Below are 42,324 nucleotides of genomic sequence, written 5' to 3'. Positions count from 1 at the left end.
TCAGGTCCTCGGGGGTCAGACCGAAGTGGTCGCGCAGCTCGTCCATCCGCTCCTCCAGGGCCATCAGCGTCAGGCCGATGGCCTCGATCTGGTCCGGCCGACTTCCTCACCGCCGGCGGCCTGCGGGTGCACGGCGCCCAGACCGCCCCGATGGGCCAGGGCGGCCGGTACGGCGCGCTGCCCGGCGGGGACCGGCTGATCCCCGTGGTCCGCCAGGAGCAGTCGCTGCCGAACGGCGCCGCCGGCCAGATCCTCGCCCTCGACGCCAAAGCCGTCGCCGAGCGGGTCCCCGTCCGCCCCGACCTGCTGGACGGGCAGGACCGCGGCGCCCTGTTCACCCGGCTCGCCGAGCCCGCGCCCACCGGCCCGCAGGCAGGCGTTCCGCTGCCCGGCCGCCCGCTGCGCATCGAGGCCGACCTCACCGTCCGCACGACCGAGCACGCCGGCCCCACGTTCGGGTTCGGCTCGGACGCGACCGTCCGCCTCGACCTCTGGCTGATGCTGCGCGACCGGTACGGCAACACCTACCGGATCGCCATGGCCTCCGTCCCGGACGACGGTCCGGGACGGGCCACCGCCGACCTCTCCGCCCTCGTGGACGCGCCGCTCGGCAGCGTCGCCGCCCCGCTCACCCTGGCCGGCCTGACCGTCGGCTACGGCTCGCAGGAGGTCGGGACGCTCGGCGGTGAGCTGACGGTCCACCGGATCGCGGTCGCCGACAGCGTCACCGGCCCGGCCACCGCCGTCGAGGTCCCGGCCGGCCTCGGGTGGAACGCCACCGCGCCCGCCCAGAAGAACGGCACCCCCTCGGCCGCCGTGCTCCCGGCCACCCAGACCCCTACCGCCCCGGGCCCGGCCGGCCCCGAACTGCTCAAGCTCCGCCACCACCCCGACGGGGGCTCCGCCCGCACCCTGCGCGCGATCGTCACGCCCACCGGCGCGCCCGCCCCGCAGGAGGTCCCCGGCCTCGCCACCCACGCCTACCTGAGCGCGTCCGGCACCAAGGTCGGCGAGCTGGTACGGGTCCCCTTCGGCACCGCCACCGTCGGTGTGCGGATCACCGGGGCCGTCGAGTCGCTGCCGGTCGCCGGCGGCACCGCGATCGTGGTCGACCTCGCCACCACGGGCCGGCTGCTCGCCGCCGCCGGACAGGACCTGCCCGCCACCGGCGAATGGTGGCTGCCCGCCACGGGCCCCGGCGACCGGACCCCGGCCGAGGCCGCCGCCGCCCTGCGCGCCGCCGCCGGCGCGCCGGGGCTGGTGCTGCGCGAGGAGGTCGCCGACGACCTGCTGGACGACCCGGTCGGCGCCGCCCCGCAGAGCGCCCTCGCCGCGATCGCGGTGGTCACCGCCGTCCTCGCCGCGATCGGCTTCGCCGCCGCCGGGGCCGCCGCGGCCCGGGAACGCGCCGGCGAGTTCTCCGTGCTGCTCGCCCTCGGCACCCCCCGGCGCCGCCTGCGCCGTACCGCCGCCGCCGAACAGGGCATCCTGGTGGGCCTCGGATCGCTGGTCGGCCTCGGCCTCGGCGCCCTGATCGTCCATCTGATCGTCCCGCTGGTGGTGCTGACCCCGGCCGCCCACCGCCCGGTCCCGGAGGTCGTGGTCGACCTGCCGCCGGGCCCGGCCCTGCTGCTCGCCGCCGCCATCGCCGCCGTACCGCTGCTCGCCGCGCTCGCCGGAGGCCGCGGCCGCCGTGACGTCGCCGCGCGGCTGCGCCACCTGGAGGAGATGTGACCACGCAGGCCCGCCCCCGACCGGACGGCGCGGACACGGCCGGCCCGGCCCTGCCGCAGCGGGTCCACCGGCCCGCGCCCTGGGTCCGCACCCGGCTGCGGACGGCGCCGATGGCCGCGCTGCTCACCGCGGCGCTCGCCTTCGTCACCGTCCTGCTGGCCACCGCGCTGCCCCGCGCGCAGGACCGGGGCGAGGACGCCGCGCTGCGGGAGTACCTGCGCGGCCGCGGCGCGACCGCCACCAGCCTGCTGGCCGTCGCCTCCCCCCGGCAGCCGAACGAACAGCGGACCGCCGATCTGGACGCGGTGGCCGGCAAGCTGGCCGCCCGCACCGGTGAGACCGCCCGGCTGACCGCCGGCGGCCCGGTCTACGGCGCGCGCAGCGCCAAGCCGCGCGTGCTCAACAACCCGGGCCTGGCCCAGCCCCCGCCCGAGGGCGAGGCGCCCCGGCTCGATCTGCTGTACCTGCACGGCCTCGGCGAGCACGCCCGGCTGGTCGAGGGCCGCTGGCCGGACGGCGCGGGGCCGGCCGGTGCCGCCGCCCTGGACGCGCCGATCCCGATCGCCCTCGCCAAGAGCGCCGCCGACACCATCGGCATCACGCTCGGCACCGTGCTCGACACCTCCCCCTCCGCGACCGGTGCCGTCCGGGCGGTGGTGGTCGGCCTCTACACCGCGAACGACCCGAAGGACCCCTACTGGGCCGACCTGGGCTGCCCCGCCGAAGCCTGCCAGGGCCGGACGACCGGCAAGCTGCCGGCCCTGTTCTGGCAGACCGCCGGTGTGGTCGGCGGCGACGCGCTGCCCCGGCTCGCCGAGTGGGGCCGCGGGATGGAGGACTTCTGGCGGCTGCCGGTGGACACCGAGACCCTGCGGGCCGACCGGCTCGCCGACACCGGCCACGGTCTCGCCTCCCTGCTGACCGGCCCCGCCGCCGCCCGGCTCGCCGTCGAGACCGGGCGTCCCGACCTGCGGATCACCTCCCGGCTACCCGAGTTCTTCGCCCAGGCGCAGGCCCGGCAGGCCGCCGCCGCCCCGCTGGCCGCGATCGGCCCGGCGGGCGTGGCCGGGGTCGCGGCCGTGGTGCTCTGCCTCGCCGCCGCGCTGACCGCCGACCGGCGCGCCGCCGAACTGCGGCTGCTCCAGTCCCGCGGCGGCTCGCGCCGCGGACTGCTGCTGCGGATGCTCGGCGAGGGCGCGGTCACCGTGCTGCCCGCGTCGGTACTCGCCGGCGGACTCGCCCTGTGGCTGCTGCCCACCCCGCGCTGGACGCCCGCCGTGGCGGCCGGCCTCGCCGCGACCCTGCTGGCGCTGCTGGCCTTCCCGCTGCGCGCGGCAATGCTCTGGGGCGCCGGCGCGAACGCCGCGTCCGGCGGTGCCGGCGCCGCCGAGGGGCCGTCCCTGACCGGCCGTCGGCGCCTGGTCGGGGAGCTCGCCGTGCTCGCCGTCACCGTCGCCGCGGTCGTCGAGGTGCGCCGGCGCGGCGTCACCCCGCCCGGCGAGGGGCTCGATCCGCTGCTGGTCGCCGCCCCGCTGCTGCTCGCCCTCACCGGCGGACTGCTGCTCGCCCGGCTGCAGCCGGCCCTGGTCGGCGCGCTGGCCCGGGTGGCCGGCCGGCGCCCCGGCCTGATCGGGTTCCTCGGGCTGGCCCGCGCCGCCCGCGGCACCGGTGGGCGCCCGCGCCCCTCCGTCCTGCCGCTGCTCGCGCTGATGCTCGCCGTCACCACGGCCGGCTTCGGGGCCACCGTCCTGGACGCGGTCGACACCGCCCGGCTGCGCGCGGCCCGGCTCACCGTCGGCGCCGACGTCTCGGTCCTGGCCCCGCTCGGCGGCCCCCTGCCGCCCGCCTTCGTCACGGCCGCCGCCGCACTGCCGGGGGTCACGGCCGCCGTGCCCGTCTGGTCCGACACCGAGGCCTTCGTGCTCGGCACCGACGCCGGCTCCACCCGGGTCACCGTGGTGGCGGCCGACCCGGAGACGTACGCGAAGCTGGCCCGTACGGTCGGGCGCGGCGAGTTCGACCCGGCGGTGCTCGCGGGCGGCGCGGGCTCGGGGGACACCCCGGTGCCGGCCTTGTTCAGCACCGAGCTGGTCCGCAAGACCGGCACCACCGGGACCTACCGCGTCCGGCTGCCCGGCGGCGGGGAGCTCCAGGCCGCCGTCGTGGGCACCGTGGACGGCGCGCCCACCGTGGCCGGGAGCGGCCGCGCGGTCGTCGTCCTGCCGATCGGACCGGCCACCGCGAAGGCCGCGGAACTCGGCCGCGTGAACCAGTGGTTCGCCGTCGGCGACGTGGACCCGGAACGGCTGCGGCAGCTCGTCCGCGACATCGCGCCGTCCGCCGCCGCGAGCGGCCAGGGCGCCTCGGCCGCCGCCACCGCCCCGGCCACGCCGACGGCCGCCACAGCCACGACCGCCACGGCCGCCACGGCCACCCCGACCGCGTCCGCCACCGAGGCCCCGGCGGCTCCGGCGGCCACGGGCGGCGCGGGCGGCACCGGCGGCTACCTGGTGCGCAGCAGTGCGACCATCGCCGCGGATCTGGCCGCCGACCCGCTCCAGCGCTCGGCCGGCCGGCTCTTCTGGGCCGCCGTCCTCGGGGCCGCCGGCTTCGCCCTGCTCGCCGTGCTGCTCACCCTGCTGCGCGCGGCCCCCGAGCGGGCCGCCCTGCTGGCCCGGCTGCGCACCATGGGCCTGCGGCCCCGGCAGGGCCTCGCGCTGATCCTCGCCGAGGCGCTGCCGCAGACCCTGGTCGCCGCGGTGGGCGGGGGACTGGTCGCATTCGCCGCGGTCGCCCTGCTCGGCCCGGCCCTGGACCTGTCCGCCCTGGTGGGCGCCGACGTCCCGGCCGGCCTGCCGCCCGCCGTGCTGCCGGTGCTGACCCAGACGCTGGGCCTCGCCGCCCTGGTGACGGCGGGCGTCCTCGCCGAGGCCGCGGTCTCGGGACGGCGCCAGATCACCACCGAACTCCGGGTCGGTGACCAACGTTGACCGGTCGGGAGCACCACCCGCGGACGAGGTCGGCGCGGTGGGACGGACGAGCAGACGCAGGAGCAGCAGTGACGGGAGAACAGCGGTGAACACGACCTCCAGGGGCACGACGGCCGACCACGTGCCCACGCTCCAGGAACTGCAGCACCGGGCGCTGGCCGCCGCCGCCCCCAAGGCGTACGGCGCGGGGGCCGCGATCGTCTGCGACCGGCTGGTGCGGATCTTCAGCGCCGAGGGCGTGGAGGTCCAGGCCCTCCAGGGCCTGGAGCTGACCATCGACCAGGGCGATCTGGTGGCGCTGGTCGGCGCCTCCGGCAGCGGCAAGTCGACGCTGCTCACCATCCTGGCGGGCCTGGACGTCCCGACCGCGGGCACCGCCACGGTGGCCGGCTGCGATCTGCTGGAGATGTCCGCGAAGGAGCGGCTGCGCTACCGCCGTGAGGTGGTCGGCTTCATCTGGCAGCAGACCGCCCGCAACCTGATGCCCTTCCTCACCGCCGCCGAGAACATCGCCCTGCCGATGCAGCTGCGCGGCCGCGGCGCGGGCGGCACCGGTGGCGGCGGCCGGGCCAAGCGGCAGGCCGCCCGGGTGGCCGAGCTGCTGGAGGCCCTGGAACTCGGCGACCTCGCCGGGCGCCGTCCCGCCGAGCTCTCCGGCGGCCAGCAGCAGCGGGTGGCCATCGCCGTCGCGATGGCCAACAACCCGCCGGTCCTGCTGGCCGACGAGCCCACCGGCGAGCTCGACTCCGAGACCGGGTCCGGCATCTTCGAGTCCTTCCGCACCGTGAACCGCGAGCTCGGGGCGACCGTCGTCATCGTCACCCACGACCCGATGGTGGCGGGTGAGGTCCGCCGCACCGTGGCCATCCGCGACGGCCGGACCAGCAGCGAGGTGCTGCGCCGCACCGTCACCGACGAGCACGGTGAGGAGTCGGTCAACGAGCGCGAGTACGTCATGCTCGACCGGACCGGCCGGGTCCAGCTCCCGGTGAAGTTCCTGGAGGCGCTCGGCATGGAGCACCGGGTCGCCGTGGACCTCGCGGCCGACCACATCGCGGTGCACCCGGACGACCACCCGGCCTCCTGACCCGAGCCTCCTGATCCTGCCGTGAGGCTCGGCGGCCCGGCCGCCCGATCGCGGCGGCCGGCCCGGGGGTGACCCGGACCCCCGTGCGGGGGCCGGGCCGGGGGCGTGGTTCGATGGGCCGGCCCCAGCGGCCCCCATCCCCCGCCCTGTGCACCCGGACGTCCCGTCGCGGGACGTCCGAAGGAGCCTGCCCTGAACCCGTCCGTCATCGAGGCGCTGTCCGTCGTCCTGCTGGTGGTGGTGCTCGGCTGCGCCGTGGTGCGTCCGCGGGGACTGCCCGAGGCGGCGGCCGCCGTACCCGCCGCCGCGCTGCTGGTCGCGGTGGGCGCGGTGCCGCTGGAGGCGGTACGGGCGGAGGCCGAGCGGCTCGGGCCGGTGGTCGGCTTCCTGGCGGCGGTGCTGGTGCTGGCCCGGCTCTGCGACGAGGAGGGGCTGTTCCGCTACTGCGGGGCGTGGATGGCGGGGACGGCGCGCGGCCGGCCGGGGCGGCTGCTGGGGCAGGTGTTCGCGGTGGCCTCGGTCACCACGGCGGTGCTGAGCCTGGACGCGACCGTGGTGCTGCTGACGCCGGTGGTCCTGGTGACCGCGGCCCGGGCCGGGGTACGGGCGAGGCCGCACCTGTTCGCCTGCGCGCACCTCGCCAACACGGCCTCCCTCCTGCTGCCGGTCTCCAACCTGACCAACCTGCTGGCCCTCTCGGCGAGCGGGCTCGGCTTCGGACGCTTCGCGGCCCTGATGGCGGCGCCCTGGCTGGTGGCGGTGGCCGTGGAGTACCTGGTGTTCCGGCGGTTCTTCGCGGCCGATCTGGCGGCCGCGCCCGGGCCGGTGACGGCGGAACCGGCGCCCGCCCTCCCGGTGTTCGCCCTGGTGACGGTGGCCGCCACGCTGGCCGGGTTCGTGGTGGGCTCGGCCGTGGGCGTCGACCCGGCCTGGGTGGCCGCCGCCGGGGCGCTGGTGCTCGCGGTCCGGGCGCTGGCCCGCGGCACCGCCGCGGCGGGTGCGGTGAAGTCGCGGGCCGGGGTCCTGCGGATGGTCCTCGGTGCGGCGAACCCCGGATTCCTGGCGTTCGTCCTCGCACTGGCCGTGGTGGTGCGCGCGGTGGTGGACAACGGGCTCGCGGGCGCGCTCGACGGGCTGGTGCCGACGGGTGGCGGCTTCGCGGCGCTGCTGGGGATCGCCGTGCTGGCGGCCGTCCTCGCCAACCTGATCAACAACCTGCCGGCGGTGCTGGTGCTGCTGCCGCTGGTCGCGTCCGGCGGGGCCGGGCCGGTGCTGGCCGTGCTGCTGGGGGTCAACATCGGACCCAACCTCACCTACGCGGGTTCGCTGGCCACCCTGCTGTGGCGGCGGATCGCGCACGTCCACGGCGAACGGGCCGGGCTGGGCGAGTTCACCCGGCTCGGGCTGCTGACCGTACCGCTGTCGCTGCTGCTGTCCACGGGCGCGCTCTGGGCCTCGCTGGGGGTGCTGGGCGGGTAGGGCCCGGGAGGGGGCCGGGGCCGGGTGGGGGACCGCCCGCCGTCGGCTCCTGTGACGGGTGGGATACTGAACCGGACGTTCCGGGGCGAGAGGTGCCGCATGACCAGCCGACTGAGGGTGCTGAGGAAGCAGAACCGGCTCAGCCTGGAGGCGCTGGCGGCGCAGGTCGGGGTGACCAAGAGCTACCTCTCCAAGGTCGAGCGGGGGATCAGCGATCCGTCCATCTCGACCGCCCTCAAGCTGGCGCACGCGCTCAACGTCGATGTCGGGCGGCTGTTCTCGGACGAGGTCGAGCCCGAGCTGGTCACCGTCGTCCGGGCCGGTGAGCGGACGACGATCGCGGCCGGGGCCGGCCCCGGCGCCCCGCACTACGAGGGCATCGCGACCGGCCTCAGCGGCAAGCAGATGGTGCCGTTCATGATGTATCCGCCGACCGATGCGGCCGGCTCCCCGTTCAAGTCCCATGCGGGGGAGGAGTTCTTCTTCGTCCACGCGGGGACGGCGGAGCTGGAGTTCCCCGAGCGGACGGTCGAACTCGGCCCGGGGGACAGCGTGTACTTCAACTCGGCGCTGCCGCACCGCTGTCGGAGCACCGGGCCGGAGCCGGCCGCGATCCTCGTGGTGATCCACGACGACCCGGCCGGCCCGGCGGACCGGGTGCCGACCCTCCCCTAGGCCCGACCGGTCAGGCGTCGGCGGCCTTGAGGAGGGCGGCCAGTTCGGCGGTCCGGGCCCCGTCCAGGGGCAGCAGCGGATGGCGGGGGACGCCGACGTCCAGGCCGCGCAGTGCCAGGCCGCCCTTCACCGTGGTCGGCAGTCCGCCGCGCACCAGGAACTGCAGGACGGGCAGCTGCCGTCGGAACACCGCGCGGGCCGTGTCCAGGTCGCCGGCCCGGACCGCGCGGTGGAGCTCCAGGGTGAGTTCGGGGATCAGGCAGGGCGCGGCCGTGCACCAGCCGGCCGCCCCGGCGGCGAAGGCCGCCAGCGCCAGCGGGTTGCTGCCGTTGTAGAACGGGAGCCTCCCGTCGGAGAGTTGGGCGAGGCGGTGCATGCGCTGCACATCGCCGCTGCTCTCCTTGACCATGGTGATGTTGTCGACCTGCTCGACCAGCGAGACCATCAGCTCGGGGGAGAGGTCCACCCCGGCGGTGGCCGGGTTGTTGTAGATCATCACCGGGATGCCGACGGCGTCGGCGATCCGGGTGAAGTGCCGGGTGACCTCCCGCTCGTCCAGCCGCCAGTACGACAGCGGCAGCACCATCACCACGTCGGCGCCCGCCCGTTCGGCGAAGCGGGCACGGCGGACCGCGCTGCGGGTGGTGAGGTCCGCGATGCCGACGACGGTCGGGACGCGGCCCGCGACGGCCGCCACCGAGGCCTCGGCGGCGGTGTACCACTCCGCTTCGTCCAGGTAGGCACTCTCGCCGGTCGAGCCGAGCGGTGCGACGGCGTGGCAGCCGGCGGCGATCAGCCGGTCGATCAGCGCGGTGAGCCGTACGGTGTCGACGCCTCCGTCGTCGACGGTGAACGGGGTCACCGGGTAGGCGATGATCCCTTCCAGGGCGGTGACGGCCATCTCAGGCACCACCCTCCGACACGGGGGCGAGCGCGTCGCCGTGGCCGGCCCGCAGCGCGCGGCGGGCGTAGTAGGCGAAGGAGGCCTGGCCGCGCTTGGGGGTGGAGATCCAGTCGTGCGCCTCGCGGGCCAGCAGCTCCGGGATCTCCTGGATCTTCCCGGCGGCGCTCGCCAACAGCTGGAGCCGGGCGGCCCGTTCGAAGAGCACGGCGAGGGTGCAGGACTCCTCGACGGTGCCGGTGGCGACGAGCTGTCCGTGGTGGGCGAGCAGCAGGGCCCGCTTGTCGCCGAGCGCGGCGGCGATGATCTCGCCCTCCTCGTTGCCGACCGGGATGCCGGGCCACTTCTCCAGGAACGCGCAGTCGTCGTACAGCGGACACATGTCCATGTGCGAGACGACCAGCGGGGTCTCCAGCATGGAGAGCGCCGAGAGGTGCAACGGGTGGGTGTGGATGATGCAGTTGACGTCGGGCCGGGCCCGGTAGACCCAACTGTGGAAGCGGTTGGCCGGGTTGGCCATGCCCTCGCCCTCCAGGACGTTGAGGTCCTCGTCGACGAGCAGCAGGTTGGACTCGGTGATCTCGTCGAAGCCCAGCCCGAGCCGCTGGGTGTAGTAGGTGCCCGGGCGTTCGGCGCGGGCGGTGATCTGGCCGGCCAGACCGGAGTCGTGGCCGGCGTCGAAGAGGATCCGGCAGGTGAGGGCCAGTTTCTGGCGCACCGTCCAGTCGTTGTCGGGGATCGCGCTCCGCATGCGGCGGTGGGCGAGGTCCACCAGGTCGTCCTTGGCGGTCTCGAACGTTCCGGCCATGGCCGTGGTTCTCCTTCTCTCCTCGGTGGCGACGGGTTCGGCGGGGTGCCCGGCGGAACGCGCAGCGGTGTGCGGCGGCCCGCCGGACCCCGGCGCTGGACACGTTGTTCACCATAGGACACAACGTGTCCTGGCGTCGAACGCCGTCCGCCGGGAGCGGGGGCGAGGGCCGCTCAGCCGCCGCCCCCGCCGCAGCCGCCACAGCCGCCGCCCCCGCAGCCGGAGGAACCGCCGCCGCAGCCACCGCCCGAGGAGCCGCCCGCGCCCCCGCACGCCGAGGCCCCGCAGCCCGAATCGCCGCCCGAATCGCCGCCCGAGCCCGCGTCACCGCCCCCGCCCGACCCGCACCAGCCGGCCCCGACCCCGCCGTCCCCGCCCGTACGGTCCTGGGCCTGCCGGGCCGTGAACGCGGGAGCGGTCAGCAGCGCGTCCTTCAGTTCGGGGTCCGCCACCTCGGACACGCCCACGACCGCCACCAGGCCGAGCGCGGTCAGCCCGGCCGCCCCCATCACCTCCGGGGTCAGGTGCGGTTGGCGCTCGGCGCCGGAGTCCCTGAACCCGGTCACCGTCCGGCGCACCCAGAGCGGGACCCGGTCCCGCTTCGGCCGGGCGAAGCGGATGCCGGCGATGAAGCCGCTCACCAGCACCAGCGCCAGCCCCGCGCCCCACAGCGGCCGGTCCGAGGTGTCGTCGACCGCCGGGAGCACCAGCGACAGCGCCAGCACGGCGGCGGGCACCACCGGGGCGACGATCACCAGCAGTCGTGCCCGCCGGTGGCGCTCGCGCAGCGTCCGGGAGATCAGCATCCCCTCGGCCTCCAGCCGGTCGCCGATGCCCTGGACGGCGGTGCCACCCGCGACGGCCGCCCGGAGCCCGGCCAGGTCACGGCTGCGGGAGGCGCCGGTGGCGGCGATCACCTCCCGCTCGACCGGATGCTCCGAGTCCGTCCCGGTGACGGTCACCAGGCCCGCCCGGGAGATCACGACCCGGCCCTCCTGCTCCATCCCGACCAGGACGGTGTCCACCACCCGCGCCGGGCCGCCGGCCAGGAAGGCGACCTCCAGCAGCGACAGGTCCCGCTTCAGCGAGCCGGACCTCCACACCGCGCTCCACCGCGCGGTGCTGGTGTACGACCCGTACGCCCAGGCGGGGAGCAGCACCCCCAGCGCGATCCAGTAGTACTCGTTCCGCCACATCGAACGCCCCCTCACGACGGCGCGGCGCGCCGTTACGGGCAGCGTCCCGCCGCCGCGCGCCCGCCGCAAGAGTGCCGCCGGGTAAGGGAGTTGGGCGCCCGCCGGTCAGGGGTCGCGCCGGGCGCCGCCGCTTGCTCCTCGCCGCCGCCCGCGCCCTCGTGGCCGGTCACGCTCTCCTCGCCGGTCGCGCCTACCCGTCGCCGTACCTGCCGCCGTGCGTGCCGCCGTCCGGGTCGTCGTCGGTGAAGCGGGGGAGCAGCCCGCTGCGTTCGGCATCCGTACGGAGATCGACCGACTTCGGTCTCATCCGGTCGCCCCGGGCGGCCGCCGTGCAGAGGGCGAAGACGAGCAGGGCGCTGCCCGCGAAGGCGAGGATGCCGAGGGCGGTCAGGACGCGGAGCCAGGTCACGGGGCGGTCCTCCGGAGGGGCGACGGCGGGCGAGCGGAACGGCGGGCCCATGGCGTGGGCCGGTTGCGGACGCCGTACGGGGCCGCCGTACGGGGACGAGGGCCCGCGCCCGTGGTATCGGCAGACCTGTGCCGGGGATCGAGCGTGTGCCGAGCGATTCGCCGGATCGAAAGGCGCACCGGCCCGGGACGCACCACCGGTCGTGCACCACCGGGCGCGTCCCGTGGGCAGCACGAGTGACCGCGTGCGCCCGGGGCCCGTGCGGTTCAGCCGCCCGCCACCAGTGCCCGCAGCGCCGCCAGATCGGGTTTGCCCGCCGCCAGCAGCGGGATCCGCGGCAGCAGCAGGACCGTGGCCGGGGCGCGGAGCGGCCCGCCGCGCTCCAGCGCCCAGCGGCGCAGCCCCTCCGCGCTCACCCCGGCGCCGGGCGCCACCACCACGGCCGCGTGCACCCGTTCCAGCCGGTCCGGCCCGGTGGTGGTGACCATCACCGCCTCCCGGACGGCGGGGTGCGCGAGCAGCGGCTCCTCCACGTCGCGGGGGAACACGTTGTGCCCGTCCACGATCGCCATGGCGTCCCGGCGCCCGGCGACGGTCAGGTAGCCGGCCGGGTCCAGGCTGCCGAGGTCGCCGGTGTGCAGCCAGCCGTCGCGCAGCACCCGGGCGGTGAGCTCGGGGTCGCGCCAGTAGCCGGCCATCACGGTGGGGGTGCGGACGCAGATCTCGCCGGTCCGGCCCGGTGGCAGCTCCCGGCCCTCCTCGTCCAGGATCCGGACCAGGGTGTCCGGGAGCGGACGGCCGGCGGTGGTCAGCAGCCGCGGGTCCAGGTGCTCCTGCGGGGTCAGCCGGGTGACCGGACCGCACTCGGTCAGGCCGTACGTCTGGTGCAGCACCGGGCCGAGCCGGCGGGTCGCCTCGGCCAGCCGCGCGGGGGAGGGCGGGCAGCCGGTGTAGGTGACCCGGCGCAGGCCGGAGGTGTCGGCCCGGGCCAGCGCCGGATCGTCGAGCAGCCGGTAGAGCAGGTGCGGCGGCAGGTACACCCGGCTCACCCGGTACCGCTCCACCGCAGCGAGCAGCTCCGGGGCCGCGAAGCCGTCCTGCAGCACCACCGAGCCGCCCGCGGCGAGCGCGAGGTCCGCCGTCGTCCCGCCGCCGTGGCACAGCTCGGTACAGAGCAGGAAGGTGGCGGCGGCCGGCAGCCGCGGCCGAGGGGGCCGTGCGTAGCGGCGCAGCACACCCTTCGGACGGCCGGTGGAGCCGCCGGTGAAGCGGACCGCCATCACGTCCTCGGGCCGGTAGCGCGGCGCCACCGGACGCGCGGAGTGCTCGGCCGCCTCGGCCAGGAGGTCGCGGGCGGCGGGCGCGCCGGCGTCCCCCGGCGACGGCGGGCCGAGGGCGAACGGTGCGGCGGACGGCAGCTCCACGGCGATCCGCCGCGCCGTGGCGTCGAAACGGCCGGGATCGAAGACGAAGGCGCTGGTCCCGGTGATCCGGGCCAGCGCGACCTGTTCCTCCACCGGCCGGCCGGCGGACAGCATCGCCACCCGGCAGCCGATCAGGTTCGCGGCCAGGCGCACCAGCACCGTCTCGGGTCGGTTTCCGGCCAGCACCGTCACGCCGTCGCCCCGGTCCAGTCCGGCCGCCAGCAGCGCGCGGGCCGTCCGGTGCACGGTGGCCAGGCACGCGCGGGCGGTGAGTTCGCGCGTCCCGTGCCGGATCGCGACCCGCTCGGGCCCGGCGGCCAGCCCCTCCAGCACCATTCCGGTGTACGTCGCCACGCCCGAACCTCCCCGGACCGGTCACGGATCCTTCCTCGCCGAGCGTAGTCTGACGGATCGTCAGCTTACCGGTGTGCCGGGGCGGCCGGGAAGGGGCGGCCCCACCGGACGTGGACCCGTGGTCCGGCCGCGCGGGAACCGGGCGCCGGGGCGCACAGCGGCCCGCCGGTCTCCGGTTGCTAGGGTGCCGCGTCGGGCGAAGAGTGAGCGAGTGAGTGGCATGGACAGGTCGACCGGGTCGGATGGCCGGATCGCGACCCCATCGGTGGAGGTAGACGCGGCGCCGCCGCCACCGATGGGGCCGCACGGGGTGCTCGACCTGCGCGGCCGGGCCGGCGCGCCGTTCACCCTCCGCTACCCGGCCGACGCCGTGGTCGTCGTCTCCGGACTGCCCGGCAGCGGCAAGAGCACCCTGCTGCACCGCTGGACCGGCCGCGCCGGCGGGTCCGCAGCCCCGGCCGTCCCCACCGTCGACCCGCGCGCCGTCCACGAGGCCTGCGCGGCCGTCATGCCCGCCCGCCTTCCGTACGCCGTCTACCGCCCGTGGGCACGCCTCGAACACGCCCGGCTGCTGTACCGCTCGCTGCGTCGGGGCGGGCCGCTGCTGATCCACGACTGCGGCAGCCGTCGCTGGCTGCGCCGGCTGATCGCGGCCGCTGCCGCCCGGCAGGGCCGTGAGCTGCACCTGGTCCTGCTGGACGTCGGCGCCGCCACCGCCCTCGCCGGCCAGCACGCCCGCGGCCGCTGGGCCTCCGGCCGGTCCTTCGCCCGCCACCGCCGAGGCCTCGACCGGCTGCTCGCCGAGTTCGACGGTCACTGGCCCGACGGTCACGGGCCCGACGGTCACGGGCCCGACGGTCACGGGCCCGACGGTCACGGGCCCGACGGTCACGGGCCCGACGGTCACGGACCCGGCGGTGGACCTGACGACCACGGGTCGGAGCGCGACGCGGCCCGCCACCGGCGCCGGGGGGCGGTCCGCCGTCCCGTCCCGGAGGCGGCCTCGGTGCTGCTCCTGGACCGGGCCTCCCGCTCCCGCGTGGCGGCCGCCGAGTTCGCCGCGGCCCCGGCCTCCCGGGACGCGGGTCCCGCCGTCATCGGGCCGGCCGTGACCGGACCGTCCGTCACCGGCCGCTCCTGAAACGGGTTCTCCGGAGGCGGGCTCTCCGGCGGGGCCCCTGGGGCGCGTGACACCGGGCGGGGCGACGGGCGAAGCTGACGGGGCAACGATCCGACCGAGGCCGACCGAGGACACGCCCCAGATGACCGACACCATGACCACCGCCAGCCGCTGGTACCGCCGCTTCCACCCGTTCGACACCGCGCCCGCCCGGCTGGTCTGCTTCCCGCACGCCGGTGGTGCGGCCGGCTACTACCACCCGCTGTCCGCCGCGCTCGCCCCGTACGCCGACGTGCTGGTCGCCCAGTACCCCGGGCGACAGGATCGTTTCACCGACCCGCTGATCCCCTCCATCGACGGCCTGGCCGACCACCTGTTCCGCGAGCTGCGCCCGTTCGCCGACCGGCCGCTGACCTTCTTCGGGCACAGCATGGGCGCCGTGCTCGCCTTCGAGGTGGCCCGCCGCTTCGAGCGCGCCGGTACCGCCGGGCCCGTGCGGCTCTTCCTCTCCGGGCGCCGCGCCCCCGCCCTGCACCGGGACGAGCCGCTCGCCCACCTGCTGCCGGACGACGAGCTGTTCGCCACCCTCACCGAACTCGGCGGCACCGACGCCCAGCTGATCGCCGATCCCGAGCTGCGGGCGCTGATCCTGCCGTCGCTGCGCAGCGACTACACGGCGATCGAGACCTACCGGGCCGAGCCGGGGGCCGTCGTGTCGGCGCCGATCACCGGGCTCAGCGGCGACGCCGATCCCCGGGTGAGCCCGGCCGAGGTGGCGCAGTGGGCCCGGCACACCACGGCCGGCTGCGAGCTGGAGGTCTTCCCCGGCGGCCACTTCTACCTCGTCGAGCAGGCCCCCGCGGTGGCCGCCCTGCTCGTCGCCCACTTCACCGGCGGACCCGCCGTCACCCGTTCGGAGGCATGAGCGAAGGGTCCGTCAGTCCGCCCGTCGGCCCGCCCCGGCGGCCTGTTCCGGCACTCTTCGCGATCTTTCCCCGGTCCGGGGAATGAACCATCACATGCCATGGGTTCTCTCTTGCAACTGATACGCAATAGTGTGTGTCCGGCACGATCGTCATGATGTGAAAGGGGCCGTGTCCCGATGGGCACCTACTCGCTTCCCGACCTTCCGTACGACTACTCCGCCCTGGAGCGGGCGATGTCGGCGGAGATCCTGGAGCTGCACCACTCCAAGCACCACGCCGCCTACGTCAAGGGCGCGAACGACACCCTGGAGCAGCTGGCCGAGGCCCGCGACAAGGAACAGTTCGGCGGCCTGGTGGGCCTGCAGAAGACGCTGGCCTTCCACCTGTCCGGCCACGTCCTGCACTCGCTGTTCTGGGAGAACCTGTCCCCCGAGGGCGGCGACCGCCCCGAGGGCGCCCTCGCCGACGCCATCACGGAGCACTTCGGCTCCTTCGAGGCGTTCAAGAAGCAGCTCACCACCGCCACCACCGGCGTCCAGGGCTCCGGCTGGGGCATCCTCTCCTGGGAGCCGCTCGGGCAGCGCCTGATCGTCGAGCAGGTCTACGACCACCACGGCAACGTCGGCCAGGGCACCACCCCGCTGCTGGCCTTCGACGCCTGGGAGCACGCGTACTACCTGCAGTACCGCAACGTCCGCCCGGACTACGTCACCAAGCTCTGGGACGTCGTCAACTGGCAGGACGTCTCGGCCCGCTTCGCCGCCGCGAAGGGCTGACGGCCTGCCAGGTCCTCTCCTCCGGCCTCCGCCCGACGGGCGTCGGGGGAGGGGACCGGGCCGGTCTCGGTCCGGGGTCTCGCGGGTTCCGTGGGGCCCCGTGGGACTTCGAGGGCTTCGGGGCTTCGTGGGCGGACGGATATTCGGCGGCATGCCGGAGCCCGGTCTGCCAGGATGAGCCGGTTCCGCGTCCAGGCCCAGAGGGGGACCACCATGGCCCGTGCCGTCACACTGATCCGCTCCGCCACGCTGTCCGACGTCGCCGAGTACGCCTACGCGGCGAGCGCGCCGGCCGAGGCCCGGCTGATCTTCCTCGCGGGGGCCTGCCCGCTGAACGAGGACGGCTCCACGGCGGCGGTCGGCGACTACGCGGGCCAGGCCGCGAAGGCGGTGGAGAACCTGCGGACCGCGCTGGCCGACGCCGGCGCGACGCTGGAGGACGTCATCAGCACCCGCGTCCTGGTCGCCACCACCCGCCAGCCGGACCTGGTGACCGCCTGGGAGGTGGTCCGGGACGCCTTCGGCGCCCACGACGTGCCGAGCACCCTGATGGGGGTCACGGTGCTCGGGTACGACGACCAGCTGGTGGAGCTGGAGGCGGTCGCCGCCGTCCTCGACTGAGACGTACGCGGCACCGGGACCCATCGGACCCCCGGCGGCTCACCCCGGTGCGCCGCGGTGGACCGGTGGGTCCCGGCGCGTTCCCGCGTTCCCGCGTTCCCACGGTCTCGCGGGCGGTGGGCGGTCACGCTCCGTGGTGCCGTGCATCCGGCCCGCCGTGGCCCCCTGATCCCGCCGTGGCCCCCTGAACCCCCGGGGCGGGTTGCCGAACGATGACCGGAGCGCGGCCGGGGCCTTCACGGAGCGACCTCCCGGAAGCCCCCGCGCCCGCGGATGATCACCCGTGTCCTAGTCGTTACCCGTGTCCTAGTTGTTATAGGTGGCCGGATACCGACGCCTCCGGAGCGGTTCCCGGGGCTCGGGCGGCATCGGGTGCCCCGACATGAACAAACGTAACCAATCAGGATGCGACGTTCAGGGGTGTTGGATCCTGAGGTCCGTCGACCGTCGCCGGAGGCCGTGGGGCGGCCTGCGCCGCCCAATTCGCCCTCTGTGTAGGGGTATCTCGCGTGTGCGGTGCGTCATGTGAGCGGCCGTCAATGAGGTCGCCATTGATTGGCCCGCCTTTGTTCAAACTCTTGAACGCTCTCCTTCTCGGTGGTTCGCGGCATCCTCACACTTCGGATCGAGGATCTGCTGGCTACGCGCGTCTCAAGGATGTGAGGCTTCACGAAAGTGACGAAAAGGTAAGGAACGATCCCGCTTTGGTTTTACTTCTTGACGACAACCTCTGCCGACGGTTTAACTCCTCCCACCTCGCCGCAGAGCTGCGGCAACATCAGGGAGGCACCCCCCACATGAACGCAATGATGCGTCGCGCGGTCATCGGCACCGCCGCGGTCTCGATGGCCCTGTCCATGGCGGCCTGCGGCAAGGCCGGCGCCGACAAGAAGGAGTCCGCGGGCGGCGGCGACACCAAGTCGATCGGCCTGCTGCTGCCGGAGAACGCGTCGTCCACCCGCTACGAGTCCTTCGACCGCCCGTTCATCGAGGCCAAGGTCAAGGCGCTCTGCCCGGACTGCAAGGTTCAGTACAGCAACGCCGAGGGCAGCGCGGCCAAGCAGAAGCAGCAGTTCGACACCCTGATCGCCCAGGGCGTCAAGGTGATCATCCTGGACGCCTTCGACGCCAAGGCCACCCAGTCCTGGGTGAAGGAGGCCGCCGACAAGGGCGTCAAGGTCGTCGCGTACGACCGCCTCGCCACCGGCCCGGTCTCCGCGTACGTCTCCTTCGACAACCAGAAGGTCGGCGAGCTCCAGGGCCAGGCCCTGATCGAGGCACTGGGCGCCAAGGCCACCGAGTCCAACATCATCATGATCAACGGTGACGAGGCCGACCCGAACGCCGCCCAGTTCAAGGCCGGTGCCCACAAGGCCCTGGACGGCAAGGTCAAGAAGGTCATCTACGAGCAGTCCGGCGAGTGGAAGCCGACCGTGGCCGGCCAGAAGACCGGTGCCGCGATCACCCAGTTCGGCAAGGACGGCTTCCAGGCCGTCTACTCCGCCAACGACGGCATGGCCGGCGCGATCATCACCCAGCTCAAGGCCGCGGGCATCACCGTCCCGGTCGGCGGCCAGGACGCGGGCCTCGACGCCATCCAGCGCATCGTCGCCGGCGACCAGTCCTACACCATCTACAAGGCCTACAAGCCGCTCGCCGACAGCGCCGCGGAGATCGCCGTCGGCCTGCTCCAGGGCAAGGACGTCAAGACGGTCGCCACCGCGAGCGTCGACAGCGCCAGCGACAAGGGCATCCCGGCCAAGCTGCTGGAGCCCAAGGTCGTCACCAAGGCGAACATCACCGACACCGTGATCGCCGACGGCCTCTACAAGGCCGCCGACATCTGCACCGCGGACTACGCCGCGGCCTGCGGCACCGCCGGCATCAAGTAGCCGACGGAACGCGGTCGGTGCCGCCCCTCGCGGTACCGACCGTGCGGCGGAACCCCTTCGCGCGGTGCCCGTCGGAGGGGGGCGCCCGCCGGACGGGGACGTCCCCGCCCCACCGGGGACGTCCCCTCCGTCCGCCCGCCCCTCGCCCCACCCCCCTCGTTCTCACCCCCTACAGGAGATGGTTCACGTGACAGGCGCACCCGTACTGGCGCTGCGCGGGGTCTCCAAGCGCTTCGGCGCCGTCCAGGCGCTGACCGACGTCGACCTCGACGTCCACGCCGGTGAAGTGGTCGCCCTCGTCGGCGACAACGGCGCCGGGAAGTCCACGCTGGTCAAGACGATCGCCGGCGTCCACCCCATCGACGAGGGCAGCATCGCCTGGGAGGGCCGCGAGGTCCGGGTCGGACGCCCGCAGGACGCCCAGGCCCTCGGCGTCGCCACCGTCTACCAGGACCTCGCGCTCTGCGACAACCTCGACGTGGTCGCCAACCTGTTCCTCGGCCGCGAGCTGCGCCGCTTCGGCGCCCTCGACGAGGTCGCCATGGAGCGACGCGCCAAGGAACTGCTCGACACCCTCTCCATCCGCATCCCGAGCGTGCGGATCCCGATCGCCGCGCTCTCCGGCGGCCAGCGCCAGGTCGTCGCGATCGCCCGCGCCCTGGTCGGCGACCCGCGGATCGTCATCCTCGACGAGCCGACCGCCGCCCTCGGCGTCGAGCAGACCGCCCAGGTCCTCGACCTCGTCGAGCGACTGCGCGAGCGCGGCCTCGGCGTCATCCTGATCAGCCACAACATGGCGGACGTCAAGGCGGTCGCCGACACCGTCGCCGTCCTGCGCCTGGGCCGCAACAACGGCGTCTTCGACGTCGCCGGCACCTCGCACGAGGAGATCATCTCCGCCATCACCGGCGCCACCGACAACGCCGTCACCCGGCGCCAGGCACGCATCGCGGAGGAAGCGAAGTGAGCACGAGCCAGACCACCCCCACCACGAACCCCGGGCCCGCCGCCCCGGCGGTCGACCCCCGGCTGCTGGTCCGCAAGGACGGCGTCGGCGGCTACGTCGAGGAGTTCCGCCGCAAGATCCGCAGCGGTGAACTCGGCTCGCTGCCCGTCGTCCTCGGCCTGATCCTGATCGCGGTGATCTTCCAGAGCGTCACCGGCCACTTCCTCCAGGCGGACAACCTCACCAACATCACCAAGTGGATCGCGGGCCCCGGCCTGATCGCGGTCGGTGTGGTGTTCGTCCTGCTGCTCGGCGAGATCGACCTCTCGCTCGGCTCCCTCGCCGGCGTCTGCGCGGCCATCACCTCCGTCCTCGCGGTCCGCCAGGGCGTCTCGGAGTGGCTGGCGATCCTGATAGGCATCGCCGCGGCCGTCGCCATGGGCGCCCTGCACGGCTTCTTCTTCGCCAAGATCGGTGTGCCCGCCTTCGTGGTCACCCTGGCCGGCATGCTCGCCTGGAGCGGCCTGCAGGACTTCGTGCTCGGCAAGCTCGGCACCATCAACAACCTCAACGACGGTGTCGTCGCCAGCCTCGACACCTACTTCCTCGGCGACGGCGACATCTCCTTCGCCTGGATCCTCGCCGTCGTGGCCACCGGCGGCTTCTTCGCCGCGCAGCTGCTGGACTCCCGCCGCCGCACCGCCGCCGGCCTGCCGGCCCGTGCCATGGGTGAGATCGCGCTGCGCACCGGTGTCCTCGGCGTGATCGCCTTCGCCGGCGCCTACACCCTCAACCAGGACAGCGGCCTGCCGCTGCCGCTGGTGATCCTGCTCGGCGTGGTCGTCCTCACCGACTTCGTGCTGCGCCGCACCTCCTACGGCCGGCAGATCTTCGCCGTCGGCGGCAACATCGAGGCGGCCCGCCGGGCCGGCATCAACGTCGCCTGGGTCCGGATCTCGGTCTTCATGATCTCGGCCGGTCTGGCCGGACTCGGCGGCCTGTTCATCGCCTCCCAGCAGGGCTCCGCGGACAAGCTGCTCGGCAGCGGCAACGTCCTGATGAGCGCCATCGCGGCGGCCGTCATCGGCGGCACCAGCCTCTTCGGCGGCCGCGGCAAGACCTGGTCGGCGCTGCTCGGCATCCTGGTCATCCAGTCGATCACCACCGGACTGGACATGGTGCACGCCGCCCAGGCCATCCAGTACATGATCACCGGCGCGGTGCTGCTCGCCGCGGTGGTCCTGGACTCGGTCTCCCGGCGCACCCAGAAGTCCTCGGGCCGGGGCTGACCACCCGACCCGCCGGACCCCGACGGCGCCGCCCTGACCAGGGCGGCGCCGTCGGGCGTTCCCGTGCCCGCTCCGTCGGACCGGTCCGCCGGTGGCGCGCGGGTTCTGGCCGGTCACCCGGCGGCCGTCCTCCCCGGCCGGGAACGCCACCACGTCCGCGATGTCCCAGGGCGCCGCCGGGGGCGTGGCAGCCGGGTGATCACGTGATGCGGCCGGGTGAAACCGGGCATGCGGCCCGTCCGGCCGGGCACGGACTCCTCCGACCGCCCCGGCCCGCGTACGGAGGACCCGATGACCGTGATGTTCATGCTGATCGCCCCGCTGGTCGCCGCCGTCCTGCTGGGCACCCGCCGCGCCGCCAGGCCCGGCGGCCGTCACCGCCGCCGCTGACCGGCCCCTTCTGAACCCGCCCCACTGAACCTGCCCCGCTGACCGGCCACCCACCGGGCACGCCGGCGTCACGGGCGGCGCACGAGCACCTCGCCCGGCACCGGACCGGCGGCGATCGCGACCACGAGGGTGACCAGCCGGCCCAGGTCGCGGAACCCCTCGATCGGGTGGCCGCCGACCAGCGCGGTCAGCCCGCGCAGGCCCAGCGAGCCCACCGTCAGGGTGAAGAACCCGGGCAGCAGCAGGATCAGCCGCGGCGGCCGACGCGGCCCCCGGGAGACCAGGGTGGCGGCGTCGATCTCCACCGGCCGCCGCTCGGCGGACGCCAGGCCCACCCGGCCGGCCCCCGGGTCCGTCAGCAGCGGCTTCAGAGCGGCGACCTGGTCCAGCCGGAAGACCTCGGGGAAGGCCCGGACGGCCACCGTGCTGCTGCGTCCGTGCGAGTCGACGGTCACCACGGCGCCGTCCGGCACCACCAGCAGCCCGGCGCGGCCGCCCGGCGCGCCGGCCGCCGCGACCACCGAGCGCTCCACCTCCTCCGCGCCCTCGCCGCTGGTGCGCAGCAGCATCCGGGTCAGCCGCTCCAGGAACCCGGTCAGCACCTCGTGCGGGTTCGGTGCGTCGTCCATCCGGGCGCCCTCCCTGATCGGCCGTCACGACGGCGTCCGGCCCGGACGGTCCCGGCCGGACGGACCCTCGGCCTTCCCGCGCCGGCGCCGTAGGGGCCGGCCGGGCTGCGCCGTCCGGGGCCCGATTTCACCCGGACGGCGGGCGGCCGTACGGGTGTACGGACGCCCGCCCGCCGGTCCGGGCTGTCGGACGGCTGTGCGAGGCTTGCCCGGACATCGGGAACGGTGCGTCGCAGGACGCGCGAACGGACGGGGGAGCACGGATGAGCAGGGCACACGGACGGCCGGAGGACCTCGAACGGCCCGAGCGGCTCTGGGCACGGGCCGTCACCATGGCCGTCGTCGAACGGGCCGGCTCCGCGGACGGCGACTACGCCCTCGACGAGGACGGGCTGTGGTGCCACGCCACCGGCGCGGGCGGCTGGTGGCGGCTGACCCTGCTCGACGGCGGGCGCGCGGTGTTCTGCGGGCAGGACCCCGACGGCAGTCACACCCACGACGGTGACGAGCAGATCGACTTCCTGGCCGGCGGCCCGGCCTGGCTGCCCTGGGAACAGCTGAAGGACGATGCCTCGGGCAACCTCCTCGGCTTCGTCTACTGGTGGGAGGACGGCGCCTGGCACCGCATCGACTACCGGGACGCGATACCCGGGGACGGCCTGCTGATGGCCGCGCCCTGGGTCGCCTCGCAGGACGAGTTCCTGTCGCTCGCCGCCGAGCCCTGCGACCTGCGCTCCGGGTACGACCGCTTCGAGGCGGCCGCGGCCCGCTTCGCCGAGCTGGCCGAGAGCCGGGCCGTCGACGAGGCCGCGCTGGCCGAGCTGCTGGCCTGGGACCGCGTCGAGGGCGAGCCCGAGCCCGGCCACGACGCCGCCCTGGCGCTCGCGGTGAGCGCGGGCGTCACCGTACGTCGGTAGCCGGTAGCCGGTGGGCGGTGGGCGGTGGGCGGTGGGCGGTGGGCGGTCCGGGGTGGCCGAATGCCGGGCCGCGCCGTGCCGCCACGCCCTAAACTGCTGACGCCACGTCATCGCATCGCGGGAGTCCGGGGTGGAACGGAACCTGGCCGGGGCGGCCGATCTCGCCGACTACGTCGTCGACCTCTCCAACGTCGTCCGCAACACCTCGCTCGGCCTGCCCGGGGCCCGGTCGCTGCGCCGGCTCGACCGGGTGCTCAGGGCGCTGGTCGCGGCGACCGGCGACCCCGGGGTGACGGCCTACCTGGTGGCGGACCGCAGCCTGCTGGGCGGGGCACGGGAGTTCCCCGATCCGCAGGAGGTCCGGCGGCTGCGCCGCTGGGTGGCCGAGGGACTGGTCGAGGAGGTGGACGAGGCCGACGAACGGGTGCTGGAGATCGCCGGCATGACCGGTACCCGGGTGGTCAGCGGCGACCGCTTCGAGGCCCACCGGCAGGAGCACCCGTGGGTGCAGGGCAACACCTGGCAGTTCCTGCGGCCCGAGCGCACGGCCGGGCGCACGCCGGAGGGCGGCGTCCGCCTGGTGCCGGTCGACATGGGGTACCGCAGCGAGGCCGAGATCTCCCGGATGGTCGAGCTGTCCGCGCTCAAGAAGCAGGGGCTGCTGGGCCTCGGCCGCACCCCCATCGCCGAGGTCCTCGACCGTTCCTGGGCCTGCCCCGAGCGGCGCTGCTCGCTCTACGAGGGCCGGGGCGGGCACGTCCTGCTGCCCCGGATGCGCAGCGGGGTGCCGACCTGCGAGCTGCACGGCCTGCCACTGCGCGACAGCGGGCGGCGCGCCGGCACCGCCCAGCTCAAGGTCGTCCTCGACGGCGTCTGCGTCGGCCGCTACACCCTCGACGAGGGCACCGAGACCCACCTGGGCCGCAGTCCCGGCCCCGGCGGGATCGTGGTGCACCCGGCGCTGGCGGCCGACCGGGCCGGGCGGATCAGCCGCCGGCACCTGAGCGTCGCGGTGCGGGACGGGGTGCTGACGGTCCGGGACGCCAGTACCTACGGCAGCCGGATCCGCCGCTCCGGGCGGCACGGGGTGGCCGGTGAGTGGCGCGCGCTGGACCGGGCGGCGGGCACCGGGTTCCGGCCGGGCGACGAGGTCGAGCTCGCGCCCGGGGTGGTGGTCACCCGCAGCGGCCGGCACTTCCCGGCGGAGCTGTCGCGGGCCTGGCGCGCCGACCCGCGCCGTACGACGCCGCCCGGCCACGAGGGCGCGACCACGTTCCTCCAGGTCCGCCGCGACGACCAGCCCTGAGGCGGGGCGACGCCGGGTCCGTCGGCTCCCGGCGGCGGGCAGGCGCCCGGTGGCCACCGCGTGTGACGGACTGTCGGACCCGCCTGGTGGAATGATCCCGATCGAACGACGGGGGAGCACCATGAACGATGTCCAGATCCAGCGCGCCCGGCAGGCGGCCGAGCGGCGGCTGAGCGATGTGCTGACCGTGCTGCTGCCCGGACACGACGACGAACTGATCGAGGAACTGCGTACCGACCTCGGGCCCGGCTGGCCCCGGCTCCCGGTCGCCCTACCCCTCCGGCCCGTCACGCCCGTCGGCGCCCCGGCGTCCGAGGGCGATGCCGCCGACGCCCGGGGCGCCGCGGGGGAGGGGAGCCCGCAGGACGCGCCGGCCGCCGCCGAGGCCGTACGGGCCGCGCTGACCGGCCGCCGCCGCACCGCCCTCGGCGAGCTCGTCGACGCCGCCCGCCGGGCCGGCGCGCTGGACGCCGCGCTCGCCCTCGACCTGCTGGAGCACGCCGCCCCGGCCCGGCTGCTGCCCGGCCTGCTCGCGGACGCCGACGACCCCGACGGGCTGGTCCCCGCCCGGCTCCGCGCCCTGACCGGACGCCACCTCGCCGCCGACCCCGCCCGCTGGGCGGCCGTCCGGGACACGCTCGGCGCCCACCGGGGCACCCTGTCCGAGCTGTTCGCCGCCGTCGCCCCCGAGCCCGCCCCGCGTCCGCGCGCCACCCCGCGACGGGCCACCGCCACGGCGCCCGCCGCCCCGCCCGCGAGCGGCAACCCGCCGCGCACCACCTGGACCGCCCTGGCTCTCCTGCTCGCCCACGCCGACCCCGCCGACACCGGCGCCGTCCTCGAGCGGCTGCCCGACCCCGATCTCCACCGCCTGCTCGGCAGCGGCAGCCTGCCGCCCGCCGGCCTGGTCGACGCGGTCACCGACCACGGCGGGCCCCTCGCCCGCACCGCCCTGGCTGGCCACCCGCTGGCCGACGCCCGGCTGCTCAAGCGCCTCGTCGCCGCCGACGACCCCACGGTCAACGCGACCGCCTACCACCACCCGAGGGCCACCCCCTCGCTGCGCCGCTCGATAGCCGCCGGCACCCCGCAGACCCCGGGCCGCACCGAGCCGGTCCCGCTCGACCTCCCGACGCTGCTCGGTACGGGCGAGGGCCGGGCCGCAGCCGCCTCCGGAGCGGGAGCCGCTTCCGAGACGGGAGCCGGTGACCACGCCCCCGCCGCCGACCTCCCGGCGCCCAAACTGCGACCGCTGCTCGCCTCCGGCGACCCGATGCTCGTCGCCGCCGCCCTCACCCTCGCGCCCCGCCGCATCGTGGTCCGCTGGGCGCTGCTCGACGTCTGGCGGCACCGGGGCCCGGAGGCCGTCCGCCCCCTGCTGGACGATCCCGCCCTGCACGGGACCGTCCCGCGGACGATGGCCCGCGAGATCACCGCCGCCCTCGACGACCCGGCCGGCGCGGCCCGGCTGCTGGCCACCGGGGAGCCCTACGACGACCCGGACGCCCTGGTCGGCCGGCTGCACCGCCACCGCAGCACCGACACCATCACCACCCTGCTCAACGAGCCCTACGCGCACGACTTCCCGACCCTGATGGCCGGTCACCTGGCCGCCCCCTACATGCCGGCCGCCGCGGCCGAACTGCTGCGCCACGAGGACGCCACCGACGAGGACCGCCGGGTCCTGCGCACCACCGTGCTCAACGACCTCTGGCGCGGTCCCGGGCCGATCGCCGGCAGGACCACCGACCCCGCCGAGCGCCTCGCCACCGAGTCGCTCGGCCACGGTGCCGAGGAATGGGCCCTGGAGTGCGTGCGCGCGGGCCTGCTCGACCCCGGACTGCTGCTGGACACCGCCCACCCGGCCGCCCCCGCGCTCACCTGCCTGCGCGGGCTGGTCGTCGCGGGCGAGCTCCCGGCCCCGGTCGCCACCCGGCTGACCGGCCTCTCCCGCGCCCACCTCGGCTCCCGCGCCGCCTGGGCCGAACTCCTCGCCGCCCTCGGCGAGTTCCCCGGCACGCTCACCGAGCTGCTGGAGCGCTCCGGGGCCGCCGCGCCGGCCGACCCGCCGCCGACCGTGCTGCCCGCACCCGAGGAGCCCGCCGAGCCGCACGTGCCGCGGCTCTTCCCGTACGGCCGGGACCGGTGTGCCGCGCTGGCCGCGATCGACCTGCTGATCACCCTGGACGCCGACTCTCCCTCGGCCACGGACCTGCCCTCGGCCGCGGTGCCGCCCGTGCCGGACGACCCCGCCGTGCTCGCCTTCCTGGCCCGCACCGCGGTCGCCGACCGGCCGGGCCCGATGCCGCGCTGGCTGGTCGACGCCTGGCCGGCGGCCGGGGTGGAGGACCCCGACCTCCACTTCGGCGGCGGCGAGTCCGACGCCACCTACCTGGCCGGCATCATGGACGAGGCCGCCCTGTTCGAGGCCTTCCCCGCGCTGCTGCTGGCCCTCGCACCGCACGACTGGCAGAACACCGCCCTCCTCGCCGCCGCCGGAACCGCCCTCACCCGGCGGCTGGAGCGCGAGCTCGGCGCCGACGCCGGGGCCTGGCTGCGCCTGCTCGGCTTCCTGCACGCCCAGCCGGCCGACACCCGGCTGACCTGGTCCGCCCTGCTCGACGGCGCCCGGACCGCGCCCGACGGCGACCCCGCCGAACTCGCCCGCGCGGCCGACGCCGCCCTCGCCGCGGACCTCGACCAGCACCGCGTCCTGCCCTGGCTGCCAGCCCTGGCCCTGGCGCACGCCGGCCCCGACGCCCTCGCCGCCGTGCTCCCCGCGGTCGGCGCGAGCCTGCCGCGGGTGATCGCCCGCCAGCTGCGCAAGCTGGACAACCGTCCGCCGGGCGCCGTGGCCCACCTGGCCCGCACCGGAGGCGCGGCCACCGTCACCGAGCTGGCCCGGTTCACCCATCCCCCGCTGCCGGAGGAGGCGGTCCGCCTGGTGCTGGAGCGCGCGGACCCGGCGGCCGTCGCCGCTCTGCTGGCCCAGCACCCCGACGCCGCCGTCCAGCTGCGCGCGGCGGCCGCACCCGTGCCCGGTCTCGTCGACCATCTGTCCGGGGTGAGCGCCGACCGGCTGGTCGGCGGCATCATGTCCCCCCGGATCGCGATGATCGAGGAGGCCATGAAGCGGACCAAGCCCTACGTCGGGCTGCCCGAGCAACTGCTCGGCGCGCTCAACCTGGCCCGGCTCGGCGGCCGCGAGGGTCTGAGGCAGTGCCTCGACAGCGGGGACCTCGGCCCGTCCGCCGCCTCCTCCGTCAGGCGCGCGCTCCGCTCCGCCGACCCGGTCGCCACCCTGGAGGAACGGACGGCCAAGGAGTTCACCACCGCCCGGCTGGTCAAACGGCTGCGCGACCTGAACACCTGGGAGGGACGGACACTGGAGCGCTACCGGGCCCTGCCGTACGCCTTCGACTGGGACGTGCTGGAGGCCGAGCACGCCCGGCAGCCGTTCGCGGTCTGGTCCCAGCTGATCGACCACCCGGCGACACCCGAGGAGGTCGCGCTGCGCCACCGCGCGGTGCTGCGCGCCCCGGACGTCATCCGCTGGTGGGACACGCCCGCGCTGTTCGCCGCCCGTACCGCCCAGGGCGTCGGCCGACTGGACGACGGCCCGCTCGCCGTGGTCCTCGACGAGGCGCTGCGGCGCGGCCTGCTGACCGGCCGCGACCTGATCCACAGGGCGGTCCCGGGCGCCCGGGTCCTGCGCTACCTCTCGGGCGCCCTGGCCCGCGAGGACAGCCCCTGGGAGCCGGTCGCCGACGCGGCCGACGCGCTGGCCGAGCTGGTGCGGGCGGCCGACCCGGCCGACTGGGGCCGGCTCTACGCGGGGCTGACCGGGCAGCTGGCGGGGTGGAAGGACGGGGTCACCGTCGCCCGGCTGCTCGACGCAGCGGCCGGCGGGCAGGCGGACGGGCGGGCCGGCGATCGGGCCGAGGAACCGTCGGCCCCGGCGTGGGGGTACCGGACCGGAGCCTGAGCGCACCTCGCGACGGCGCCCGGCCGGTGGCCGAAGGGGGTCCCGCCGGTGCCACCCGGTGGGGCGCCCGTGCCCCGCCGGGCCTCGGGCGCGGACGCTTTTGCGCGGCGCGATCACCGCAGGCTAGATTGCCGCGTTTGTGATCACCGGATCGGCTGACGATAGGTCAGCCGGTCCCGGTGGTCGCGGTGTCCACGGCCGGAGCGGCCCGGACACCGACACCATGGGGGAGAGGAAGACCATCACCGTGAAGTACGGCAAGAGCGCCATCGCCGCCGCCTCCGCACTGCTCTGCCTGGGCGCCCTGAGCGCCTGCGGGCCGGAGGAGAACAACCCGGCCGGCCCCGCGGCCGGCGGTGGTTCGGCCGCGGCGGGCGCGACCACCGCGCCCGGCTCCGGCTCCGGCTCCGGTTCCGGCTCCGGTTCCGGCTCCGGTTCCGGCTCCGGTTCCGGCTCCGGTTCCGGCTCCGGCTCCGCGGCCGGCTCACCGGCCGCCTCCGGCAAGGCGACCGGGGCCGCCGGCGCCGTCCCGGCCGCGGCCTGGATCAACCCGCGCGGCATCCCGCTCGACTCCACCTACCACTGGCCCTCGCCGGCCGACACCGCCCGCGCCGTGGCCGTGCCGACCTTCGAGGTCGAGAACCTCTGCAACAAGCGCCTCGCCGGCGACCAGCGCTCCCTGGTGGAGGGCGCCGAGTCCGCCCAGACCGAGGTGAAGGGCGCGAGCAGCAACCCGGGCGACTGGAAGGTCAAGGGGGCCATCGCCCGCCGCGACCCGCGCACCAGCAGCGGCAACGCCCAGACCGCCTACGCGCTGATGCAGGAGCTCAAGAAGCTGCTGGCCGACTGTGGAAAGAGCAACGCCAACGCCAAGGTCCAGATCACCAGCCCCGAGAACGCCGACCACGTCGCCGCGACCATCACCGTCCAGCGCCCGGCCAACGCGGGCGTGCAGACCTCGCACCTGTACCTGTCGAGCCCCAACGGCACCGTCGTCGAGCTGACCCTCTCGGCGGACGCCCCCGACGGCAAGCCGAAGACCGCCTGGACGGGCGTCGACGACGCCGCCGTGGTCAAGGCGATGGAGTCCGCGCTCTGCGCCGCCTACCCCGAGTGCTGACGCACCACCACCCCGGCTGACCACCCCGGCCCCACCCGCCGAGCCGCCGCCCGCCCGTCCACCCCGGACGGACGGGCGGGGACGCTCAGCCGGTGTGGACGCGGTTCTCGCGGCCCTCGGTGGAGTGACCCAAACCGACACTGTCGGTGCGGCCCATCGCCGGGTGATACTCGACTTCTTGCCGGACGCCCGACTCGCCGCCGTCCTCGATGATCAGGACCCGTCGGTCCGTTGGCTCGCCGCCACCGCCCGGCTGCTCCTCCTCGACGGCGGCCGCATCGTCGCGGGCGGTCCCCAGCGGCGACCGGATCGGCGTAGACCCGGGGAAGGAGCGGGTACGTCCCAGGGGCTACGCCGGGCTCCTCCGGTCGGGTGATGCGACCCCGGGTGCGGCCGGGGGAATCTGGTGCGTATGCGACACGACACGAAGCTGACTGAACGTCATCGTGCCTCCGGATTGAGGAGGTTGGCGGCCGTCTGCCTGCTGGCCGTCACCGCGGGGCTGCTGCCGGCCTCGGCGGCGGTGGCCGCGCCGGAGCCGTCCGGGGCCGGCGTCGAGGTGGGTGAGGACCACGACCGCGGGTACACCGCCAAGATCCGGCGCACCGCGTACGGCGTCCCGCACATCCTGGCGCGCGACTTCGGCGGGCTGGGGTACGGCTACGGGTACGCCTTCGCCCAGGACAACCTGTGCCAGCTCGCCGACCACGTGGTGACCCTGCGGGGCGAACGCTCCCGCTGGTTCGGGCCGACGGCCGGCACCACCGACGACCCGCGCACCCCCAACCTGGCCAGTGACGGCTACCACCAGGGCCTGCGCCGGGCCGGTACCGTGCAGCGGCTGCTGGACCGGCCCGCACCGCTCGGCCCCACCGCCGAGGTGCGCCGACTGGTCGAGGGCTACGCCGCCGGCTACAACCGCTATCTGAGCGACACCGGCGTGGCTGGCCTGCCCGATCCGACCTGCCGCGGCAAGGAGTGGGTCGGCCCGATCACCGCCCTCGACCTCTGGACACTGCTCCACGAGCTCAACGGCGCCTCGGGAGCCTCCCAGTTCAAGGGCGCCATCGCCACCGCGACCCCGCCCACCGCTGCGACCCCGCCCGCCGCCCAGGGCGCACCCGCCCAGGGCGCACCCGCCGCCGCGCCCGTGAAGGCGCCCGCCGAGCCGCCGCTCGACCTCGGCAGCAACGGCTGGGCGCTCGGCCGCGAGGCCACCCGTGACGGCACCGGCATGCTGCTCGCCAACCCCCATCTGCGCTGGGTCGGCAGCGACCGCTTCTACCAGGTCCAGCTGACCATCCCCGGCGTCCTGGACGTCTCCGGTGCCAGCATCTACGGCACCCCGCTGGTCGAGATCGGCCACACCAGGGGCCTCGCCTGGACCCACACCACCAGCTACGCCGACCACGCCTCGGTCTACCGGCTCACCCTCGCCCCCGGCGACCCGACGAGCTACCTGGTCGACGGCAGGCCCGAGCCGATGACCCGGCAGAGCGTGCCGGTCACCGTCCGCGGCGCGGACGGCGCCCTCACCACCGTGACCACCACGCTCTACGGCACCCGCTACGGGCCCGTGCTGGCCGACGACTGGACCGCCGAGCACGCCTACGCCCTGCGGGACGCCAACGCCGACAACCTGCGCTCGCTCAACGAGTGGCTGGCGATGGGCCGGGCGCAGAACCTCGACCAGCTGCGCCGGGCCCAGCGCACCTACCAGGGCAACCCGTGGACGTACACGATGGCCACCGACACCGGCGGCACCGCGTACTTCACCGACTCCTCCGCCGTCCCGCGGCTCACCGACGACCAGCTGGGGCGCTGCGTGGTGCCCGGCGGCGAGAAGTTCCACGATGTGCTGGACGGTTCGACGGGCGCCTGCGACTGGGGCCGCGACCCGGACGCGCTGGTCCCCGGCCTGTACGGGCCGGCCGCCCACCCCACGCTCAGCCGCGCCGACTACGTGGCCAACTCCAACAACGGCCCGTACCTGACCAACCCCGAGGCGCCGATGGCCGGACTGCCGACCGTGTACAACCCGGCCCCGCGGATCGGGCCGCGGGCGCAGCTGGGCCTGCGGATGATCGCCGAGCGGCGCGGCGGCGCCGACGGGCTGGGCGCCCCCGGCTTCACCCTGGCCACCCTGCAGGCGAGCATGCTGGGCGACCGCAACGGCACGGCGGAGCTCAGCCGGGACGACACGGTCGCGATGTGCCGCACCCACCCCGAGCCGACCGCCACCGACGGCACCCGGGTGGACGTCCGGGCCGCCTGCGCGGTGCTGGCCGCCTGGGACACCCGGGACGACGCCGGCAGCGGCGGCGCGGTGCTGTGGCAGGCGTTCCACCAGGGGCTGAACCGTGGCGGCCCGACCGCCTGGTGGCGCGTGCCGTACGACCCGGCGGCCCCGCTGACCACCCCGCGCGGCCTGGACGGCGAGAACCCGGCGGCGCAGCGCGCGCTGGCCGACGCCGTACGGCAGTTGACGGCCGCCGGACTGCCGCTGGACGCGCCGATCGGCAGCGTGCAGCGTTGGGCGGGCATCCCGCTGCACGGCTGCTCCGGCCAGCAGGGCTGCTTCAACGTGCTGACCGCCTCGCCGAATTCGGGCGCCGGCGGCGCCACCCACCCGGCCGACCCGGGTGACCGGATCCACGGCTCCAGCTTCATCATGGCCACCGAGCTGACGCCCGCCGGCCCGCGCACCCGCACCATCCTCACGTACGGGCAGTCGGCGAACCCGGATTCGCCGCACTACACCGACCAGACCGCGATGTACGCCCGCAAGCAGTGGGTGACCGAGCGGTTCACCGAGGCCGAGATCGCGGCGGCCCCCGGTCTGAAGGTCACCACCCTGCGCGGCTAGAGGCCGGGGCCCTACAGCCCCCCGCCGCAGCCGGCGCAGCCCCCGCAGCCGAGGCCGCCCGTGCCGATACCGCCGAAGTTGTCGGAGGAACGGCCGGGCGGCTCCTCGTTCTTCGGACGTTCCTCGGCGGCCTTGCGGCGCCGTTCGGCCTCGGCCTTCCGCCGGGCGGCCAGGGCGAGCGCCAGGGCGTGGGACTCCGGCAGGGCGGACAGGCCCTCGACGGCGACGGCGAGCCGGTCGTCGCCGTCGCGGCCGGCCGCCCGGGCCCGGGCGATCGCCCGATGCCCGAGCTCGGTGACCCGGTCGCCCTGCGGCCCGGTGCGGCAGGCGATGGCCAACGCCGGGACGAGCAGCACCAGATGGGCCGTCACCGGGACGAAGGCGCCCGCGCCGTGGGCGAGGGCGAAGGCGGTGGTGGCGGCACCGGCCAGCAGGATCACCACCGGGCTCCACCGGCCCGCGCGGACGGCGTCCGCCGCCGCGATGCGCAGGGTGACGTCCTGGGAGAGGCCGTTCCGGACGAGGTCCTGGCGGAGCCGCTCCCGGGCGGCGTGGCCGTGGACACCGTCGCGCACGGCGTCCAGCTTCAGGGTGCGGGTGCCCTGGAAGGCCTCGATGACGGTGGTCTCGGCCGGGTGCCGGGGTTCGGGGTCGGTGAGGGTGACGGTGCCGGACCGGGAGGCGACCAGGCGTCCCTCGACGTGCATCACGGTGAGGACGGTGTCCCTCAACCGGTCGGTCAGGCAGGCCAGTTCGTACAGCTCCGGGTCGTACCCGGCGGCGGTGGCCCTCCGCTCGGCGCGGTGCAGGTCGTCGAGGGACCGGCGGATCCGGAGCTCCACTGTCAGCAGGCCGACGCCCCAGACGAGCAGCAGGACCGGTAACACCCACACAACGCCCCCCGGCGCCAAGGGACTTCGGATCCCGTCAGTGTGATGACCCGGCCCCGGCGGGCGCAAGACCGCCGCGCGCCGGCGCCGGGCCGGATGGACGCCGGAAGCCGGACGCCGGGCGGGGACCGGGGCGACCGGCCTCCCGCCCGGGGGCACGCGCTCAGCGGTGCCGCAGGTACGCCTCGGCGGTGCGGCGTAGCCGTTCGTGCAGGCCGTCGTAGGCCCGGGCCCGCCCGAGCAGCGACTTGGGGAGCTTGGCCACCATCGTGTAGTTGGTGTCGCACACATTGGCGGCGGGCGCCAGCCCGGCCTGGCTGACGAGCTGGTAGGCGTCCAGTTCGTCCAGGCCGAGCAGGCCGGCCGTCCAGCCCACCAGGTCGTGCTGGCTGATCCGGAAGGCGTCCTCCAGGGGGCGTGCGGAGCCGGTGCTGATCAGGTGGTGGTCGCTCTCCAGCCGGGGCCAGGCGGGCCCGCCGCCCTTGACCAGGTCGACGATCACCACCGTGCGCATGGCGGCCTCGACGGCCGTGCCGCACACCTCGCCCTCGCCCTGCCGGGCGTGGCCGTCGCCGATGGCGAGCAGCCCGCCCTCGACGTTGACCCGGAAGTACGCGGTGGTGCCGGCGCGCATCTCGGGGGTGTCGAGGTTGCCGCCGTGGGCGCCCGGGGTGATCGACATCAGGGTCTCGCCGCCGGCGGGGGCCACTCCGACGGTGCCGTGCATCGGGTCGAGCGGCAGTTCGACGGTGAAGTCGCCGCCGCGGGCGCGGAACCGGCAGGTCCCGGCCTCGACGTCGAGCTCGTACATCCAGACCCGTTCCTCCAACGGGGGGTGCAGCATCGCCGTGCTGTGGGTCGCGGTGAGCGCCCCGAAGTGCGGGAAGGTGCTGGAGTAGCCGCGGTCGCGGGCCGGGACGATCTCGACGAAGTGCACCGCCAGGGTGTCGCCGGGTTCGGCGCCGGACACCGCGATCGGGCCGGTGACGGGGTTGAGGTAGGGGAATTCGCAGACCTGGCTGGGCAGATCGCCGACGCCCCGGACCCGGCCGCCGAAGCAGTCCTCGGTGGTGAGTTCGACGATCGTGCCGGGCCGGACGGTGAGCAGGGGCGCGCGGCCGCCGAAGGTGTAGGCGTAGTCGCCCGGGCCGGGCCGCAGGTGGACGAGGTCGGGCAGGCTCACTGGTGCTCCTCGGTGACGGTCCGGCGGTCCTGGGGCGGGACGGAGGGGCCGGCGGGCGCCGGCGCTTCGTCCTCGGCGGGCGGCAGGGGCTGCTCGCCGACCCCGGCCAGCCGGGGCCGGCGGCCCGTGGCGGTCAGGACGAGCAGGACGACCGCGCCGATCGCCAGCCAGACGAAGCCGAGGCGCTGGGCGGCGACGTCGGCGTTGACCACGACGGCGGCCAGGATCCAGAAGCCGGCGGCGGGCGCGACCAGGTGGCGCCAGTAGTTCCCGCTGCGGCGGCGGACCAGGTGGTGCCAGACCACCGAGACGTGCAGCACCAGGAAGGTGGTGAGCGCCCCGAAGTTGACCAGGGAGCTCAGCAGGGTGATGCCGTCCTCGCGGGCGGCGCTCCACAGGCCGAGCGCCAGCGAGATCCCGGCCACCAGCAGGGTCGCGTTGACCGGCACCTTGCGCACGGGGTGGACGCGGGCCAGGAAGGACGGCAGCTGGCGGTCGCGGGCCATCGCGAACAGCAGCCGGGAGGTGGCCGCCTGGGCGACCAGCGAGTTGGCGAAGCCCCAGGCGATCGCGGTGGCCGCGGCGGCCAGCGAGGCGAGCCAGCCGCCGGCGGCGGTGCGGGCGGCGTCGTAGAAGGCGGTGCCGTCGGGGTCGCCGTCGCGGACCAGCGCGTCCGGGTCGGCGACGAGCAGCGAGGCCACCCAGGTCTGGACGATGAACAGGGTGCCGGCCAGCAGTAGCGCGGCGATCATCGAGCGGCCGATGGCGCGGGTGGAGTCCCGGTTCTCCTCCGCCAGCATGGAGATCCCGTCGAAGCCGAGGAAGCTGAGCACGGCGATGGAGACCGCGCCGAGCACCAGGCTCCAGGAGAAGGCGGCGGAGTCGTAGAGCGGGCTGAGGTCGAAGCCGCGCCCCTTGCCCTGGGCGAGGGCGACCACGCCGACGACGACGAACAGCGCCAGCACGACCAGCTGGCCGATCAGCATGGCCTTGTTGATCCGGGCGGTGGTCTCGATGCCCAGGTAGTTGACCACGGTGTTGAGCAGGACGAAGCCCACCAGCCAGAGCCAGACCGGGACGGCCGGCACCAGCGAGTTCATCGCGACGCCGGCGATCAGGTAGAGCAGGCCGGGCACCAGGATGTAGTCCAGCAGGATCATCCAGCCGGCCAGGAAGCCGACGGGGGCGGCGATGCCGCGTCCGGCGTAGGTGTACACCGAGCCCGCCATCGGGAAGGCGCGGGACATCTCGGCGTACGAGAGGGCGGTGAACATCATCGCCACCATGCCGAGCAGGTACGCCAGGGCGACCATGCCGCCGGAGCCCTGGAAGACGCCGCCGAAGATGCCGAACGGCGCGATCGGCACCATGAACACCAGGCCGTAGACCAGCAGGTCGCGGAAGCCCAGGGAGCGGCGCAGCTCCTGGCGGTAGCCGTAGTTCTCGATGGCGTGGGATGGGGGTCTGTCGGCCATGGCGCTCTCTCTCCGTACCGGCCCGCTGGGGCGTGTGGGGAGACAGTAGGACCAACTATTTCCAAATGGAAGGGTTTCGGCGCGGGAGTCCCCCGGAGGTGTGAACGGCCCGCCGTGACGGGCGGCCGGCGGTACGGCTTCCCGGGGCCGTGCGGCACGGCAGTACGGCACCCCGGCCTCACGGCAGGACGGTGAACCCCAGCCCCTCCGCCCGCGCCAGGTGCACCCGCCCGCCCGGCGGACCGCCCGGCGCACCCGCCCAGGCCCACCGGTCCGCCGCGTCCCCACCGCGCAGCAGCCGATCGGCGGCGAGCGCCAGCCCGTCCACCGCCAGCTCCCGCCGTCGGGCCAGCGCGGCCAGCAGGTGCAACCCCTCGTACAGCCCCTCCGCGTACGCGTCCAGCACCGGCGCCTCCGGCCCGAACAGCGCCCGGTGACGCTCCGCCAGGCCCAGCCGCCGCTCCTCGGCGAGGGTGGTGAACGAGGGCATCGAGGCGTACAGCGTCCCCGTGTCGTCGCCCCCGGAGGCCAGCAGGCCGTTCTCCTCCAGCGCCCCCGACAGTCGCACCAGCCGGCCGTCGAGCCCGGAGCGGCGCAGCGCGCGGTTGAACCGGACCAGGTCCCGGCCGATCAGGCTGAGCAGTACGGCGTCCGCCCGGGCGGCCCGCAGCGCCTCCAGCAGGGGCTCGACCTCCCGGTCGACCAGGCCGAAGGGGATCCGCCGCTCCAGCACCACGCCGGCCGGTGTCCCGGCGAGCAGCGCCGCGGCCGCCCGGTGCACCGCGCGCGGCCAGATGTAGTCGTTGCCGATCAGCGCCCAGCGCCGCAACCCGTGCCGGGCGGTCAGCCGTTCGAGCTGCCCGCGCAGCTGGCGCACCGGGTCGACCCCCGTGCACACCACCCCCGGCAGCCGCGCCCCGCCCTCGTGCGGCGGCGTGTACAGGTACGGGATCCGCCCGCCCGCCACCGCCTCCAGCGCCCGGTGCACATCGCTGGTGTGGCAGCCGGCCACCACGTCCACCGCGCCGGCCCCCGAGAGCAGCGACACCTCCGAGGCCACCGCGTCGGGCGCGGCCCCGCCGTCCACCAGCACCAGCTCCAGCGGCCGGCCGCGCACCCCGCCCACGGTGTTGATCTCGTGCGCGGCCAGCAGCGCCGCGTCCAGCGCCGACGGGCCGGTCAGCCCCAGCACTCCCGACTGGGGCACCACCAGGGCCACCCGCAGCGCCTGCGCCTCCCGGCCGGAGTGCAGCGCGTCGAGCGGATCGAGCAGGCAGGCTTCGACGGTCACCTGAGCGAGTATGGTCGTCCGGTCGGATCTGTGAAGAGGGCGGGAAGGGGTGGCGTGATGGCCGAGGGCGATCCCGGTGGACGGGCCACCGCCGTGCCCGCCGGACCCGCGCCCGCGGCGGGGGCGCCCGGCGGGCAGGAGCCGCTGCTGATCGAGCTGCTCACCGTGGCGCAGCGCCGGCTCGCCCGCGGCCTGGCGGCGGCGCTCGACGAGGAGGGCTGCACCATCGACCAGTGGCGGGTGATGCGCGCGCTCGGCGACGGCGAGGGCCACCCCATGGGCGAACTCGCGACCACCCTGCTCATCCCGCAGGCCAGCCTCAGCCGGGTGGTCGACGCGCTCGCCGACTCCGGCTGGGTCTACCGGCGCCAGTCCGACGAGGACCGCCGCCGCATCACCGCCCACCTCTCCCGCCAGGGCCGGCGCAGGCTCACCCGCCTCGACGCCCTGGCCGCCGCCCACGACGCGGCCGTCCGCGAGGCCTGCGGCGCCACCGACCCCGGCCGCGCCCTGGCCGCCCTCGCCGCCGGACCGGACGCCGGCTGAGCCCAGCCGCCCCGGCCGGTCCGCCCGCCGGCCCGCGCCGCGGGCTGAGTCACGGCAGCAGGACCAGCTTGCCCGTCATACGTCCGCTCCGGCTCAGCCGGTGGGCCTCCTCGGCGGCGGTGAGCGGCAGGGTCCGGGCGACGGCCACCCGCAGGCTCCCGTCGGCCACCGCCGCCACCAGCGGCTCCAGCCGTCGGCCGGTGGGCCGGCCCAGGATGCCCTTGGAGCGGGAGGGGGCCAGGAGCAGTTGCAGCGCGGCGGCCGGGTCGTCGCCCGCCACCATGATGTGGCGGCCCCGCGGTGACAGCAGGGCCCGGCAGCCGGGGCCGGAGTAGCCGCCGACGCAGTCGACCACCAGGTGGAAGGGGGCGTGGGCGCGGGCCTGGGCGAGCGCGTCACCGCGCCCGTAGTCGAGGACCGCGTCGGCGCCGAGCCCGCCGACCAGCTCCGCGTTCCCCGCCGAACAGACGCCCACCACGAACGCCTCCTCCGACTTCGCGATCTGCACCGCGAGCTGACCCACCGCGCCGGAGGCGCCGAGCACCAGCACCCGTCGGTCGGCGGGCCGCTCCCGGCGGATGCGCCCCAGGTCCACCACCGCCATCCGGGCGGTCACCCCGCTCACCGGCAGGGCGGCGGCCACCGTGAGGTCGACCTCGTCCGGGACGCCGCAGAGCTGGTCCTCGCGGACCACCACGGTGTCGGCGTACGAGCCGCGCTGACCCCGGGAGAAGTCGGTCCCGCCCACCACCCGGTCGCCCGGCGAGAAGCCGGTGACCCCCGGCCCGACCGCGTCGACCACCCCGGCGAAGTCCACCCCCACCACCACGGGCGGCCGCGGCCCCAGCAGCCGGGCGGCCAGCCGCAGCGGACCGTGACTGCGCATCTTCCAGTCGACCGGATTCACCCCGGCCGCCCGCACGCCGACGCGTACCTCCCCCCGCCGCGGCTCCGGGGTGGGCAGCTCCACGAGCTCCAACCGCTCGTCGGCCTTCCAGGTGCGCTGCGCCATGGCTCTCATGACGTTGTAGCGTACGGCGGGGCCGCGCATCGCCGGAGGGCCATCGGAGGGTTCGCCCCGAATCGGAGGGCTCCGCCCCGGGCGGGGACGGTCAGGCCGGCCAGTGGGCGTCCAGGAGGGCGCACTCCTCGGGGGTCAGCGGGCGGTGGCCGAGGGCGGTGTCGTCGCGGTCGAGGTCCCAGGTGCCGTGGAGCAGAAGGGCGTCGCGGCCGGGGCCGCGGCGGGCGAGGGCCCAGCGGCCGAGGTCGCCCTCGACCGACCAGGCGTAGTGGCGCAGGTCGCCGTGGACGGTGGTGGAGGTGCGGGCGCGGGCGGGTGGCAGGAGGTCGTCCAGCGGGCCGGCGGTGCGGGCGGGGTGGCGTTCGGCGGCCTCGGCGGCGCGCTCCAGGGCGGTGACCCGGACGTCGAGGAGCGCGGTGCCGGTGGCTGCGGTGCCCGTGCCGGCGGCGTCCAGGAGCTCCAGCGGTTCGCAGGTGGCCAGGGCGAGGTCGGCCAGCGTCTCCGGGTGGTCCTCGGGCCCGTCGAGGGCGGCCGCCGCGGGGGTGAAGAGGGCGTGGAAGGGGCCGTCGGCGTGGAACGGGCCGGTGATCCGTACGGTGTGGACCTCCCCGACGGCGGGCGGCAGTTCGGCGAGCACGGGGTGCGCGCCGGGCGCGTACCAGTCGACGCGCGCCGTCCCGGTGAGGGCCGCCCAGACGGGTGGCGGGGAGGCGGACCACGGGGCCTCGGCGGGGCGGCCGCAGAGCGGGCAGGGGAGGGCGAGCGGGAGGGGCACGGGGACAGTGTCACAGCAGGCGTGCGGCGGCCCGAAAATGGGGTGAATCCTTTTCGTACCTCGCCGACTCCTATCCCCGAACGGATCCCGCGGGGGTCCACGACGGAGGAGAAGACAGCATGATGGTGGCCGTGATCGTGGGAGTGGGCGCGCTGTTGGTGTGCACCTGCGTCGTGATGATCCGCCGGCGCAAGCAGAACGGGGGCAGCGGCCGTGGCTGAGGTGCGGGAGCGGTGGAACTGGCCGGACGAAGGGCTGGTCCGGGCCGCCCGGGACGGTGACCGGGACTCGCTGGTGGCCGTGATCGACGGGTCGCGCCCGCACGTGCGGCGCTTCGCGGGTGCGCTGTGCGCCTCGCCGCAGGACGCCGAGGACGCCGCCCAGGAGGCGCTGATCATCCTCTACCGGAGGATCGGCACCCTGCGCGCCACCGCCGCGCTGGCGTCCTGGATGTTCCGGATCGTCCGCAACGAGTGCCTGCGGCAGCTGCGCACGCTCGCCCACCGCGAGGGGCCGCGGGACGCCGGGGACGACCGGGACGCCGGGGACGGGTACGAGGCGGGGCCCTCCGCCGAGGAGGAGGTGCTGGCCCGGCTGGAGGCCGAACGGATCGCGGCCGCGGTCGGCGACCTGCCTCCGGATCAGCGGGAGGTGCTGGTGCTGCGGGACGTCCAGGGCGTCCCCGGCCCGGCGGTGGCCCGCTCGCTCGGGCTGAGCGAGGCGGCGATGAAGTCCCGCCTGCACCGCGCCCGCACGGCCGTGCGCCGGGCGCTGGCCCAGCCGGCCATGTCACGCCCGTCACGCCCGTCGGGTGCGCAGCGGGTACGGGACGGAGAGGGCACGTCGGACGCGGAAGGGGGCCGGTGGTGGTGAGCGAGCCGTCCGTCGGACGTCATCTGCTGCAAGGGGCCGTGGGGTTCGGCCTCATCGTGGGCGCGCTGGCGCTGACGCCCTTCCTCGGGCCGGTCGCGCTGATCGGGATGCCGGCGGGTCTGCTGGTGCTGCGCGGCTGCCCGATGTGCTGGATCGCCGGGCTGGTCCGGATCGTCTCCCGGGGCCGCCGGGAGACGCACTGCGAGGACGGCACCTGCACCATCAGGCCGGCGGCCGGTCGCTGACGGGGTCGACGCCCCGGCGGCCGGGTCGGCCGGGTCCGACACGCCGATGGCCGGCCGGGTCGGTTGGCCGGGGTCGTGGGCGGGAAGGCACCGGTCATCCCGCCCACGAGGAGTGATGGATGACGATCGGCCACCGATTGATCGGTACCGGACCGCACAAGGTCCTGGTCCTGCACGACTGGTTCGGCAGCAGCGCGAACTGGGGTCCGTTCCTGGAGTACCTGGACCCGGACGCGTTCGGCTACGCCTTCTTCGACTACCGCGGCTACGGCGAACGGATCGGGGAGGAGGGGGAGTTCACCCTCGCCGAGATCGCGGGGGACGCGCTGGCCCTGGCCGACGCGCTGGGCTGGGACACCTTCTCGCTGGTGGGGCACTCGATGGGCGGCAAGGCCGCGCAGCGGATCCTCGCCGAGGTGCCGGGCCGGGTGCGCAGGCTGGCCGGGGTCGCGCCGGTCCCGGCGAGCGCGTACCCGCTGGAGGGCGAGGCGTACGACCTCTTCCACGGCGCGGCCGAGCACCCCGCCAACCGGCGGGCCATCCTGGACCTGGTCACCGGGCACCGCGCGGCCGCCCGCTGGCTGGACCGGATGACCGAGCGGTCGGTGGCCGGGTCCCGTCCCGAGGCCTTCGCCGCCTACCTGGAGGACTGGACCGGGCAGGACTTCGCCGGCAAGGTGGCCGGCAGCACCCTGCCGGTCGGCGTCTTCGTCGGCGAGCACGACCCCGCGCTCTCCGCCGAGGCGATGCGCGGCACCTGGCTGGCCCACTACCCGAACGCCGAGCTGTTCGTGCTGCCCAACTCCGGCCACTACCCGATGTACGAGATCCCGGTGGCCTTCGCGGCCGCGCTGGAGTCGTTCCTGCGCGGGTGAGGCCCGGACCCGCCCCGGCCCGGTACCCGACGACGGGTGCCGGGCCGGGGCCGCGTGCTCAGTCGACCGGCGGGACGACCGGGGTGAGCAGCAGCCGGCCGGCCAGGCCGACGTTCCCGGCGATCGCCGCGGTGGCCGGGTCGAACAGCAGCGGGATGTCCCGGTTGGGCCAGAGCGCGCGGACGGTGGCCCAGGACGCGTCCCGGGCGCGGGCGATGCCGAAGCTGCCGACGATGTGCTTGAGCGTTTCGGCCTCCTGGGGGGCGAGACGGGCGGCCTGCACCTCGAAGGAGGCCCGCACCTCCGCCTCGGCCAGGGCGAGCAGCTCGTTGACCCGCAGGTAGTCGGCGTGCACGGGGGCGGTCTCGGGCGTGGTGCGCCGCTCCCGGCAGGTGGCGATCACCGCGAGTGCCAGGTCGTGGTTGATGTGCGCGTTCATCCCGGCCAGCGCGAACTGGACCGGCCACAGCGTGGGGTTCTGCCGGGCCTCGAACAGAGGACGCCAGGCGGCGTTGACCGAGCGGCCGAGCCGGGCCGCGTCGACGTTGCGGAAGTACAGGTTGGCGAAGATCACGTCCATGCGTTCCATGAACGCCGGGTCCTCGAAGAAGCCCTCGGTGATGTTCCTCGCCACCAGCTCGGTGACCTTGAGGTACATCCGGTTGAACTGGGCGACGCCGTCGCGGGCGTCCAGATCGGTGTCGATCTGCTTCATCCGCTGGATCACGGCGTCGACGGTGGTGGGTTCCTGTGGCATGCGGTCCCTCCGGGGGACGGGGAGGTTGTTGCTGTACGAACGTATCGCGCCCCCGGTGCCCGGGAGGTGTCCTGCGGCCCGCCCGGGTGACGGGTCCTCACCCGATCGGGCCCGCCCGCCGGGGCCTCGTTCGCCGCCCGGGCCCGTCGTCGGGGGTGCCGGACCGCCGGCTCCGCCCGTTCCGCCGCGCCCCGTCGGTGGCGATGACCGGGCCGGGCGGCGCGCCCGTGGTGCGGGCGCCGCGGTGTGGGCGGGGTCACAGGGAGGCGGTGGCGGCGGGAACCGGGGGAGGGGCGATCATGTCTATCGTTCTTGGCGGTTCACGGACACCGTGGGCGGGACAACAGGGAGGGCACGATGAGGTCAGTCGGTCGGAAGGCGGCCGCGGTCGCGGCGACGGGGGCGCTGCTCGGCGCCCTGGCGGCCTGCGGGTCGAGCGGCTCCGGTGACGCCAAGGCGGGCGGCGCCAAGCCGAGCGCCGCCGCCACCGGCCAGACCGCGGGCGCGTCGGCCGGCGCCACCCCGCCGGCGGCCGGCGCGGGCCCCACCCCCG

The 42,324-nt window shown here is 75.6% G+C and carries 35 protein-coding genes and 1 pseudogene; 22 read left to right on the top strand and 14 right to left on the bottom strand.

Features of this window, described 5'->3' with window-relative positions; all coding sequences use genetic code 11:
- Window positions 1-88: gas vesicle protein GvpK (gene gvpK, locus ACWEQL_RS20110; RefSeq protein WP_452151622.1), on the bottom strand; the 88-nt coding region annotated here is incomplete at its 3' end.
- 38 nt (window positions 89-126) lie between these two features.
- Here gvpK and ACWEQL_RS20105 point away from each other — a divergent pair.
- From ACWEQL_RS20105 to ACWEQL_RS20085, 5 genes are all read left to right on the top strand, one after another.
- Complete coding sequence (locus ACWEQL_RS20105; RefSeq protein ID WP_452151619.1) at window positions 127-1,734, top strand: FtsX-like permease family protein; 1,608 nt, start codon at window positions 127-129, stop codon at window positions 1,732-1,734.
- On the top strand, window positions 1,731-4,724 hold the full coding sequence (locus ACWEQL_RS20100; RefSeq protein ID WP_452151618.1) for a hypothetical protein: 2,994 nt from the start codon (window positions 1,731-1,733) through the stop codon (window positions 4,722-4,724). The genes ACWEQL_RS20105 and ACWEQL_RS20100 overlap by 4 nt, the downstream gene beginning before the upstream one ends.
- 85 nt (window positions 4,725-4,809) lie before the next feature.
- Window positions 4,810-5,811 (top strand): ABC transporter ATP-binding protein, encoded by a 1,002-nt coding sequence (locus tag ACWEQL_RS20095; RefSeq protein ID WP_452151617.1) that lies wholly within the window; start codon window positions 4,810-4,812, stop codon window positions 5,809-5,811.
- Window positions 5,812-6,003: 192 nt separating this feature from the next.
- Window positions 6,004-7,290: an SLC13 family permease gene (locus ACWEQL_RS20090; RefSeq protein ID WP_452151621.1), complete on the top strand. Its 1,287-nt coding sequence runs from the start codon at window positions 6,004-6,006 to the stop codon at window positions 7,288-7,290.
- Between the two features lie 99 nt (window positions 7,291-7,389).
- The gene (locus ACWEQL_RS20085) at window positions 7,390-7,965 is read left to right on the top strand and encodes a helix-turn-helix domain-containing protein (RefSeq protein ID WP_452151616.1); all 576 of its coding nucleotides are present in this window, start codon (window positions 7,390-7,392) and stop codon (window positions 7,963-7,965) included.
- Window positions 7,966-7,975: 10 nt separating this feature from the next.
- Here ACWEQL_RS20085 and ACWEQL_RS20080 read toward each other — a convergent pair whose 3' ends face one another.
- From ACWEQL_RS20080 to ACWEQL_RS20060, 5 genes are all read right to left on the bottom strand, one after another.
- Window positions 7,976-8,866: a dihydrodipicolinate synthase family protein gene (locus ACWEQL_RS20080; RefSeq protein WP_452151615.1), complete on the bottom strand. Its 891-nt coding sequence runs from the start codon at window positions 8,864-8,866 to the stop codon at window positions 7,976-7,978.
- 1 nt (window position 8,867) lies between these two features.
- Window positions 8,868-9,674 carry an aldolase gene (locus ACWEQL_RS20075; protein WP_452151614.1) on the bottom strand — a complete coding sequence of 269 codons (807 nt, stop codon included), beginning with the start codon at window positions 9,672-9,674 and terminating at the stop codon, window positions 8,868-8,870.
- Window positions 9,675-9,847: 173 nt separating this feature from the next.
- A complete protein-coding gene (locus tag ACWEQL_RS20070) occupies window positions 9,848-10,870 on the bottom strand; it encodes a TIGR04222 domain-containing membrane protein (RefSeq protein ID WP_452151613.1) in 1,023 nt (340 codons plus the stop codon).
- 190 nt (window positions 10,871-11,060) lie between these two features.
- Window positions 11,061-11,279 (bottom strand): hypothetical protein, encoded by a 219-nt coding sequence (locus tag ACWEQL_RS20065; RefSeq protein WP_452151612.1) that lies wholly within the window; start codon window positions 11,277-11,279, stop codon window positions 11,061-11,063.
- A 266-nt stretch (window positions 11,280-11,545) separates the two neighbouring features.
- Window positions 11,546-13,057 carry an AMP-binding protein gene (locus tag ACWEQL_RS20060; RefSeq protein WP_452151611.1) on the bottom strand — a complete coding sequence of 504 codons (1,512 nt, stop codon included), beginning with the start codon at window positions 13,055-13,057 and terminating at the stop codon, window positions 11,546-11,548.
- Between the two features lie 265 nt (window positions 13,058-13,322).
- On the opposite strand from ACWEQL_RS20060, the gene ACWEQL_RS20055 reads away from it, so the two are divergent.
- From ACWEQL_RS20055 to ACWEQL_RS20025, 7 genes are all read left to right on the top strand, one after another.
- Window positions 13,323-14,198: an AAA family ATPase gene (locus ACWEQL_RS20055; protein ID WP_452151610.1), complete on the top strand. Its 876-nt coding sequence runs from the start codon at window positions 13,323-13,325 to the stop codon at window positions 14,196-14,198.
- A gap of 121 nt (window positions 14,199-14,319) precedes the next feature.
- The gene (locus ACWEQL_RS20050; protein WP_452151609.1) at window positions 14,320-15,102 is read left to right on the top strand and encodes a thioesterase II family protein; all 783 of its coding nucleotides are present in this window, start codon (window positions 14,320-14,322) and stop codon (window positions 15,100-15,102) included.
- Window positions 15,103-15,279: 177 nt separating this feature from the next.
- Entirely contained in the window at window positions 15,280-15,879 is a 600-nt protein-coding gene (locus ACWEQL_RS20045; protein ID WP_452151608.1) for a superoxide dismutase, read from the top strand.
- A 213-nt stretch (window positions 15,880-16,092) separates the two neighbouring features.
- Entirely contained in the window at window positions 16,093-16,500 is a 408-nt protein-coding gene (locus tag ACWEQL_RS20040; RefSeq protein ID WP_452151607.1) for a RidA family protein, read from the top strand.
- Window positions 16,501-17,297: 797 nt separating this feature from the next.
- Window positions 17,298-18,392 (top strand): sugar ABC transporter substrate-binding protein, encoded by a 1,095-nt coding sequence (locus ACWEQL_RS20035; protein ID WP_452151606.1) that lies wholly within the window; start codon window positions 17,298-17,300, stop codon window positions 18,390-18,392.
- A 178-nt stretch (window positions 18,393-18,570) separates the two neighbouring features.
- Window positions 18,571-19,359 carry an ATP-binding cassette domain-containing protein gene (locus tag ACWEQL_RS20030; protein ID WP_452151605.1) on the top strand — a complete coding sequence of 263 codons (789 nt, stop codon included), beginning with the start codon at window positions 18,571-18,573 and terminating at the stop codon, window positions 19,357-19,359.
- A complete protein-coding gene (locus ACWEQL_RS20025) occupies window positions 19,356-20,627 on the top strand; it encodes a sugar ABC transporter permease (RefSeq protein WP_452151604.1) in 1,272 nt (423 codons plus the stop codon). The genes ACWEQL_RS20030 and ACWEQL_RS20025 overlap by 4 nt, the downstream gene beginning before the upstream one ends.
- A gap of 458 nt (window positions 20,628-21,085) precedes the next feature.
- On the opposite strand, the gene ACWEQL_RS20020 is transcribed toward ACWEQL_RS20025, so the two are convergent.
- Window positions 21,086-21,646 (bottom strand): hypothetical protein, encoded by a 561-nt coding sequence (locus ACWEQL_RS20020; RefSeq protein WP_452151603.1) that lies wholly within the window; start codon window positions 21,644-21,646, stop codon window positions 21,086-21,088.
- Window positions 21,647-21,909: 263 nt separating this feature from the next.
- Between ACWEQL_RS20020 and ACWEQL_RS20015 the strand changes: the two genes are divergently transcribed.
- The 5 genes from ACWEQL_RS20015 (at window position 21,910) to ACWEQL_RS19995 (ending at window position 31,840) form a co-directional block, all read left to right on the top strand.
- Window positions 21,910-22,563, top strand: a complete 654-nt coding sequence (locus ACWEQL_RS20015; RefSeq protein WP_452151602.1) for a hypothetical protein — start codon at window positions 21,910-21,912, stop codon at window positions 22,561-22,563.
- Between the two features lie 130 nt (window positions 22,564-22,693).
- Window positions 22,694-23,869, top strand: a complete 1,176-nt coding sequence (locus tag ACWEQL_RS20010; RefSeq protein WP_452151601.1) for an FHA domain-containing protein — start codon at window positions 22,694-22,696, stop codon at window positions 23,867-23,869.
- A gap of 121 nt (window positions 23,870-23,990) precedes the next feature.
- Window positions 23,991-27,854, top strand: a complete 3,864-nt coding sequence (locus ACWEQL_RS20005) for a hypothetical protein (protein WP_452151600.1) — start codon at window positions 23,991-23,993, stop codon at window positions 27,852-27,854.
- A 223-nt stretch (window positions 27,855-28,077) separates the two neighbouring features.
- Window positions 28,078-28,974 carry a hypothetical protein gene (locus tag ACWEQL_RS20000; protein ID WP_452151599.1) on the top strand — a complete coding sequence of 299 codons (897 nt, stop codon included), beginning with the start codon at window positions 28,078-28,080 and terminating at the stop codon, window positions 28,972-28,974.
- Between the two features lie 457 nt (window positions 28,975-29,431).
- On the top strand, window positions 29,432-31,840 hold the full coding sequence (locus ACWEQL_RS19995; RefSeq protein ID WP_452151598.1) for a penicillin acylase family protein: 2,409 nt from the start codon (window positions 29,432-29,434) through the stop codon (window positions 31,838-31,840).
- 11 nt (window positions 31,841-31,851) lie between these two features.
- Here ACWEQL_RS19995 and ACWEQL_RS19990 read toward each other — a convergent pair whose 3' ends face one another.
- The 4 genes from ACWEQL_RS19990 to ACWEQL_RS19975 form a co-directional block, all read right to left on the bottom strand.
- A complete protein-coding gene (locus ACWEQL_RS19990) occupies window positions 31,852-32,727 on the bottom strand; it encodes a TIGR04222 domain-containing membrane protein (RefSeq protein ID WP_452151597.1) in 876 nt (291 codons plus the stop codon).
- A 166-nt stretch (window positions 32,728-32,893) separates the two neighbouring features.
- A complete protein-coding gene (locus ACWEQL_RS19985; protein ID WP_452151596.1) occupies window positions 32,894-33,913 on the bottom strand; it encodes an acetamidase/formamidase family protein in 1,020 nt (339 codons plus the stop codon).
- On the bottom strand, window positions 33,910-35,388 hold the full coding sequence (locus ACWEQL_RS19980) for an APC family permease (protein WP_452151595.1): 1,479 nt from the start codon (window positions 35,386-35,388) through the stop codon (window positions 33,910-33,912). Before ACWEQL_RS19980 ends, ACWEQL_RS19985 begins: the two co-directional genes overlap by 4 nt.
- 178 nt (window positions 35,389-35,566) lie before the next feature.
- Window positions 35,567-36,679 carry an ABC transporter substrate-binding protein gene (locus ACWEQL_RS19975; RefSeq protein ID WP_452151594.1) on the bottom strand — a complete coding sequence of 371 codons (1,113 nt, stop codon included), beginning with the start codon at window positions 36,677-36,679 and terminating at the stop codon, window positions 35,567-35,569.
- 57 nt (window positions 36,680-36,736) lie between these two features.
- On the opposite strand from ACWEQL_RS19975, the gene ACWEQL_RS19970 reads away from it, so the two are divergent.
- Window positions 36,737-37,225 (top strand): MarR family winged helix-turn-helix transcriptional regulator, encoded by a 489-nt coding sequence (locus tag ACWEQL_RS19970; protein WP_452151593.1) that lies wholly within the window; start codon window positions 36,737-36,739, stop codon window positions 37,223-37,225.
- A gap of 49 nt (window positions 37,226-37,274) precedes the next feature.
- Here ACWEQL_RS19970 and ACWEQL_RS19965 read toward each other — a convergent pair whose 3' ends face one another.
- Both ACWEQL_RS19965 and ACWEQL_RS19960 read right to left on the bottom strand, forming a co-directional pair.
- Window positions 37,275-38,246 carry an NAD(P)-dependent alcohol dehydrogenase gene (locus ACWEQL_RS19965; RefSeq protein WP_452151592.1) on the bottom strand — a complete coding sequence of 324 codons (972 nt, stop codon included), beginning with the start codon at window positions 38,244-38,246 and terminating at the stop codon, window positions 37,275-37,277.
- A gap of 91 nt (window positions 38,247-38,337) precedes the next feature.
- The gene (locus ACWEQL_RS19960) at window positions 38,338-39,021 is read right to left on the bottom strand and encodes a hypothetical protein (RefSeq protein ID WP_452151591.1); all 684 of its coding nucleotides are present in this window, start codon (window positions 39,019-39,021) and stop codon (window positions 38,338-38,340) included.
- 222 nt (window positions 39,022-39,243) lie between these two features.
- Here ACWEQL_RS19960 and ACWEQL_RS19955 point away from each other — a divergent pair, with 222 nt between their 5' ends.
- From ACWEQL_RS19955 to ACWEQL_RS19945, 3 genes are all read left to right on the top strand, one after another.
- Window positions 39,244-39,894, top strand: coding sequence for an RNA polymerase sigma factor (locus ACWEQL_RS19955; protein WP_452151620.1), 651 nt, complete (start codon window positions 39,244-39,246; stop codon window positions 39,892-39,894).
- On the top strand, window positions 39,891-40,139 hold the full coding sequence (locus tag ACWEQL_RS19950) for a hypothetical protein (RefSeq protein WP_452151590.1): 249 nt from the start codon (window positions 39,891-39,893) through the stop codon (window positions 40,137-40,139). The genes ACWEQL_RS19955 and ACWEQL_RS19950 overlap by 4 nt, the downstream gene beginning before the upstream one ends.
- A gap of 119 nt (window positions 40,140-40,258) precedes the next feature.
- Window positions 40,259-41,014: an alpha/beta fold hydrolase gene (locus ACWEQL_RS19945; protein WP_452151589.1), complete on the top strand. Its 756-nt coding sequence runs from the start codon at window positions 40,259-40,261 to the stop codon at window positions 41,012-41,014.
- A 58-nt stretch (window positions 41,015-41,072) separates the two neighbouring features.
- Here the strand turns inward: ACWEQL_RS19945 and ACWEQL_RS19940 are convergent, their stop codons facing one another.
- Window positions 41,073-41,771 (bottom strand): DUF5995 family protein, encoded by a 699-nt coding sequence (locus ACWEQL_RS19940; protein WP_452151588.1) that lies wholly within the window; start codon window positions 41,769-41,771, stop codon window positions 41,073-41,075.
- A gap of 357 nt (window positions 41,772-42,128) precedes the next feature.
- Between ACWEQL_RS19940 and ACWEQL_RS19935 the strand changes: the two are divergent.
- Window positions 42,129-42,324, top strand: a pseudogene (locus ACWEQL_RS19935) (PRC and DUF2382 domain-containing protein); the annotation flags it as partial.

Source organism: Kitasatospora sp. NPDC004240 (assembly GCF_053603215.1).
This window is presented reverse-complemented; position numbering and strand designations above follow the sequence as displayed.

Bases quoted from the DNA above. Each gene is read 5' to 3' on its own strand.
- ACWEQL_RS20080 (WP_452151615.1), bottom strand. From the start codon at position 8,866: ATGGCCGTCACCGCCCTGGAAGGGATCATCGCCTACCCGGTGACCCCG.
- ACWEQL_RS20070 (WP_452151613.1), bottom strand. From the start codon at position 10,870: ATGTGGCGGAACGAGTACTACTGGATCGCGCTGGGGGTGCTGCTCCCC.
- ACWEQL_RS20085 (WP_452151616.1), top strand. From the start codon at position 7,390: ATGACCAGCCGACTGAGGGTGCTGAGGAAGCAGAACCGGCTCAGCCTG.
- ACWEQL_RS20040 (WP_452151607.1), top strand. From the start codon at position 16,093: ATGGCCCGTGCCGTCACACTGATCCGCTCCGCCACGCTGTCCGACGTC.
- ACWEQL_RS19970 (WP_452151593.1), top strand. From the start codon at position 36,737: ATGGCCGAGGGCGATCCCGGTGGACGGGCCACCGCCGTGCCCGCCGGA.
- ACWEQL_RS20035 (WP_452151606.1), top strand. From the start codon at position 17,298: ATGAACGCAATGATGCGTCGCGCGGTCATCGGCACCGCCGCGGTCTCG.
- ACWEQL_RS19940 (WP_452151588.1), bottom strand. From the start codon at position 41,771: ATGCCACAGGAACCCACCACCGTCGACGCCGTGATCCAGCGGATGAAG.
- ACWEQL_RS20045 (WP_452151608.1), top strand. From the start codon at position 15,280: ATGGGCACCTACTCGCTTCCCGACCTTCCGTACGACTACTCCGCCCTG.
- ACWEQL_RS20000 (WP_452151599.1), top strand. From the start codon at position 28,078: ATGGGGGAGAGGAAGACCATCACCGTGAAGTACGGCAAGAGCGCCATC.
- ACWEQL_RS20015 (WP_452151602.1), top strand. From the start codon at position 21,910: ATGAGCAGGGCACACGGACGGCCGGAGGACCTCGAACGGCCCGAGCGG.
- ACWEQL_RS20030 (WP_452151605.1), top strand. From the start codon at position 18,571: ATGGTTCACGTGACAGGCGCACCCGTACTGGCGCTGCGCGGGGTCTCC.
- ACWEQL_RS19945 (WP_452151589.1), top strand. From the start codon at position 40,259: ATGACGATCGGCCACCGATTGATCGGTACCGGACCGCACAAGGTCCTG.
- ACWEQL_RS20050 (WP_452151609.1), top strand. From the start codon at position 14,320: ATGACCGACACCATGACCACCGCCAGCCGCTGGTACCGCCGCTTCCAC.
- ACWEQL_RS19965 (WP_452151592.1), bottom strand. From the start codon at position 38,246: ATGAGAGCCATGGCGCAGCGCACCTGGAAGGCCGACGAGCGGTTGGAG.
- ACWEQL_RS20075 (WP_452151614.1), bottom strand. From the start codon at position 9,674: ATGGCCGGAACGTTCGAGACCGCCAAGGACGACCTGGTGGACCTCGCC.
- ACWEQL_RS19980 (WP_452151595.1), bottom strand. From the start codon at position 35,388: ATGGCCGACAGACCCCCATCCCACGCCATCGAGAACTACGGCTACCGC.
- ACWEQL_RS20005 (WP_452151600.1), top strand. From the start codon at position 23,991: ATGAACGATGTCCAGATCCAGCGCGCCCGGCAGGCGGCCGAGCGGCGG.
- ACWEQL_RS20020 (WP_452151603.1), bottom strand. From the start codon at position 21,646: ATGGACGACGCACCGAACCCGCACGAGGTGCTGACCGGGTTCCTGGAG.